We start from the raw sequence: 56,385 nt of genomic DNA, 5'->3' as shown, positions 1-56,385 counted from the left end.
GGTCTGCCGACCTTGTTCGCCAGCCGCCTGACGATGAGTCGACTGATCGGCCGCAGCTTGAGCCCGGCCTCGCCAACGGTCAGCCGCGTGCATCTCGTCGGCTACGACGAGGACATCCAGGCCTTCTACGCCAGCAACCAGACGGACGGGCCGGGTCTTCGCGTCGTCGGCACCAGCTACCTGCGCCGCACCGACCCCCAGGCCGACGCCGCCACGCGCTACGAACAGCTTCAGGAAGACCTCGACCTCGCCGTCTCCGTCGTGCGATTCCTGCGGCCGGACGATGTGTTCGTCCTCGTGCCCTGGGCCGACGCCGCCGAGGTGGAGCGCTGCATCGACGCCTTCCTCCGCGTACCCGCCGCCCTGCACCTGCGCCCCGGCACGGTCCTCGACCGTTTTCCCGACATGCAGGTCGCGCGCGTCGGCAAGGTCTCCGGCATCAATATTGGCCGTCGTCCGCTGAATCTCGGCGAGATCGTGGTGAAGCGCTGCTTCGATGTCGTGGTGGCGCTGCTGGCGCTCTTCGCGCTGTTGCCGCTGTTGGCCCTGATCGCCGTGGCGATCAAACTCGACAGTCCCGGCCCGGTCTTCTTCCGCCAGCGTCGCTACGGTTTCAATCAACAACCCTTCGACGTCTTTAAGTTCCGCTCCATGAAAGCGGACCACTCTTCAGTGTTCAAGCAGGCGACGCGCAACGACAGCCGCATCACCCGTATCGGCGCGCTGCTGCGGCGGTCGAACCTCGACGAGCTGCCCCAGCTCTTCAACGTCATCCTCGGCGACATGTCTCTCGTCGGCCCGCGCCCCCATGCGCTGGCGCACGACCGCAGCTTCGAGGGGCGGATCGCCCTTTACGCCCGCCGCCACAACGTAAAGCCGGGCATTACCGGCTGGGCGCAGGTGAACGGCTTCCGGGGCGAGACCCAGACCGACCAGGCGATGGCCGGCCGCGTGGAGCACGACCTGTTCTACATCGACCATTGGTCGATCTGGCTCGACATTCAGATCATGATCCTCACCGTGATTTCTCGTCGCGCCTACCGCAACGCGTTCTGAGCGGAGAGCGGCACGGGCGGCTTGCGTTCCCCCGGCGAGACGGCCATATAGCCGACGGGGGGTTGGCGGGGGACGTTTCACTCGCCAACCGGGTCAGGTCCGGAAGGAAGCAGCCCTAACGAGACCGAGCGGGTCTCTGTCCAGCCTCCCACCTCTCATGAGGGCGCGAGTCCCGAACCCGACACGTCATGGACGCTTCGACCGGCACGCCTGACGACGAGCCGGGGCTTCCCGGTTTCGCCGCCCCGACATTGCAGCCGACCCCCTACCGGGTCCTGGCGCGCAAATACCGGCCCACGCATTTCGGCGACTTGATCGGCCAGGAGGCGATGGTCCGCACGCTGGGCAACGCCTTCGCGGCCCAGCGTATTCCCCAAGCCTGGATGCTGACCGGCGTGCGCGGCGTCGGCAAGACCACCACGGCCCGCATCCTCGCCCGCGGCCTCAACTATGCCCGGGCCGGCGTTCCCGACACCGGCCCGACCGTCGACATGCCGGAACTCGGCCTCCACTGCGCGGCGATCATGGAATCCCGGCACATGGACGTGCTGGAGATGGACGCCGCCTCGCATACCGGCATCGACGATGTGCGAGCCATCATCGACGGCATTCGCTATGGGCCGGTCTCGGCGCGCTACAAGGTCTACATCGTAGACGAGGTCCACATGCTGTCGGAGAAGGCGTTCAACGCCTTCCTGAAGACCCTGGAAGAGCCGCCGCCCCACGCGAAGTTCGTGTTCGCCACCACCGAGATCCGCAAGGTCCCGGTAACGATCCTGTCGCGGTGCCAGAGGTTCGATCTGCGCCGGGTCGAGGCGCCCGTGCTGCGCGCCCATCTCGCCAAGATCTGCACCGCCGAAGGCGTGACCGTCGAAGAAGAGGCGTTGGCGGCCATCGTGCGCGCGGCGGAAGGGTCCGTGCGCGACTCGCTCTCTCTCCTCGATCAGGCCATTGCCCATGGGGCGGGCGCAGTCTCGGCGCAGGGTGTGCGCGACATGCTCGGCCTTGCCGACCGCGCGCGGATCGTGGACCTGTTCGAAGCCGTGATGCGCGGCGCCGTGCCAGCCGCCTTCGCGGAGTTGCGGGCGCAATACGATTCCGGCGCCGACCCGGCGGTGGTCATGTCGGACCTTGCCGCCTTCACTCATCTCGTCACCCGATTGAAGATCGTCCCCGACGCGGCGGCAGACCCGTCGCTCAGCGAGACGGAGCGCCTGCGCGGCACGGATTTCGCGGGCAAGCTGTCCATGCGGGCGCTGTCGCGGGCGTGGCAAATTCTGCTTAAGGCGATCCCCGAGGTGCAATCGGCTCCCCGGCCGCTGGCAGCCGCCGAGATGGCGATCGTGCGCCTCGCCTATGCCGCCGACCTGCCGACGCCTGACGAGGCCCTGCGCCGCCTGCGCGAGGACGCCGCCGCCGAGGCGGGGGCGGAGCCGCGTCAGGCCCTGCCGCCGACACCGCCCGCACCGGTCGCCGCGATGGCGACGCCGCGACCCGTGCTGGAACAGGTCGTCCCCGCGCCCGTTCGAATGCAGGCCTCCGCCCAGGCCGGGAGCGCGCCGGTTCTGCGGGCGGTGCCAGCCCCCGCTCCGGCGCTCAGCCCTGTCCCCGAGGCCGGGCCGAGGCTCGCGCGCTTCGAGGATGTGGTCGCCCTGGCCGATGCGCGCCGGGATATCCTGCTCAAGGCGGCCCTCGAACGCGATGTCCATCTGGTGCGGTTCGAGGAAGGCCGGATCGATATCCGCCTCGCGACGGGCGGACGCCCGAGCCTCGCCAATGATCTGTCGGCCGCGCTGACCTCCTGGACGGGCCGCCGCTGGATCGTGTCCCTCTCGCAGGAGGATGGCGCGCCGACGCTCGCCGAGAACAGCCGCATGGCGAGCGAGACCCGGCGCGAGAACGCTGCCGCCGATCCGTTCGTCCGCGAGGCCCTGACCCGCTTTCCGGGTGCCGAGATCGTGGATGTTCGCGAAACGGCGTCAGAGGCGCGCGCCACCGCCGAAGAGGAAATCCTCGGCGATCTCGACGCCGCCCGCGTCGAGGAGGCGGAAGGCGACGACCTGTGACACGTCATCCCGCGACCGAAATGAGACGATGAGGAGCCAAGCATGCGCGACCTGATGGGCATCATGAAGCAGGCCCAGGCCATGCAGGAGAAGATGGCGGAGGTGCAGGCCGAACTCGACACCGTCGAGGTTGAGGGCGCCTCCGGCGGCGGCTCCGTGCGCGTGAGCATGACGGCAAAGGGCCAGCTCCGCCGGATCAACATCGACCCCGCCCTGATGGTCGCCGACGAGCGCGAGATCCTGGAAGACCTGATCGTCGCCGCCTGCAACGATGCACGCGGCAAGGCCGAGCACGTCATGCAGGAGCGTATGGCCGAACTCACCAAGGGCCTGCCCCTGCCGCCCGGCATGAAGCTGCCCTTCTAGCCCGGGCCCGGCGCGCCGCATGGGTCGCCAGGTTGCGGCAGCGAGCGCCCTGATGCCCGCGGGGATCGATCCCGATTGCCTCGTCTTCTCCTGTGCCGAGGCGGTGCCACAGGCCGGCATCACCTTCGCCGGGGCAGATGATCTCTACGAGTCGATGCGCGGGCGGGTCTGTGAGCGGACTCGTACCGTCACGACGTTGTTCCCGGCCTATGCCTATCGCCGTCCCGCTCCGAACCGGCTCACTGGTCCCAATCCTGCGGGAATCGAGGCCGTCGCGCGTTGGTATGGCGAGTTGGACGAGGCCTACCGCAGCGGCTTCCCGGCCTCGCTGCTGTGCGAGACGCGCGATGTCCGCCTCGGCGGCCACGTGGTCCATTACCGCGAGGGTGGCAGCCTCCGGATCCTCTACGAGACCCATCGCCTGAGCGACGCGGGGATGACCGAGGCGATCGGGCTCGATCACGACCGGGTGGACGAGCACTTCGACGATGAGGGCGTGTATTTCCTCCTCGGCTCCGTCGGCTCGTTCAATTACGGCCACTGGCTCGTGGACGATTTACCCCGGCTCGAAGGCTTCTTCGCGATCCGTCGGCTGCATCCGGGACGCGAGATCACGATCCTGCTGCCCGGCTACGATCCGCAGATGAATGAGGTGCGGCGGCGGATGATCGCCCTCACCCTCGGTCGCGATACGCGGTGGCGGGCCGTGTTCTACGACCGGAAGCGGGTCTATGCCCTGCCACGTTTGTACTTCGCGACCCCGTGCAGCCAGGAGCCCTTCGGCGCGTCGCCCCAGGCGGTCGCCACCGTGAGGAAGCGCCTTCTGGGCAGGACGTGGCTCGCGCGCGTGGAGACGGCACTGCGCACCATGGGGGCACCCGAGCGCGGCCGACGCCTGTTCGTGGATCGCGCGGGGTCCCGGGGTCGCACCCTCGTCAATCGCCCGGAAGTCGTCGCGGCCCTGGAGCGACGCGGCTTCGAGGTGATCGACCCCGAGCAATTCAGTCCACGCCAGCAGATCGTACGGTTCGCGAGGGCGCGAGTGGTGGTCGGTCTCGCGGGCGCGGCGATGACCAACACGATCTTCTGCCCACCGGGCGCGAAGATCCTGACCGTCATTCCCGACAGCGGCTGGACCGACCCGTTCTTCTGGAATCTCGCAGCCGTCTGCGGCCAGCCCTACTCGGCCCTGTTCGGTCGCTGGAGCGAGCGGGAAGACGTCGCCGCCCGACGCGATTTCTCGGTCGCCATCCCGGATTTGGAGGCGGCGCTCGATGCCCTGTGACGCCGCCACCGAGGCAGTTCGCACGCTCCACGTCTCTGCGAGCGAAGCGAAGCAATGACGTGGAGAGCGAAGGGCCAAGATCGGGTCGTTCGACCTTGGCCCTTCGTTGGCCCGCCGCTCAGGCGGCGATGGCCTGGGCGCTCGGTCCGGCGGCGCGGACGTCGGAGTCGACGTGATCCTCGAACCGCTTGAAGTTGTCCTCGAACATCTTCACCAGCCGGGCGGCCGTCTCGACGAAGGCGGTCTTGTTGCCCAGGTTTTGACCGGCTGCAGGATATGCGGCTCGACGCCCGGAACGAAGACCGGCACCGCGAAGCCGAAATACGGGTCGCGGCGGAACTCGGCGTTCGAGAGCGAGCCGTCGAGGGCAGCGGACAGCAGGCGGCGGGTCACGCGGATCGGCATGCGGCGGCCGGTGCCGACGCCACCACCGGTCCAACCGGTGTTGACGAGCCAGCAATCGACGCTGTGCTTGGCGATCAGGTCACGCAGCAGGTTGCCGTAGGTGCTCGGATGGCGCGGCATGAACGGCGCGCCGAAGCAGGTCGAGAAGGTCGCCTCCGGCCCGGTCAGGCCGCGTTCGGTGCCCGCCACCTTGGCGGTGTAGCCCGAAAGGAAGTGGTACATCGCCTCGGCGCCGGTCAGCTTGGCGATCGGCGGCATCACGCCGAAGGCGTCGCAGGTCAGCATCACGATGTTCTTCGGATGCCCGGCCCGGCCGGTGCTGCTGGCATTGGCGATGAAGTCCAGCGGGTAGGCGCAGCGGGTGTTCTCGGTGAGCGACGCGTCGTCGAAATCCGGCACGCGGGTCATCGGGTCGATGACCACGTTCTCCATCACCGTGCCGAAGCGCTCGGTGGTGGCGTAGATCTCCGGCTCGGCGTTGCGCGAAAGGCGGATGGTCTTGGCGTAGCAGCCGCCCTCGAAGTTGAAGATGCCCTCGTTCGACCAGCCGTGCTCGTCGTCACCGAGGAGCTGGCGGGAGGAATCGTTCGACAGGGTGGTCTTGCCGGTGCCCGAGAGGCCGAAGAAGATCGCCGAGCCGCCCTCGGCGTCGAGGGCCGCGTTGGCCGAGCAGTGCATCGGCATCACGCCCTGCTTCGGCAGCATGTAGTTGAGGTAGGTGAAGACCGACTTCTTCATCTCGCCCGCGTAGGCCGAGCCGCCGATCAGCACGAGCTTCTTGGCGAAGTCGATGGCGATGACGGTCTTCGAGCGGCAGCCGTGACGGGCCGGATCAGCCTGGAAGCTCGGCAGATCGATGATCGTGAGATCGGGCACGTAGGAGGCGAGCTCGGAGCGGTCCGGGCGGATCAGCAGGTTGCGGATGAACAGCGAGTGCCACGCGAACTCGGTGAAGACCCGCGCCTTCACCCGGTGGGACGGATCCGCACCGCCGAAGAGGTCCTGCGCGAACAGTTCCTTGCCCTCGGCGTGCTTCAGGAAGTCCTGGCGCAGGGTCTCGAACTGATCGGGCGTGATGGCGCCGTTATTGTCCCACCAGATCTCGTTCTCGGTGGAGGCGTCCCGCACCACGAACTTGTCCTTGGGCGACCGGCCCGTATGCGAACCGGTGGTGGCGACGAGGGCGCCGCCGCGGGCGAGCTTCCCTTCGTTGCGGGTCAGCGCCTCCTCGTAGAGGCGGGGCGCTTCGAAATTCCAATGGACGGTCTTGAGCTCGCGGAAGCCCGCTGCTTCGGCGCCGTGGGCCGCGTTGAAATCACCGATGTTGTTCAAGTGCGAATCTCCCGGGCACCTGGGCGTGGCGCGACCGCGAAAGCGTGCGGCTCCGCCGCCGACTGGCTCCCCCGCTGGGTAAACAGCGAAGCGTTGCCGTCAATATGACCTTTCGTCGGAGTCTCGCCGCGTCTTCCGGGGGCCATTTATACGAATAAGGCCCACAGGTCATGGACATGAGCATAGCAACCCGTCAGTAACCTGAATGTCGGAAGCGCTGCCAACACCATTACAAAATCTACGAAACCTATAGCGGCGCGCTGGATATTGCCGCACCTGCGTCACGGTGCACACCGTCTTCCCCTGAGGGCGTGGGCGTTCTAGACGGAGGCCCGAGCCGCGCGAGACCCACGAGACCCGATGCCTCAAGCCGTCGCCGGCCCGGAGATCGAACGCCTGATCCAGTTGCTGGGCCGGATGCCGGGTCTGGGCCCCCGTTCCGCCCGCCGGGCCGCGCTCCAACTCATCAAGAAGCGCGACACGCTGCTCGCGCCGTTGGCCGAGGCCATGCGGGTCGCCTCCGAGCGCATCGTCGTCTGTTCGAATTGCGGCAACGTCGATACGTGCGAGCCCTGCACCGTCTGTCGCGATCCTGGGCGCGACCCGACCACGCTGGTGGTGGTGGAAGATGTCTCCGACCTCTGGGCGCTCGAACGCTCGGGGGCGGTGCGGGCGCGCTACCATGTGCTGGGCGGCGTGCTTTCGGCCCTCGATGGGGTGCGGCCCGAGCATCTCAACATTGCCAGCCTCGTGGAGCGAGCGGCCGACCCGGCCGTGACAGAGGTGATTTTGGCGCTCAACGCCACCGTCGATGGGCAGACCACAGCCCATTACATCACCGAGGCGATCCGGCACCTTGAGCGCAAGGTCACGCGTCTCGCCCACGGCGTGCCGGTGGGCGGCGAACTGGATTACCTCGACGAGGGCACCCTCACGGCGGCCATCCGCAGCCGGACGGCGTTCTGAACCCGCATTTGACCACCCCGACCCGCCACCATATTGCCAGGGTAGAATTAGGCGCGACCAGCGCCTCTCCCGGTAGACGCCATGACCATTCGCCCCCTCGTGATCTTGCCCGATCAGCAGTTGAAGCTCGTCTCCGAGCCGGTGGGTGACATCACCGCCGAGATCAAAACTCTCGTCGCCGACATGTTCGAGACGATGTACGACGCCCCCGGGGTCGGCCTTGCGGCAATCCAGATCGGCGTCGCCAAGCGCATCGTCACCATCGACACGTCGAAGGAAGAGGGCGTGCGCGAGCCGCGCGTGTTCATCAATCCGGAGATCGTGTGGTCCTCCGAGGAGCGGCGCTGCTACGACGAGGGCTGCCTCTCGATTCCCGAATATTACGCCGAGGTCGAGCGGCCGGACCGGGTGCGCGTGAAGTTTCGCGACCTCGACGGCAAGGAGCAGGAAATCGAGGCCGATGGCCTGCTCTCGACCTGCATCCAGCACGAGATCGATCACCTGAACGGTGTGCTGTTCATCGATCACCTATCCAAGCTGAAGCGCGACCGGGTGATGAAGAAGTTCACCAAGGCGGCCAAGCGCGACGCGGCCTGATCCCACCATGCGCGTCGTCTTCATGGGCACCCCGGATTTCGCGGTGCCGACCCTGGCACGTCTGGCCGAGGACAGGCACGCCATCGCCGCCGTCTACACACGTGCGCCTGCGCGGGCGGGACGTGGCATGACCTTGCGCCCCTCCCCCGTCCACGCGCTCGCCGACACGCTCGGCGTGCCGGTGCTGACGCCCGCGACCCTGCGCACGCCCGAGGCCGCCGAGACCTTCGCCGCCCACGGGGCCGACGTGGCTGTGGTCGTGGCCTATGGAATGCTGCTGCCGCAAGCGATCCTCGACCTTCCCCGGCATGGCTGCTTGAACCTGCACGGCTCGCTGTTACCGCGCTGGCGCGGCGCCGCGCCGATCCAGCGGGCGGTGATGGCGGGCGACGCCGAGAGCGGCGTCGGGGTGATGCGGATGGAAGCCGGGCTCGATACCGGTCCCGTCGCCCTTGAGGCGCGTGTGCCGATCCTGCCGGGCATGACTGCCGGCGAGCTGCACGACGCCCTGATGCCGGTGGGTGCAGGGCTGATGTCCGACGCGCTGAAGGCCCTCGACACGGGCGATCTCACCTTCCACCCCCAGCCGGACGAGGGTGTGCTCTACGCCCACAAGATCACCAACGAGGAAGCCCGGATCGACTGGTCCGGCGAGGCGCAGACGGTCGCGCGCCACATCAACGGATTGTCGCCCTTCCCCGGCGCTTTCTTCGAGACCGATCTCGGCAAGGGGCCGGAGCGGGTCAAGGTCCTGCGCGCCCTCCCCGCCGAAGGCTCGGGCGAGCCGGGCACGCTTCTCGACGGCGAGGCGACGGTCGCCTGCGGTACGGGGGCCGTGCGCCTTCTCGAATTGCGCCGTGCGGGCAAGGGTGGCAGCGCGACGGGGGCGGAGTTCGTTCGCGGCGCACGTCTCGCGGCGGGCGCGCGCCTCGGCTGATGCCCCGCTACAAGCTCGTCATCGAATACGACGGCGCTCCCTTCTGCGGCTGGCAGCGGCAGACGGACGATCCGACCGTACAGGGCGCCATCGAGGCGGCGGTCATGCGCTTTTCCGGCGAGCAGGCCCGCCTCGTCTGCGCCGGACGCACGGATGCGGGCGTTCACGCGACCCATCAGGTCGCGCATGTCGATCTCGCCAAGGCGTGGCGCACGGATACCGTCCGCGATGCCCTGAACGCGCATCTGCGGCCGCAGCCGGTGGCGGTTGTCGCCGCCGAGCTCGTGCCCGAGACGTTCGACGCGCGCCATTCGGCGATCCGGCGTCACTACCGCTACCGCATCCTCAACCGTCGCAGCCCCGCCGCCCTCACCCGCGCCCATGTCTGGCAGGTTCCCTGGGCGCTCGATGCGGAACTGATGCACATCGCGGCCCAGCGCCTGACCGGACGGCACGACTTCACCGCGTTCCGCGCCGCCGAGTGCCAAGCGAAGAGCCCGGTGCGGACGCTCGAAAAGCTCGACGTGACCCGCCAGTGGATGGGCCAGCACGGCGAGATCGTGATCGAGACCTGTGCCCGCTCCTTCCTGCACCATCAGGTGCGGGCCATGGTCGGTACGCTGATGCTGGCCGGCTGCCGCCGCCTTTCGGCCGACGACGTCGCCGACATCCTCGCCACCGGAGACAAGACCCGCTGCGGCCCCCTGGCGCCGGCCTGCGGACTGACCTTCGTGGGGGTAGATTACTGAGTTTCGCCCGTTATCAGAGCCTTAATAAACCTGAGGTTTAGAAATCGCTTCGCGGTTGCCACTTTTGTGCCGAAGCAGGACCGAGCGTGCTGCTTAGGGGGCGGAGATGGAATTACCATTTGCGATTGCGGTATATCTCTGTACCGCATTGTCGGTCTTGTCCCCTGGGTTCTTCATTACATTACGCGAGTCAGTAAAGAAACAACGTCAGGAAATCATAACAGATCTTGCCAACGTATTTGATACTGGACAAGACGGCGGCGTGCATCTGATACCGTCGTTCGAATTTGTGAAATACAAGTATTTTGTCGGACTGAGACGAGGACAAGATCCTGAGATTGGTCGCAGTGAAGCCGCTCGCCGAGCAGATCAGATCGATCTGAACCGCGAGAGAAAAGACTTCTCCGCCATTTCGTGGCTTCTCGGCTGCATTCCTTTCAGTGTGCTCGTCGGCTTCTCGACGTATTATTCTCTTACGATGATACAATATCTCCTGTCGTCGCATACCACTCTTCCAGGGCAATTGGTTTGGCCGGACGTCTCGTACCCGAAGCCGGGTGATCGTGCAGAACTTTGGCTGCTCGGCATGTGCGCCGCATTCGCAGGCAGTTACATCACAGCGCTGCGCAATCTGTTACGCGCTATTCGAAACTTCGACTTGAGTCCGGTAGCCATCGTATCCGAGACGACGAAGATCTTGCTGAGCATTGCTCTCGCGCCGATCGTCACGATCATACTCGTGAACATGGGAAGTCAAGCACTGAACTCCCTCTTTGGCGTTGCGTCTCACGATTCGCCGTTTACACTGGGCATCTTAATTACAGCTTGTTTCGTTATAGGACTTCTTCCGGATGTGGCCCTGAGATGGGTCATACAGCGCGACCATCTCAGAAATTTCAAACAAGAAGAGGTTGACGTCTTCCAGGCTTTCAAAATTACGCCGGTCGAAATCATCGACGGTATAGATAGCGACATCCGAGCACGCCTCGAAGACCATCATATTCATAACACTCAAAATCTGGCAGCCGCCAACCCGCTGATGTTGTTCGTGGAAACGCCGTATGGGGTTTATCAGATCATGGACTGGGTAGCGCAGTCTCAGCTGTGCTGCGCGGTGGGCAGAGACAAGATCGTCAGGATGTGGCCGCTTGGAGTGCGGACGCTGTTCGATCTCGAGCGGCTCGCGACCGATGACGAGGAGGAGAGCGTGGCGCTGCTACTTGAGGTTGGCCGCGTCATCCTGGGTACGGGCCTCATCCCCTACCAGGGCTTGGACAAGGCAGCGGCCGCAGCCGTCATTCGGCGCAGTATCGAATTGCGGCTCGACGATCCCCACGTCCAGCGTCTCCGACAGATCTATATCGCAGTCGGCGATCGTCTGGGCCGGAAGAGTCGTCGCTTCACCGGCACTTTCAGACAGACGTCGACCGGAATCTCCGATGCCTACTTCGCATGGCTCAGGCAAAAGTGGTCCTGACGCGCGACAGGCAGCAGGGCCAGGTCCAGCCTGCGGACCGGCCGTCATGAACGCGAGTTCAGGTCTGAACGGCGTCGCCGCGATGGCGAAGGCAGCGTAAGAATCTGGCGTGATCTCACGCGAAATACGTGTCGAGAACCCGCTGGTAGATCGCGGTCAGCCGTTCGATATCGGCGACCGCGACGCCTTCATCGACCTGATGCATCGTCTCGCCCACGAGGCCGAACTCGATCACCGGGCACACATCCTTGATGAAGCGCGCATCCGAGGTGCCGCCCGTAGTCGAGAGCACGGGGGTCAGCCCGGTCTCGGCTTGGATCGCCTCCGAGACGAGCGTCACGAACGAATCCGGCTGGGTCAGGAAGGCGGGGGAGTTCGAGGGCTGGAGGTCGAGCAGGTAACGCACCGAGTTTCCGGCGGCCTTATCCAGACGGCGGCGGATTTCGGCGCCCAGGGTATCGGCGGTCCAATCGTCGTTGAAGCGGATGTTGAAGGTCGCCCGCGCCGTGGCGGGGATGACGTTGGTCGCCGTGTTGCCCACGTCGATGGTCGTGAATTCCAGGTTCGAGGCGTCGAAATGCGCGCTCCCGCCATCGAGCGGTTCGGCGATCAGCGCCGTCGTGAGCCGGAGGAGGCCGGGAATCGGATTCTCCGCCTTGTGCGGATAGGCGACGTGGCCCTGGCGCCCGAGCACCGTGAGCTTGCCCGTGAGCGAACCGCGGCGGCCGATCTTGATCATCTCACCGAGCGTCCCCGGATTGGTCGGCTCGCCGAGCAGGCAATGGTCGAACCGCTCGCCGCGCTGGCGCGCCCAATCGAGCAGCTTCACCGTGCCGTTGACCGCCGGCCCCTCCTCGTCACCCGTGATGAGGAAAGCGATGGAGCCGGGGACCTTGCCGCCCCGGCGCTCAACGAAGGCGAGCGCGGCGGCCATCATGCAGGCGACGCCGCCTTTCATGTCGGCCGCGCCGCGGCCGTAGAGCATCCCGCCCTCGATCGTGGCCGAGAACGGATCGTGCCGCCACTCGGCGGTCTCGCCCGTCGGCACCACGTCGGTATGCCCGGCGAAGACGAGGCACGGCCCCTCGCGCCCGAGCCGGGCGAACAGGTTCGGCGTATCGGGATAGCCGGCCTCGGAGAAGACCGGCCGCTCCACCACGAACCCCGCCGCGCTCAAGGCGTCCGCGACGACGCCCAGGGCCCCGGCATCCTCCGGAGTCACGGAGGCGCAGCGGATCAGCGCCTGCGCGAGATCGAGGGCGGAGGGGGCCTGGGTCATCAGAAGCCTCTTACCCTTCGGGCGGCATCCATACCGCCTCGGGCTCGACCTTGCCGAGGCAGCACTTCTTGAACTTCTTGCCCGAGCCGCAAGGGCACGGATCGTTGCGCCCCACATCCTTGAGCGGGTTGCGCTGCGGCTCGCCGAAGCCTTCGCGCGTCCATTCGAGGGCGGCGACCGGATCGTCGAGGAAGCCGTACTGGTCCGGCGGCAGACGCTCGAGGTCGTGCGGGTGGCGCTCGGCCTCGCGGAGCGTGTCCCTGAACCAATCGGGGTCGCTGAATTCGGGATCGATGCGCCCGTCCTTCCGGGCGGCCTCGACGCGAGGCGCCAAGTCACGCAGGCCGAGAGTGGCGATCGCCTCCTCCCAGGCGCTCCAGCCGATATCGCCCTCGACGGACGCCTTGGCTTCATCGAACCGCACCAGCAGCCGGTGCAGGGCGTCGCGCTCGATCCGCCCTGTAAGGCACAGGAAGATGCAGGCCTTCAGGACCGCCTCGCGGATCCCGTCGTCCAGGCTGCTGTCGAGGATCAGACGAAAGAGCGGCTCGGATTGCCCGTCATAGACGCTCGTGAGAACTCGCGAGAGCGTTGCCGACACGGCGTCGCCCAGCACCGCTTCGACCACCTCGATATCCTGCCGTAGCAGAGCGAGGAGCGGGCCGAGGGCGCGCGTGTCCCGCGCCTTCGCCATGATATGCAGGCCCCAGAACAGGAGGTTCGCTTCGCGCTCCTCCAGTTCGGCCCCGGTCGCGGCCTTGACGAGAACGGGAAGCGTCGCCTCCGCGACGGCGTCCGAATGATCCAAGGCCTTGCGCAGCGCGGCGACCGGCAGATGAACGGCCGCGGCCAGATCCTCGATGAGCAAGGCGACCGGGATCATCCGCGCAGGCTCGCCCCGGTGCGCTTGGCGACCTCGGCGACGATCTTGGCGCTCACCGCCTCGATCTCCGCATCGGTGAGCGTCTTGTCCGTGGGCTGGAGCCGCACCGCCACCGCGATGGACTTCGATCCCTCGGCCACGCCCGGCCCCTCGTAGATGTCGAACACCTCGACCGCCGTGACAAGCTTGCGCTCGGCGTTCTGGGCCGCCTTCACGATGTCGCCTGCCGGGACATCGCGGCCGACCACGAAGGCGAAGTCGCGGGTCAGCGGCTGGAACTCGGAAAGGGCGAGGGCCGCCTTGGCCTTGGTCGGCTTCTGCTTGGGAAGCGGCAGCGCATCGAGGATCAGCTCGAAGGCCACGAGGCTTCCCTTGAGGTCGAGGGCCTGCATGGCCCGCGGGTGGACTTCGCCGAACCAGCCGATCTCGGTCTTCGGCCCGAAGCGCAGGGTGCCCGAGCGGCCGGGATGCAGCCAGGCCGGGCCACCCGCCGTCACCTGCAACCCGCCGGTCGGGATGCCGAGACTCGCGAGGAGCGCCATGGCATCCGCCTTGGCGTCGAAAGCATCGACGGTGCGGGTTGCGCCATCCCAATGACGTCCCGAGCCGATCAGCACCGCCGTACCGCGACGTACGCCCGCCGCGCGGATGGTCTGACCCTCGGGCTGATCGGTGCCGAAGCACTGGCCAACCTCGAACAGGGCAGCATCGGGATAGCCGCGGTCGGCGTTGCGCTGCGTGGCGCGAAGCAGACCGGGCACGAGGCTCGGGCGCATGTCCGACAAATCGGAGGCGATGGGGTTGGCGAGTTTCAGATCCGCTCCGCCGCCGCCGAACAACTCGGCATCGGCCTGCGGGATGAACGACCACGTCACCGCTTCCATCAGGCCCCGGCTGGCCAGGGCCCGCTTGGCGGTGCGCGTGCGCTTCTGCATCGGCGTCAGCAGCGCGCGGCCGACACCCGCCGGACGCGGCAGGGGCTTCGCCTCGATCCGGTCGAGACCGGCGATCCGGATCACCTCCTCGACGAGATCGGCCTTGCCCTCGACATCGGGCCGCCAGGACGGGGGCCGGACGTTCACGCGGTCGCCCGAGCCGGACACATCGAAGCCGAGAGCGTCCAGCGTCGCCTTTATCTCGTCCTGGGGCAGGTCGAGCCCCGCGAGGCGGCGCACCTCGGACCAGGGAAATTCGATGATCCGCCCGGTCTCGGGCGGCTCGCCGATGACGCTGGCCTGGGTCGGCGTCCCGCCGCAGATGTCGAGGACGAGCTTGGTCGCGAGGTCGAGACCCGGCAGGGTCGAGAGCGGATCGACGCCGCGCTCGAACCGGTAGCGGGCATCCGTGACGATGCCGAGCCGCCGCCCACTCTGGGCGATGTTGGCCGGATCCCAAAGGGCCGATTCGATCAGCACGTCGGTGGTGGCCTCGTCGCAGCCCGAGGCTTCGCCGCCCATGATGCCGGCGATCGACTCGACGCCGTTCTCATCCGCGATCACGACCGTGTCGTCCGTGAGCGTATGGCTTCTGCCGTCGAGCGCCAGAAGCGTCTCGCCTGCCTTCGCCCGGCGGACAGTGAGGGCGCCCTTTACCTTGGCCGCGTCGAAGACGTGGAGCGGGCGTCCGCGATCGAAGGTGATGTAGTTGGTGATGTCGACCAGCGCGTTGATTGGACGGAGGCCGATGGCGCGCAGCCGGGCCTGCATCCAGTCCGGCGAAGGGCCATTCTTCACGCCGCGCACGAGGCGTAGCGCAAACATCGGGCAGAGACCCGCATCGGCCGGTTCGAACGCGCGCACCACCTGGACCGGACATTCGCCCCCGCCGTCCACCGGCGCTGCGGCCTCGCCCTTCAAGGTACCGAGGCCCGCCGCCGCGAGGTCCCGGGCGATGCCGTGGATCGAGGTGCAATCCGGCCGGTTCGGGGTGAGGTTGATCTCGATGACCGGATCGTCGAGCCCGGCGAAGGCGGCGTAGGGCGTGCCTGCCGGGGCATCGGTCGTCAGGTCGATGATGCCGTCATGGTCCTCGCCGAGCCCGAGTTCGGCGGCCGAGCAGAGCATGCCCCGGCTCTCGACCTCGCGGATGTTGCCGACCGACAGGGTGATGTTCTTGCCGGGCACGTAGGTGCCGGGCGGCGCGAACACGGTGCGCATGCCCGCCCGCGCGTTCGGCGCGCCGCAGACCACCTGCACGGGCGCCCCCTCGCCCGCATCGACCGAGCAGACGCGCAGCCGGTCGGCGTTCGGGTGCTGCTCGGCGGTGAGCACATGGGCGATCACGTAGGGCTTCAGCGCCGCCGCCTTGTCCTCGATCCCTTCGACCTCGAGGCCGATGCGGGTCAGGGTCTCGGCGACGGTTTCGAGGGACGCCTCGGTCTCGAGGTGATCCTTGAGCCAGGAGAGGGTGAATTTCATGGGACGCGGCTCGGGAAGGGAAGAATCAGGGGCGGGCGGGCCTTAGCCCGTCAGACCGCCCACGAGGCTCGGCACGTCGAGGGGCCGGAAGCCGTAATGGTCGAGCCAGCGGACATCCGCCTCGAAGAAGGGCCGCAGATCCGGCATGCCGTATTTGAGCATGGCGATCCGGTCGAGCCCGACACCGAAGGCGAAGCCCTGCACGGCATCCGGGTCCAGCCCGCAATTGCGCAGCACGTTGGGGTGGACCATCCCGCAGCCGAGGATTTCCAGCCAGTCCGTGCCCTCGCCGAAGCGAATCTCGCCGCCCTTGCGCGAACACTGGATGTCCACCTCCGCCGACGGCTCGGTGAAGGGGAAGAACGACGGGCGGAAGCGCATCTTCACGGCGTCGACCTCGAAGAATGCCTTGCAGAACTCTTCCAGCACCCATTTCAGGTTGGCGATGTTCGCCGCCGTGTCGATCACCAGCCCCTCGACCTGATGGAACATCGGGGTGTGGGTCTGGTCCGAATCGTGCCGGTAGGTACGGCCGGGGATGATCACCCGGATCGGGGGCTGCTGGCTGCGCATGGTACGGATCTGCACCGGTGAGGTGTGCGTGCGCAGCACCTTGCGCTTGCCGTCCTGATCGGGCGCAAGGAAGAACGTGTCGTGCATCTCCCGCGCCGGGTGGCCCGGCGGGAAGTTGAGAGCGGTGAAGTTCAGTTCGTCCGTCTCGATGTCCGGACCCTCGGCCACCGCGAAGCCCATATCGGCGAAGATCGCCGTGACCTCGTCGATCACTTGGCTGATCGGGTGGATGCGCCCGCGCGCCTCCGGTGCCTCGCGGCCCGGCAGCGTGACGTCGACCCGCTCCGAGGCGAGGCGCGCTTCGAGCGCCGCTTCGGCGAGGGCGGACTTACGCGCGCCAAGTGCGGTGGCGACCCGGTCGCGCAGGCCGTTGATGAGGGGGCCGCGCTCCTTGCGCTCGTCCGGCGTCATGGCGCCGAGCGTCTTCAGGAGTTCGGACACGCTGCCCTTCTTGCCGAGCGCGGCCACGCGCACGGCGTCGAGGGCGCCCTCGTCGGGAGCGGCGGACACCTGGGCCAGGAGATCGCGTTCGAGGCTGTCGAGATCGGTCATCGCTTCATTCGGATCGCGCGGGCCTTCGCCGCCGACGGGTGTGCTTTTGCGCGCCGCACGCGTTCATGCAAGCCGCGCGGCTGCAAAAACGACGAAGGCGCGGCACCCCTGGGGCGCCGCGCCTTCCGTCAACTCGTGAAAAGGTCCGCTCAGGCGGCCTTCTTCTCCGGCTGGGCCGGGATGGCGGCCTTGGCCTTCTCGACGACAGCCGCGAAGGCAGCTGGCTCGTGGATGGCGAGCTCGGAGAGGGCCTTGCGGTCCACGACGATGCCGGACTTCGCCAGAGCATTGATGAAGCGGGAGTAGGTCAGGCCATGCTCGCGCACCGCAGCGTTCAGACGCTGGATCCACAGAGCGCGGAACGTACGCTTCTTATTCTTACGGTCGCGATAGGCATACTGCATGCCCTTCTCGACCGCCTGCTTGGCGATGCGGATGGTATTCTTGCGCCGGCCGTAATAGCCCTTGGCGGCCTTCAGAACTTTCTTGTGCTTCGCGTGACTGGTCACGCCGCGCTTGACGCGGGCCATCGGTTATCTCCTGGAATCGACTAGAAACAGTATCGGCTGTGCGAAGACTTACCGCGCGTTCGGCAGGAAGTACTTCTTCACGTTGGCGGCATCGCCCTCGAACAGGGTCGTCGTGCCGCGCAGGTTGCGGATCTGCTTCGTCGTCCGCTTGATCATCCCGTGGCGCTTACCGGCCTGGGCGTACATCACCTTGCCGGTGCCGGTGATCTTGAAGCGCTTCTTGGCGCCTGATTTCGTCTTCAGCTTGGGCATTTGGCTCTCCTGTGCGCGAAACGCCAGCGCGGCCCGCGAGGACCGGGTTGTGTTTGCGCGATGATGCTTCTGGTGGAGCAGCATGAGCCGCCACGGCAGCCCTAGATCGGCCGGGCGGTTCGACGCGGTGCGGCTTATGGCAGAAACCGCCCGTTCCGGCAACGCCTTCGTGAAAGGTGCCGGCGGAACGCGGCATGCCCCTTCATTCTTCCTGCTCCGGGAGTGCCGGGGCGAGAATGCCGGGGAAAGCGGGGACGGGTCGCCAGCATAGGTCATACGGGCGTGACGGGCCAGGGCTCAGGAACCATAACCTTGGCTTTCCGTTTCATTCATGTCCCGCTCAGGCCGACCCGGATAGATCCCCGTTCAAAGTCGGTCACCAAGGAGACACTTCGTGCGCATTGCTCAGATTGCTCCGCTTTCGGAGGCGGTCCCTCCGAAGTTCTACGGCGGCACAGAGCGCGTCGTGAGCTGGATCACGGAAGAACTGGTCCGCCAGGGCCATGACGTGACCCTGTTCGCCAGCGGCGATTCGGAGACTTCGGCCAAGCTTGCGGCCTGCACGCCCGAGGGCCTGCGCCTGCTCGGCTACCGCGACCATACCGCGAGCCACCTCGCGATGCTGCATCAGGTGCATCGCCGGGCGCATGAGTTCGACGTCCTGCACTTCCACATCGACCTGCTGCAGTACCCGATGTTCGAGGACATGAACCACAAGTGCATCACCACGATGCACGGTCGCCTCGACGTACCGGACTTCATGCCGGTCTACCGTACCTTCACCGGCATGCCCCTGGTGTCGATCTCCGACAACCAGCGCCTGCCGATGCCGCCGAACGTCAACTGGCTGTCGACGATCCATCACGGCCTGCCCGCGCAGAATTGCCCGTACTACCCCGAGGCGAAGGGCGGCTACCTCGCCTTCCTCGGCCGTATCTCCCCCGAGAAGCGCCCCGACCGCGCCATCGAGATGGCGATCCGCTCGGGCACGCCGCTGAAGATCGCCGCCAAGGTCGACAAGGCGGACCAGGATTACTGGGATGAGGTGATCGAACCCATGATCCACCACCCGCTGGTGGAGTTCATCGGTGAGATCAACGAGGAGCAGAAGAAGGACTTCCTTGGCAACGCCCTGGCGCTCGCCTTCCCGATCGACTGGCCGGAGCCCTTCGGCCTCGTGATGATCGAGGCGATGTCGGCCGGTACGCCGGTGATCGCGTTCCGCAACGGTTCGGTGCCGGAAGTCATCGCCGACGGCGTGAGCGGCGTGCTGTGCGACACCATGGACGATGCCGTTGCCGCCGTGGCGAAGGTGAAGGCCATGAGCCGCGCCGGTGTGCGCCGCCACTTCGAGGGCGGGTTCACCGCCGAGCGCATGGTGCAGAAGTATGTCGCGGCCTACGAGGAGCTTCTTTCCCGCTCGGCCGAGGTGATCCGTCTGCCCAAGTCCACCTTTAAGCCGCTTCCGGCGGACGTGAACGGCGCCTCGCGCCCGGCCATGCCGGCGGCCGCCTTCCCGGCCTGAGGACGCAATTTCGGGCGGCACCGGACTTGCGAGCCACCCGCCGCCCGTCCTAGCGTCGCGAAAGCGACTCATCCGACTGTTTGAGACAGGGCCGCCGCATCGAGGCCGATGCGGCGGCCCTCTCGATTCGGCCAGACCTCCGGAGAAGCCTGCATGGCGGCAAAGACTGACCTCGCGACCGAAGCCCCGTTCGGCCAAGGATTTCAGGACGCGGACGAGGTTCTGCCGACCTATCACATCGAGGCGCAGACCTCGCTGGTGGAGCGCCCCCTGCGCTCCCTGAAGTTCGGTGAAGCCTTCGGCGTCCTCGATTCCTACGGCGATATCGGTGTTCAGCCCGGCCCCGAGGGGCTCTACTTTCAAGATACGCGCTACCTCTCCCGCCTCGAGGTGAAGGTGGAAGGGCAGCGGCCCCTCATGCTGTCCTCCGTCATGCAGGACGATAACGGGGCGCTGAGCGTCGACATGACGACGCCGGACATCCGCCTCGACGCCCATGACGAGACCTCGATTCCCCGTGAGACGGTGGCGATCGAGCGGACCAAGTTCCTGTTCCGGGGCGCTTGCTACGACCGGATCGGGCTGCGCTCCTACGACACCAAGCATCGCCGCCTGAAGGTCACCGTGACCTTCGACGCCGATTACCGCGACCTGTTCGAGGTTCGCGGCACCGACCGCAAGGAGCGCGGCAAGCGCGGCGTGCAGGTGGCGAGCCCGACCGAGGTGCAATTCCGCTATGTCGGCCTCGATGACGTGGTGCGAACCACGAGCCTGCATTTCGGGCCTAAGCCCGTCTCGCTGGAGCCTGGCAAGGCGGAGTTCGAGATCTCCCTCTCGCCCGGCGCGCAGACCTCGATCTTCATTCGTGTGGTGTTCGAATCGCACCGCGCCTTCACGAAGCCGCCGACCGAGACGATGGTCGGCGAGGATGCCGCCGCGAAGCTCACGCAGGTCGCCAATGGCGGCGGTTCGCCGAAGCATCCCAAAGGGCTCGGCGAGGGCACGATCTTCGCCCGCGCCTACCGCGATTCACGCCGTGACCTGCGCACGCTGACGGCGGGCATCACCACGATCATCTCCTCGAACGACCAGTTCAACGAGGGGCTCTGTCGTGCCACCGCCGACCTCTACATGCTGGCGAGCCGCACGCCGGAGGGGATCTACCCCTTCGCCGGTATTCCCTGGTACTCCACCGTGTTCGGGCGCGACGGCATCATCACCGCGATGATGGCGCTTTGGATCGATCCGAAATTCGGCCGCGGCGTCCTGCGCTACCTCGCTGCCACCCAGGCGAAGGCCATCGATCCCGCAGCCGACGCGCAGCCCGGCAAGGTGCTGCACGAGACCCGGCGCGGCGAGATGGCGATGCTGGGTGAGGTGCCGTTCCGGCACTATTACGGCACGATCGACGGCACGCCGCTCTTCGTCATGCTGGCCTGGGAATATTACCGCGTCTCGGGCGATCTCGACACGATCCGGGACATCTGGCCCGCGCTCGAACTCGCCCTCGCCTGGATGAACGAGTACGGCGATCGCGACGGCGACGGCTTCGTGGAATACGCCCGCGATACCGAGAAGGGCCTGGAGAACCAGGGCTGGAAGGACAGCCACGATTCGATCTTCCACACGGACGGTCATCTCGCCAAGGGACCAATCGCCCTTTGCGAAGTGCAGGGCTACGTCTACGCCGCGAAGAACGGCATGGCGCAGCTCGCCGGGCTCCTCGGCCACGACGACCTGGCCGAGCGTCTCTCGATCGAGGCGAAGGAACTTCGTGAGAAGTTCGACGCCGCCTTCTGGAACGAGGAGATCGGCACCTACGCCCTCGCCCTCGACGGCGCCAAGAAGCAATGCGCCGTGCGCTCGTCCAATGCGGGCCATGCGCTTTTCACGGGCATCGCCAAGCCCGAGCGGGCCGCCCGCGTGGCGGAGACCCTGCTCGGCAACGATGGGTTCAACGGCTGGGGCGTGCGCACCATCGCCAAGGGCGAGGCACGCTATAACCCGATGTCGTACCATAACGGCTCGATCTGGCCGCACGACAACGCGCTGATCGCGATGGGGCTCGCCCGCTACGATCGCAAGGAAGAGGCGGCGCGGATCTTCCAGGGGATGTTCGACACCTCGCTCTATCAGGACCAGAAGCGTCTGCCGGAGCTGTTCTGCGGCTTCATGCGCCGCCGCCAGCGCGGCCCGGTCTCCTACCCCGTGGCCTGCAGCCCGCAGGCCTGGGCCGCGGCAGCCCCCTTCGCGTTCCTGGCCGCGTGCCTCGGCCTCGAACTCGATCACGATGCCAACCGCGTGTCGCTGAACAACCCGATCCTGCCGGGCTTCCTGGACGGGGTGACGCTTTACAATGTGAAGCTCCGGAACTCGCGCCTCGATCTGCGCTTCCAGGCCTATGACGGCGACGTGACGGTGAGCGTGCTGCGCCGCCACGGCGACGTGAACGTGGTGGTGATGAAGTAAGCCGGACATCCGTCCCCTCCCGTCTTTCGGGAGGGGACGAATTGCGCCAAAGCTTCGCTGTGCCGCGGAGGGAGCGGTAACGCGGAGACAACGCCATGCGGCAGGACGGCGTCGCCCTCTCGGTCGATCACCACGGCGTAAGCCTGCGCGAGGCGACCGGGGTGTGGGCGCGGATCGCCGCCCTGTCCTTCGGCGGCCCGGCCGGGCAGATCGCGGTGATGCACCGAATCGTCGTCGAGGAGCGTCGCTGGGTCGACGAGGGCCGCTTCCTGCATGCCCTCAACATCTGCATGTTGCTCCCCGGCCCGGAGGCGCAGCAACTCGCGACCTATCTCGGCTGGCTGATGCACCGGACCCTCGGCGGGGTGATCGCCGGGGCGCTGTTCGTGCTGCCAGGCGCCGTCGCGATCATGGCGCTGTCCATCGTCTATGCCCTCTATGGGCAGGTGCCGTTGATCGGCGCCCTGTTCTTCGGGCTGAAGGCCGCCGTCCTCGCCATCGTGCTGCAGGCGGTCCTGCGGGTCGGAAGGCGGGCCCTGCGCAGCCGGGCACAATGGGCTCTGGCCGCCGCCTCCTTCATCGGCATCTTCCTGTTCGGCCTGCCCTTCCCGGTCATCGTCCTCGGCGCGGGACTGATCGGCTTCGCCGCCGCGCGGGCGGGATCCCAGACCTTTGCCGGAACGACGGCGCATTCCGGAGGTACGAGCCTGCTGGGCGATACGCTGCCCGCCCATACCCGCGACCGGCGCGCCGCCTTCCGCATTGCGGGCATCTGCCTCGCCCTGTGGCTGGTCCCGGTGGTGGCGATCCTCCTGGCGCTCGGCCCGGAGGATGTGTTCTCGCGGATCGCGACGTTCTTCTCCACGATGGCGGTGGTGACATTCGGCGGCGCGTACGCGGCTCTTGCCTACGTGGCGCAGCAGGCGGTGGAAAGCTTCCACTGGCTCAGCCCTCGCGAGATGCTCGACGGGCTCGGCCTCGCCGAGACGACGCCGGGGCCGCTCATCATGGTGATGCAGTTCGTCGCCTTCATGGGCGCCTTCCGCAATCCTGGTGAGCTCGCTCCGTTGACGGCGGGGATCCTGGGCGGGCTGCTCGCCACCTGGGTGACCTTCCTGCCCTGTTTCCTGTTCGTCTTCCTCGCCGCCCCCTTCGCGGAGGCGTTGCGCGGCAACGGGCAGGTGGTCGGCGCGCTGAACGCCGTGACGGCGGCGGTGGTGGGAGTGATCCTCAACCTCGCCGTCTGGTTCTCTCTTCACACGATTTTCCGGGAGGTGCAGCCAGTGCGCGGCCTCGGCCTGACCCTCGACGTTCCGGTGCCGGGCAGCCTCGATCCGGCCGCTCTGCTCCTGTCGCTCGCGGCCATTCTCGCGACGTTGCGCTTCAAGGCGGGCCTCGCCACGGTACTCGGCGGCTGCGCGGCGGCGGGGGTGATCCTCTACCTCGCAGGCTTCGCGACGGGGTGATACGCGGCGCCCGTTCTGCTAAAGAACCGGCTTCCCCATGACGCCGCAGGCGAACGACGTGACTTCTTCCGCTTTCCTCGCGGATGAACCGGCCACCCTTCCGGGCTGGCGGTTCTCCGTCGCCCCGATGATGGATTGGACGGACCGGCATTGCCGGGCCTTCCACCGGGCGCTGTCGGGCCGGGCGCGGCTCTATACCGAGATGGTCACGACCGGGGCGGTGCTGCATGGGCCGCGCGAGCGGCTCCTGGGCTTCAACGCGGTCGAGCACCCCGTCGCCGTGCAGCTCGGCGGCTCGGACCCGGCGGATCTGGCGCAATCGGCCCGGATCGCCGCCGAGTTCGGCTATGACGAGATCAATCTCAATGTCGGTTGCCCGTCCGACCGCGTGCAGGAAGGCCGGTTCGGCGCCTGCCTGATGCGTGAGCCCGCCCTCGTGGGCGAGTGCGTCGCCGCCATGAAGGCCGCCGTGACCGTGCCGGTGACGGTGAAGTGCCGGATCGGCGTCGACGATCAGGATCCCGAAGCGGCCCTGGATGCCCTGGCCGACGCCGTCGTGTCGGCGGGAGTGGATGGTCTCATCGTCCATGCCCGCAAGGCGTGGCTGAAGGGCCTGTCGCCCAAGGAGAACCGCGACGTCCCGCCCCTCGATTATGGCCGGGCGGCGCGGCTGAAGCAGACCCGCCCCGATCTCCCGCTGGCCGTGAATGGTGGCCTGCGCACGATGGACGAGATGCGCGCGCGCCTCGCGGAGATCGACGGCGTGATGGTCGGCCGGGCGGCCTACATGGAGCCCGCACTGCTCTTGTCCGTGGACCCGGTACTCTACGGTGTGCCCGCCCCGGCCGCCGACCCGTTCGCGGCAGTGGCGGCGTTCGAGCCCTACATCGCGGGCGTGCTCCAATCCGGCGAACGGCTCCACGCCGTCACGCGGCACATGCTCGGCCTGTTCAACGGACGCCCCGGCGCCCGCGCCTTCCGTCGCCACCTCTCGACCCATGGGATGCGGGCGGAGGCCGATCTCGATACGCTGCGCACGGCGGTGGGGCTGGTCTCGCGCGAGCGGGGTGACGCGCGCGAAGCGGCCTGACGGGTCAGCGGTCCGGCGTCAGGATCAGCCGGTTGCCCTGCACCTCGTAGCGGGCGAGGCGATCGAGGAAGGTGTGCCCCAGAAGGTTGCCGGAGAGCGCGCCGGGCTGGGCGATCATCGCGTTGACGTTGCGCGCCGTGATCGTCCCCACCGTCAGCGAGTCGAGCTGGATCGGCGCCGCGCTGGTCACGCCGTTCGCGGTGGAGACGCGGGTGCGGAAGGCGTCGGGCCCTGGGCGGAAACCGAGGGCGGCGGCGTTCTCGGCGGTGAGGACGACGCTGCTCGCGCCCGTGTCGAACAGGAAGTCCTGCGTCAGCACCTTGCCCTCGCCACCGACCCGCGCATCGACGCGGAAGGTCCCGTCCGAGCGCCGGGTGATCGTGACGCTTCCGCCCGGGCCCTGCACCGCCGTGCCGGGGCGAAGGTCCCCCAGGACACGGGACGACACCGCGCTCAGCCGGTCGCGATAGCTGTAGCCGAGGACGAGGGCCGCGCCGATCAGTCCCCAGGCCGCGAGCGCCTGGACATGTCGGAGGGGCGAGGCCCGGAATTGCCGCCAGAACCCGGCGACGACCAGCGCGAGGATCGTGCCGGTCCAGGCGATGTTGATGAGCATGTCGGACGACAGGCCGCCCGTCAGGGCGTCGCCCCCATCGGACAAGGCGAGGGCCGCGACGACGAGGCCGAGCGCGCCCAGGGCGAGATAGATCATGCGCGGGATGGCTCCGCCAGACCGGGATAGGCGGTGCGCAGCCGCGCCTCCAGTCCCGCCATGACGGACTGGCGCTCCGCCTCGCTCATCATACCCCAGGCCGCAATCTCGCCGCGGGTGCGCCCGCAGCCACGGCAGAGACCCGTCGCGTCGTCGAGGATGCAGACCTTGGTGCAGGGGCTGGACGGCTTCGGGGGTGAGGCGGACATAAATTCGTTTGGCGGGAGTCTCGCGATCCGGTCAAGGCGCCAGGGCCGCGACGAGACCGAGCAGGGCTGCGATCTCCGCGGCCTGCTGGCAGGCGCCGATGACGTCCCCGGTCTGCCCGCCGAGCCGATTCCGTGCGAGACCGGTGACGGCCAAGGTGGCGAAGGCCCCCAACACGATCATCGCCACCGTCCCGCCGAGCGGCAGGCCAAACGACAAGGCGGCGACGGCGAGGACGAGCCCGAGGGCGGCGGCGAGGCCGAGGCTCGCCCCCTGCGGTCGCCCGGCCGAGGCCGACAATCCGTCGCTGCGGGCGGGGGGCAGGAGTGCCATCGGTGCCAGGGCGGCCACGCGCGACAGTGCGGCGGCCACGACCAGCGCAGCGGCGGCGGGCAATCCCAGACGATCGAGGAGCGTCGCCAGGGCGCCGATCCGCAGGGCCAGGGCCAGCACGAGCACCAGCGCCCCGTAGGAGCCGATGCGGCTGTCGCGCATGATCGCGAGCATGCGCGTCCGGTCGCCGCCCGCGCCGAGCCCGTCCGCGAAATCGGCGAGGCCATCCTCGTGCAAGCCTCCTGTCGCGGCGGCCATGATCGCCACGGCGAGGGTCGCCGAGAGGAACGGCCCGAGCCCGGCGAGCCACGCGGCGGAGAGCGTCATGGCGGCGGGCAGGGCGAGGATCGCTCCGGCGAGGGGCAACATGCGGGGCAGACGGGTGAAATCCGGTACCCGGTGCGGATCCGGCTCGCCGGGCAGTTGCGGTACGGGCAGGCGGGAGTAGAAGCGCAGGCACGCGGCGAGATCGTGCAGGGCTTCGCGCCCTGGCCATGCGGCTTCGCCGCCGGTCTGCCTGTCCATCGCCGCGTCCCGAACGCCGGGTTCGATGAGCCGGCACGACCCACCATAGCGGGCGGGGGCGGCTCCGTCCGCCCGGAACGCGGCAACCCACAGGATCGAGGCAGCGATGAGCGGCCCCTTCGACGACATCCGCAACCTCATCCGCTCCATGCCGGAGGCCGATGCCGAGGCCGCCGCCGCCGTGGCGGAACGCGATGCCACGCTGACCAAGCCCGCAGGCTCCCTCGGGCGCCTCGAAGACCTGGCCGCGTGGTGCGCCGCGTGGCAGGGCAAGGCGCCGCCGAGCTTCGACCGGCCGCTGGTCTGTGTCTTCGCGGGCAGTCACGGGGTGACGAAGAAGGGCGTCTCGGCCTTCCCCGATGCCGTGAACCGGCAGATGCTCGATAATTTCGCCGCCGGGGGCGCGGCCATCAACCAGCTCTGCTCGGCCTACGGGCTCGGCTTCAAGGTGTTCGATCTCGCCCTCGACATGCCGACCGGTGACATCACCGAGGGCCCGGCGCTCGACGAGCGCGCCTGCGTCGCGACCATGGCCTTCGGCATGGAGGCAGTGGCGGCGGGCACGGATTGCTTGGGTATCGGCGAAATGGGCATCGGCAACACGACCATCGCAGCCGCCCTCTACGCCGCCCTGTTCGGCGGCGATCCGGCCCACTGGGTCGGGCGCGGCACCGGTGTCGATGGCGAGGGACTGTCGCGCAAGGTCGCGGCGGTGGAAGCGGCGCTCACCTGCCATGCCGGACAGCTGAGTGATCCGCTCGAGGTGCTTCGCCGCCTCGGCGGTCGCGAAATCGCGGCCATGGTCGGCGCCATCCTCGCGGCGCGCTTGCAGCGGGTGCCGGTGGTGATCGACGGCTACGTCTCCACCGCCGCCGCCGCGATCCTTCACGCCCTCGACCCGTCCGCTCTCGACCATTGCGTCGCGGGCCATCTCTCCGCCGAGGGCGCCCATGCCGAAGTGCTGGAACGGTTGGGTCTCAAGCCCCTCATCTCGCTCGGCATGCGCCTCGGCGAGGGCTCCGGCGCCGCCCTGGCGATGAGCCTGATCAAAGGCGCCGTCGCCTGCCACAGCGGCATGGCGACCTTCGCCCAGGCGGGGGTTTCGGGACGCAGCGGGGCTTGATACCGTCCACCTGATATTTTCGGATCCGCAACGGTCTTTGCGAGCGGAGCGAAGCAATCCAGGGAGACGCACCGTCCTGAGAAGGGCTCGCCGCCCCTGGATGGCTTCGCTGTGCTCGCCATGACGGTTTGGGCGGGACCAGCTTACAGCGAAACGACCCAACCATGAGAATCACCCAGGCCTTCATCTTCGAGGCGGCCCACCGCCTGCCGAACGTACCCGAGACGCATCGCTGCCACCGGATGCACGGGCATTCGTATCGCGTCGAACTGACGGTCGAGGGGCCGGTCGATGAGCGGACCGGCTGGGTGATCGACTTCTACGACATCGAATCGATCTTCGGCCCGTTGCTGGGGCGGCTCGATCACCATTGTCTCAACGAGATCGAGGGGTTGGAGAACCCCACCGCCGAGAACATCGCCGCCTGGATCTGGGACCGGCTCCGGCCCGACCTGCCCGCCCTCGCCCTGGTGCGCGTGGCGGAGACGCCGATGTCCTGGGCGGAATACGATGGGCGTTGACCGGATCGCGGGGGACGACGCGGCGCTCGTCCTGTTCTCGGGGGGCCAGGATTCCGCTACCTGCCTCGCCTGGGCGCTCGATCGCTTCGCCCGCGTCGAGACTCTGGGCTTCGATTACGGCCAACGCCACCGGATCGAACTGGATTGCCGGGCCACCTTGCGGAACGGGCTCGCCGCGATCGACGCAGCCTGGGGTCGGCGGCTCGGTGAGGACCATGTGCTCGGCCTCGACGCGCTGGGCGCCGTCTCCGACACCGCCCTCACCCGCGAGACCGAGATCGGCTTCGAGGCTTCGGGCCTGCCGAACACCTTCGTGCCGGGGCGCAACCTCGTCTTCCTGACCTTCGCCGCCGCCCTCGCCTACCGGCGGGGTATCCGCCACATCGTGGCGGGCATGTGCGAGACCGACTATTCCGGCTACCCGGATTGCCGAGACGATACGGTCAAGGCGCTTCAGGTCGCCCTGAACCTCGGGATGGAGCGCCGGTTCGTCCTGCACACCCCGCTGATGTGGATCGACAAGGCGGAGACGTGGCGCCTCGCCCAGTCGCTCGGCGGCATGCCGCTGACCAACCTGATCGTCGAGGAAAGCCACACCTGCTATCTCGGCGAGCGCGGGGCGCGCCACGCCTGGGGCTATGGCTGTGGCCAATGCCCGGCCTGCCAGTTGCGGGCCGAAGGCTACGCCCGCTTCACCGCGACGGACTAGGCTGAGCCGCCACCCCGTCGACCAGGGCCGCCAGCGTGTCCCCGAAGGCGGCCGGGCTCGCGAACAACCGCTCCATCAGCAAAGCGCCCTCCAGGGTCGCGAGGATGGAGCGGGCATGCATCGCAGGGTCCAGGCCGGAGCGCAGGCTGCCGTCCGCCACGCCTTCGCGCAGCACCTGCTCCAGCCACGCCAGATGCTTGCGGAAGAAGACGACGATGTCGCTCCGCAGCCGCTCCGGCAGTGCCTCCCCCTCGATGGCGAGCGCGGCACAGAGGCACCCGAGACCCTGCTCCACCCCGCCGAGATAGAGCTTGCCATAGGCTGTGATCCGGCCCGGTCCGTCCGCCGAGGCGGCGCGGATGGCCTCCATCGCCTCCGCGTAGCGCGCGTCGTAGGCCGCCACCAGCGCAGCGCCGAGGTCGACCTTGGTCGGGAAGTGATGGTGGATGCTGGCTTTGCGGATGCCAACCGCCGCCGAAAGATCGGCATAGCTGAAGCCCGCGAAGCCCCGGCTGCGAACCAGGGTCTCGGCTTGGATCAGCAACTCGGTCCGCGTGTCCCGCATCCCACGTCTCCCACCGGATCGACGGATTTGTGATCGGTTCGGCGCCGGAGGGGAAGCTGGCGCACCTTGACGAGAGGTGGAAACTACCTACTAATTGGTTGGAAAGAAAGAGCGGGAGGTTTCGGTATGGCGGCTTTGTCCGTTCAACCGGCAAGAGGCGCCCCGTCGCGCCGGGAGGCGCTGTTCGGCGGCCTCTGCCTGTGCTGCCTCGCCACCGCAGGGCTCTCTCCCCGCGCCTACGCCGAAACCTTCACGATGCAGGAGGTCGGCCCCGGCACCTTCATCCGAAAGGGGCTGATCGCGGACGCTTCGCCCGAAAATCTCGACGCCATCGCGAATATCGGCTTCATCGTCGGCAAATCCGGCGTGCTGGTGACGGAATCCGGCGGCAGCCTCGCGGACGGGCAATGGCTGCGAGCCGAGATTGCCAAGCGCACGAACAAGCCGGTCACCCATGTGGTGCTGACCCATGTCCACCCGGACCACGCCTTCGGCGCGGGGGCCTTCGCGGCGGACAAGCCGGTCTTCATCGGCCACACCAAGCTGAAGGAGGCGCTGGACGCCCGCGGCGAGTTCTACCGCAAGCGCCTCGTGGACCTGTTCGGCGAGGAGAAGACCGGCCCGGTCGTGTATCCGACCATGACGGTGGCGGACACGGCCGAGATCGACCTCGGCGACCGCTTGCTCAGTTTCACGGCCCATGGCCCGGCGCATACGACGAGCGACCTCTCGATGCGCGATTCCCTCAGCGGGCTGCTGTTTCCAGCGGATCTCCTGTTCGTAGAGCGCATCCCCTCCCTCGATGGCAGCCTGAAGGGCTGGCTCAAGGAGTTGGAGCGGATCAAGGCGAGCGGCGCGACACAGGCCGTGCCGGGCCACGGGCCCGTGCGGGTGGAACTGGCCCCGGCGGTCGCGGATCTGACCGCCTATCTCACCGCGCTCCGCGACGGCACCAAGGCGGCCATCGCCAAGGATGTGCCGATCGATAAGGCCGTAGACACTGTGGCACAGGACCAACGAGACAAGTGGACGCTGTTCGAGCACTATAATCGTCGAAACGTGACGGTGGCCTACCAGGAACTCGAGTGGGACTGATCCGTCATTCATCAATAAACCCAAGAACGGGAGACAACGCCATGCGCCCGACACTCGCTTTCGCCCTCGCCTTCTCCGCCGCGACGATGGTCGCGCCGCTCGCCTATGCGGCGGGGGCGTCGGATACCGAGCAGGAGCGGAACGCGCGCTGGCAGGAGGTCGCGAAGTCGATCTTCGGCGACAGGACCATCGAGCCGACCGACACGCTGGTGAAGCTCGACACGCCCAAGCGCGCCGAGGATGCGGCGTTGGTGCCGATCACCCTGTCGATGCCCGACCGGGACAAGATCAAAGCGGTTTCGCTGATCATCGACGACAACCCGGCGCCCTACGCGGCGAAGTTCGAGTTCGGCCCGGCGGCCGATACGCGCGAATTGAAGCTGCGGGTGCGGGTGAACAATTACACCGACATGCACGCGGTCGTGGAGACGACCGATGGCAAGCTCTACGAGGCCAGGCAGTTCGTGAAGGCGTCCGGCGGCTGCTCGGCCCCGATGGGCATGAGCGACGAGGAGGCCATGAAGGGCATGGGCGACATGCGCATGAAGTTCGCGGAGGCGCAGCCCGGCAAGCCAGTCGAAGCAACGCTGATGATCCGCCATCCGAACTTCTCGGGCATGCAGATGAACCAAGTGACGCGTGATTACACGCCCGCCCGGTACATCGATAAGCTTACCGTCTCGGCGGGCGACCAGACCGTCTTCACCATGACGGGCGACATCTCCATCGCCTCGAACCCCGTGATCAATTTCGGCTTCAAGCCGGATGGCAAGGCGATCCAAGTGGCCGCGAGCGACAACCAGGGCGGTCGCTGGACCCATAGCTTCACCGCTCCGAGCCCGACGAACTGATCGTGCGGATCCGGACAATCGCCCTGCGGATGGCGGCCGTCGCGACGGCCGCCTTCTGCCTCGCCGCGGCTGAACCCGCCGACTCACCCGTCAACGTGCCGGAGCCGCCGGGGCTCTATACCGGCCCGCAGCGGGGCTACACACCCTCGACGCTGAAGGGTGCCCGCGTCGTCGATGGGAAGGCGGTGGCGGATCTGATGGAGGCGCCGGACAAGCCGGTGCTGATCGATGTCGCCATGCGCGAGCGCAAGCCCGCGAACTTTCCCGAAGGAAGGCCCTGGCTCCCGGTCCATCCCTCGATTCCGGGTTCGATCTGGCTCCCGAACGCGGGTGCCGTTCCGCTGGCGCCGGAACGGGAGGCCCTGTTCTACGAGCGCGTCGCGCAACTGACCGGCGGCGACAAGGCCAAGCCCATCGTGGTCTTCTGCCACGTGGAGTGTTGGGGCAGCTGGAACGCGGGCAAGCGCCTCGTGGAGAAGGGCTACACTGCGGTGCATTGGTTCCCGCTGGGCGTCGAGGGCTGGCAGGACTTCCACGAAACGCGGAACATCACCGAGGATGCGGCCTGGAAGGCGGCGGCGCCCGCGGAGCGATAACGCCTGACATCTCCCCCATTCCGCCCTGTGGCGCCCCTGCACCCCGGCCGCGCGTGTCGTATAAGGCGCCGCGCCGGTGTCCGGCTTACAGCGTTGGGGAGCGTGGCATGTCCCAGGTCATCCAATCCCGCCGCCTGCGGGCGGTGGATATGGGCAAGCGCAAGGCCGAGGGGCGCAAGATCGTCGCCCTGACGGCCTATCACGCCCACACAGCGGGCATCGTCGATCCCTTCTGCGACTTCATCCTCGTGGGCGATTCCCTCGGCATGGTGATGCACGGGATGGAATCGACCATCCCTGTCACGCTCGACATGATGATCCTCCAGGCGCAGGCGGTGATGCGCGGCACCTCACGGGCGCTCGTGGTCGTGGATATGCCCTTCGGCTCCTACGAGGCGAGCCGGGAGCAGGCCTTCCTCAACGCCTCCCGCGTGCTGAAGGAGACCGGCGCCGGGGCGATCAAGATGGAGGGCGGCGCGCATTTCGCGGATACCGTGGCCTTCCTGGTCCAGCGCGGCGTGCCGGTGATGGGCCATATCGGCTTGACCCCCCAGGCCGTGAACGTGATGGGCGGGTTCAAGGTGCAGGGCCGTGCCCCCGACGACGAGCGCCGCCTGATCGAGGATGCGCGCGCCATTTCCGATGCGGGCGCGTTCGCGATCGTTCTGGAAGGTATCGTCGAGCCGGTGGCCAGGGCCATCGCGACCTCACCCAAAGTGACCGCCACGACGATCGGCATCGGCGCCTCCTCGGTCTGCGACGGGCAGATCCTCGTTCTGGAGGACATGCTCGGCCTGTCCGAGCGGACGCCGAAATTCGTGCGCCAATTCGGCTCGTTGCGCGCCCATATCGAGGGCGCGGTGAAGGCCTATGCCGACGAGGTTCGGGCGGGGACGTTCCCCGGTGAGGATCAGACCTACGGCTAGCGGTCCGCTCCCATCGTCTCTTCGTCATTGCGAGCGGAAGCGAAGCAAGAACGGGGGCCGTTTTATCCCACCCGTCGCGAAGGCAACCGCAGGCCGGGGGCCGGGCGTTCGAGAAGAACTTCCCGGCGGAAGCGCACGAGGCGCGCCGGGCGCCCGGCCGCGCCGCTGGTGATGCTCTCCGTCTCTTCCACCAGCCCCTGCTGGGCGACGAGGCGGCGGAAATTCTGCTTGTGCAATTGGACGCCCGACAGCGCCTCGACGGTGCGTTGCAACTGAAGCAGCGTAAATTCCGGAGGCATGAGCTCGAACACCACCGGGCGGTATTTGATCTTGCCGCGCAGGCGTCCGATGGCCGTCGCGAGCACACGGCGATGGTCGAAGGCCATGGGCGCCCCGGTCGGATCCCCCGCCCGGCCCGGCCCCGGATTGCCGCGTGATTCGGGAATGAGCCCGGCCTCGAACAGCAACTCGTAGCGTTCGAGCACCCGCTCCTCGTTCCACGTGCCGCCATTCATCCCGAAGGTCAGGCCGAGCCGGTCGAGGCGGCGCTGGCGCAGAGCCTTGTCGGCGGGCGCGGCGGCCCATTCCATCAGCCGGGGAGCGATGGCGTCGAGTTCGGCCGGGCGGCCCCGGCGGAAGTCCTCGTAGGGGAGGTAGCGATACCAATTGTGCCAAGTCGCCTCGGCGAGACCGGCCGGGCGTTCCTCACGCACCAGGGCGAGGTAGGCCACCGACAGGGCATGGGCGGCAGGCGCGCCCTCACCGCCGGACCGATCCCTGTCGCCGAAGGTGTAGAGTTGCTCGACATAGCCGAGGCGCTGGTTGGTCTGCCGCTCCACCCAGGCACGCAGGCCGCGCTCCAGCGTGGCGTGCTCCGGCACGAGCGGTCCAGCCGGCAAGCCATCGCCACGGCAGGTCGCCTGCTCCGGCACGCGGATCGTCAGGGCGCGCGGCTCTCCCTCCGTGGCGGCGACGATCACCGCCACGAGGCCCACGGCCGAGCGATCGGTCGCCGATTGCCCGTCGCCCTCCGCCTCGATCGACGTGTTCCTGTGCTCCTCGGCGACCGACATGCGCCCGGAATCAGCCTCCAGCTTGCCCATGCCGCGAGATGCGGGGCCGCCGAGAGCTATAGGCCTATCGATGGGGCATCCGTCAACGCGGCGGCTCGGCGCTGACAGTGAACCCGTCCATTGCCGGATTCTCACATCAATTAGGGATAATCCCCATTGATTTGGCGGGCGAATCTGGATTCATTCCAATCTCAAGATGCCCGAACGGTTCGTACCAAATCTCTGGTGGCAATTAACCCCGGCGCAGAGGGCCATGCTCCGCCGCCTGCGATCCGACGGGCCCCTACCGGCGCCCGATCCCAGCGAGATGCGCACCGTGCGGTCCCTCGTCCGTCGCGGACTTCTGCGCACGCGTGACCGCGGGCGCGACAAGGCCTCCGAGCCGGGCTGCTGGTTTCTGACGGCGCGGGCAATGCGGCTCGTCACGCAAGCCGACGGCGACGCCACCGCCCCCCGGCAGAAGCCGGAGGGGGCGGAGGAAGAATCGCAACGCGAGGAGGTGTGAGTGAGGGGGGCTCGCCCCCCTCATCGTGTCAGACGCCGAGGCCGCCGAGGCAGATGTACTTCACTTCGAGGTAATCCTCGATGCCGAGGCGACCGCCCTCACGGCCGAGGCCCGATTCCTTCACGCCGCCGAAGGGCGCCACCTCGGTGGTGATGATGCCCTCGTTGACGCCGACCATGCCGTATTCCAGCGCTTCGGAGACGCGGAAGGCCCGGCCGAGATCGCGGGTGTAGAAGTAGCAGGCGAGACCGTACTCGGTGTCGTTGGCCATGTGGATCGCCTCCGCTTCGTCCTTAAAGCGGAAGAGCGGCGCGAGCGGCCCGAAGGTCTCCTCGCGGGCGACATCCATGGCCGGTGTCGCGTTCACGACGACGGTCGGCTCGAAGAACTGGCCGCCGAGCGCGTGGCGATGGCCGCCCGCGATGACCTTGCCGCCCTTCTCGATGGCGTCGCGGATATGCGCCTCGGTCTTCTCCACGGCCGCCATGTCGATGAGCGGACCCTGGGCGACGCCCTCCTGCGTGCCGTCGCCGACCTTCAGCTTGTTCGCCGCCTCGGCCATTTTCTCGGCGAAGGCGTCGTAAATGCCGTCCTGAACGAGGAAGCGGTTGGTGCAGATGCAGGTCTGGCCCGAGTTGCGGAACTTGGCGAGCATCGCGCCCGCCACCGCCCGGTCGAGGTCGGCATCGTCGAACACGATGAAGGGCGCGTTGCCGCCCAACTCCATCGAGACCTTCTTCACCGTCTCGGCAGCCTGCTTGAGCAGAACCTTGCCGACCTCGGTGGAGCCGGTGAACGTCACCTTCTTCACGAGCGGGTTGCCGGTCAGCTCGCCGCCGATGGCGCGGGCCGGTCCGGTGAGGATCGAAACCAGACCGTCGGGAATGCCCGCCATCTGGCAGAGCTTACCCCAGGCCAATCCCGAAAGCGGCGTCTGCGAGGCGGGCTTGATGACGATGGGGCAGCCAGCGGCCAGCGCCGGGGCGAGCTTGCGCGCGATCATCGAGGACGGGAAGTTCCACGGGGTGATCGCCGCGACCACACCGATCGGCTCCTTGGTGACGAGGATCTTCCGGTCGGCCCAGGGGGACGGCACGGTTTCGCCGTAGACGCGGCGGGCCTCCTCGGCGAACCACAGGACATAGGCCGCCGACATGCCGACCTCGCCCCGCGCCTCGGTGAGGGACTTGCCCTGCTCGGCGGTGAGGATCTGGGCCAGATCCTCCTGGTTCTCGGTGATGACGGCGGCGAGCTTGCGCAGCAGCACGGCGCGCTCGTTGGCGGTCTTGGCCCGCCAGGCCGGATAGGCGGCGTGCGCGGCGGCGATCGCGCGCTTCGTCTCCTCGGCGCCCGCATTCGGCACCCGCGCGATGACCGCTCCGGTAGCCGGGTTGGTGACGTCAATCTGGCCCGAGCCGGACTTCGACCACTCCCCACCGATCAGGCAGGCTTCGATCAAAAGCTCGGGCTTGTTGAGCTTTAAATGACCACCGGTCTCAGGCATCCAACGGTTCCTTGGGCGGCGACGGCTCTTGCTGCGGCCGCAAGGGCACGCTTCGAGCCGTGCTGCGGGCCTGAGCCTCCGCGCGCGTCTCGAACACGTGGGGCGCAAGATCCCGCGATTGCAGGGAGGCGCCGAGCTTGAGCCGCATGAAGGCACTCGTCGTGTACCGCGAGGCCGTGGCGTAGTAGCGGCTTTCCAGATAGGCGATCATCGAGAAGTAGGCTTCGGCCACGGCAGGATCAAGCTCGAACCCGTCGTAGTTCGCGATGAGGTGCACACGTTTGCCGATCTGTTGGCAGATCCGCTCGAATTCCCGCCGCACGAGATCGACGTCTTCGACTGTCCGGACGTGGAAACCTTCGTAATTGGCGAAGAGCGTGTTGCGCTCCTCATCGTAGGACATCCGCTCGGACAGGCTCATCCCGAGGAGCCTGTGCTCCAGGCCCATCGCCTCCTCCCGGAACAGGCGCGAATCCATCGGCACGGGGTCGCGCACGATGGGCTCGAAATCCATGTGGGCGAGGATGTCCCGGCCGATATCGATGCCGGGGGCGACCTCGATGAGTTCGACGCCCTCCGGGGTCCGCCGGAAAACGCATCGTTCTGTCACGTAGAGCACGGGCTGGCCGCGCTCGGCGGCATAGGCGCCGGAGAAGGTCACCTGCTCGACCGCCCGCACGAACTTCCGCGATTGGCCCTCCCGCCGGATCGTGAGCCGTCCCTCCGCGATGGCGAGGTCGAGCCCGCCCGCCGTGAAGCTGCCTGCGAAGACGAGGCGCTTGGCGTTCTGCGAGATGTTGATGAAGCCGCCCGCCCCCGCGAGCTTCGAGCCGAAACGGCTGACATTGACGTTGCCCTCGGCATCCGCTTCCGCGAGGCCGAGGCAGGCCAGATCGAGGCCACCGCCGTCGTAGAAGTCGAATTGCTGGTTCTGGTGGAGCACGGCGGCCGGGTTCAACGCCGCGCCGAAGTCGAGCCCGCCCTGTGGCAATCCGCCGATCACGCCGGGCTCGGCGGTGAGCGTCAGGTATTTCAGCACCCGCTCTTCCGCCGCCACCTTGGCGACGCCCTCCGGCACGCCGATGCCGAGATTGACCACGCCGCCCATCGGCAATTCGAAGGCGCAGCGCCGGGCGATGACCTTGCGGATATCCAGCGGCAACGTGCCGATCCGGTCCAGCGGGACACGCTGGCGGCCGGTGAAGGCGTGGTTGTAGGGCGTCGCGTAGGTCTGGTGGTGGTTCTCGGGCTTCGAGAGCACGACGCAATCCACCAGCACGCCGGGCACCGTCACCTCGCGCGGGGCGAGCGATCCGTTCTCGGCGATGCGCTCCACCTGCGCGATCACGAAGCCGCCCGAGTTCTTCGCGGCCATGGCGGCGGCGAGGTTGTCGAGCGTCAGCGCCTCGCGCTCCATGGTGATGTTGCCGGCGGGATCGGCGGTGGTGCCACGGATCAGCGCGACGTTCACCGGGAAGGTCCGGTAATGCAGCCACGCCTCGCCATGCAGGTCGATCAAGCTGACGAGATCCTCGGTGGTCTTGTCGTTGAGCTTGCCGCCGCCCTTGCGGGGATCGACGAAGGTGTGAAGCCCGACCTTGGTGATGTGACCTGCGGTCTTGGCCGCGATGTCGCGGTAGAGGTGCGAGACCACGCCGAGCGGCAGGTTGTAGGCCTCGATCGCGCCCTCGATCGCCATGGCGCCGAGCTTCGGCACCAGCGACCAGTGGCCGCCGACGACGCGGCGGATCAGGCCCGGCATCGCGAGGCGGTTGAGACCGCGATCCTTGCCGTCGCCGGGGGCGGCGGCGAACATCAGGCCGAGGTCGCGCGGCCCCTGGCTTTCCGTGAAGCGCTTGGCGAGCGCCGTGATGAGTTCGTCCGGCGTGCCGATGCCGACGAAGCCGGAGACGGCGACCATGTCGCCATCCTGGACGATGGCCACGGCCTCGTCGGCGGTGACGATCTTGTTCTTCAGTCCGGTGGTGAGGCGGCGGGGGTCAGCCATGGGCGGCAATCCAATCCGCGATGCCGGAGCCCAGCAACTTCTGCGCCTTGCCGCCGACGAAGACGCCGACATGGCCACCGGGAAGCCCCAACTCGGTGTAATCCTCCGTGCCGACCTTGCCGCGCAGGGCCTGCGAGGTCGCGGGCGGGATGATGTGGTCGTCCTGCGCGAACACGTTCAGCACCGGGCAGGTGATGTTCTTCAGTTCCACCTTGCGCCCGCCGAGCTCGAAGGTGCTCTGCACCAGCTTGTTGTCCTGGTAGAGATCCTTGAGCCACTGCTTGGCCGCCTCGCCGGGGTGATCCGGCCGGTCGGAGATCCATTTCTCCATGCGCAGGAAGTTCAGGAACTTCTTTCGGTCGTCGAGGGCTTCGAGCAGATCGAGATTGTACTTCGTCATGGTGCGCATGGGCGTCATCATGGAGAAGACCGAGCCCATGAATTCGCCGGGCAGGGAGCCCTGCGCGGCGATCAACTGGTCGATGTCCTCCGGCGAGAGCGATCGCACCCAGACGTTGATGAAGCCGTGGCCCTTCCGGTTCTCGACGGTATCGGCATGGAAATCCACCGGCGTGATCGTCAACACCATGGCGTTGACGGTCTCGGGGTAGAGAGCCGCGTAGCAGGTGGTGAACACGCCGCCCTCGCAGATGCCGAGGAGGTTCACCTTCTCGCGCTGCGTCGCCTCGTTGATGAAGGCGACGCATTCAGCGAGATAGCCATCGACGTAATCGTCCATGGTGACGAAGCGGTCGGCCCGGCCGGGATTGCCCCAATCGACCACATAGAGGTCGAGGCCGAGATTCAGCAGGTTGCGGACGAGCGACCGGTCCTCCTGCAGGTCCGCCATCGTGTAGCGGCCGATCAGACCGTAGACGATGAGGACCGGCGGCAGGCCCTTGCTCTCAGCCAGCGGCCGGTAGCGGTAGAGGCTGACCTTGTCCTGGCTCCAGACGAGGTCCTTCGGGGTCGTCGCGATGCGCACGTCCTCGTCGCGGACGCTGGCGAAGAGCTTGGCGCCCTCGGCCATCTTGCGGCCGAGCTCGCCAACCTCGGCCATCATCTCGGCGGGGGACAGGTCGAGAGGGGAACCCGTCCCGCGCGGGGGGCCGCCGGATGCATCAGCCATGGGTCGCCTCCCCTGCCGTGGTGGCCTTCGCGGCCTTCGCAGATGAACGCCGTTCCTTCTTGAGCGCCCTCACCTCCCGGCGCAATTCGGTAAGGCTGCGATGCACGTCATCGAGTTCGGCCCGCGTCGGCTGGCCGTACATGTCGCTCATGAAGCCCGCCACGTCCTGCTGGGCCAAGCGCAATTCGGTCGCCGCCTTCAGCACGTCGCGTTGCGAGGCGAGGAAGGCGTCCGAGCGTTGCACGTCGAGGAGCACGCCGTTGGCGGTCTCGATCCAGTGTTGCAGCATGTCGCGGGCGCTCGGGTAGGCCTCCCCCCGGGCCGCCCGCTCGTTGGCCGTTCGGGCGAAGGCTCCCGCCGCCCGCGTCCAGGCATCGAGCATCACGGCCTGATGCTGGGCCTGTGCCTGCCGCAGGCCGGTGAAGGCCGCGAACAGAGCGGCGAACCGCTTCTCGGTTTGCCAAAGGTCGGCGAGTTGCGGCCCCTCCGACATCCGGTTCAAGGCCGCGCCGAAATCGCTCGTTCCGCCGAGCCAGGCCTGCGGATCGAAGATCCGCGCAAGCACGGCGCCTGCGGTGGGGTCGCTCGTGCCCGCTGCCCCGTGCAGGGAACTGGCGAGGGATTGCGACAGGGCCGTCGCGGCCGTCCAGGCGCGGGTCAGGGAGGTCTGCGCGTCGGCGAAGCCTCCCACGTCGGCGGCGGGCGGGAAGGCCCCCCAGCTCGCGGCACCATTGCCCATGCCGGGCGGTGTCAGAAAGCCCATGCCCGTGCGGGCCCAGAACTCGCCCATCGCCTTGAACGCGTCGAACTGGTCCATCCCTGGCGGTCCCCCGTCCGCTGCTTGGTCAGTCCGTCATTGCGAACGTCAGTGAAGCAATCCGGGGCCACGCCATGCCGAGAAACGGCCCGCATCCCTGGATTGCTTCGCTCCTCTCGCAATGACGGTGTTTGGCGGGAGGATGGGGTGAGCCGTCCCATCCTCCGTCCCGGTTGTCAGGCTGCCGGGCGTACGTCGCCCAGCGCCTCGGCGTAGATCGTGTAGGCGTCGTCGTAGGTGACCTCGCGCGGGTTGTTCACGAGGAGGCGCGTCTGCTTCATCGCATCCGTCGCCATGCGCTCCAGATCGCCCTGCTTGACGCCGACTTCGCTGAGCGAGGCGGGCACCTTGCAATCGTGGCAGATGGCCTGAAGGCTCTCCACGAACCGGGCGGCGGCCTCGGCCTCCGGCAGGTTGGCGGCGGCGGGATCGAGGATCGGCGCCAGTTCCGCGTAGAGCGCCTGAGCATGGCTCAGGTTGAAGCGCATCACGCCCATCAGGACGAGGGCATTCGAGAGCCCGTGCGGCACGTGGAAGATCGCCCCCACCGGATAGGCCAGCGCGTGGACCGCTGCGACGGGCGCGTTGGCGAAGGCCATGCCCGCCAGCATCGAGCCGAGCAGCATGCCGGAGCGCGCCTCGACGTTCTTGCCGTCGGTGCAGGCGGTGCGGATGTTGGCCGAGAGCAGGGCCAGCGCCTGCTTGGCGAGCTGGTCCGAGATCGGGTTCTTCTTGTTCTTGCTGGTGAACGCCTCAATGGCGTGCACCATCGCGTCGATGCCGGTGGCGGCGGTGACGTGGGCGGGAAGGCCCAGGGTCAGTTCGGGATCGAGCACCGCCCAATCCGGCAGGAGCTTCGGGGCGACGACGCCCTTCTTCTCGGTGGTCGGGGTGGTGACGATCGAGATCGGCGTCACCTCCGAACCGGTCCCGGCCGTGGTCGGCGCGAGGATCAGCGGCAGGCGATCCCCCTTTGCGAGGCCGACGCCGTAGATATCCTCGAGCTTGTCGTCCGACTTGGCGAGGTAGGCAACGAGCTTCGCCGTATCGAGGGCCGAGCCGCCGCCGATCGACAGGACGAGATCCGTGCCGAGATCGCGGGCACGGGCTGCGGCGGCCTCGATCACGCTGGAGGGTGGGTCGGCCACGACATCCTCGTAGACGTCGATGGTGACGCCCGCCTTCGCGAGCGCCTCCTCGGCCGAGCGGGTCAGCCCGGCGGCACGCACGCCCTTGTCGGTGACGAGCATGACGCGCTTGGCGCCGTAACCCGCGACGATGTCGGGCAGCTTCTTGGCGGCGCCCGCCTCGAAGAGCACGTTCGGCGTGGTCTGGAAGGTGAAGGGGTTCATGAGCTTTCCGTTCAGTTCTCTCGCTTCACTCGCCAAAGACCAGTCTCGTCATTGCGAGCCGAGCGAAGCAATCCAGAAATCCGCCACGTCCTGAGATAGCCCGCCGCCCTGGATCGCTTCGTTCCGCTCGCGATGACGGAGCGCGCAATCCAGGGCGGATGTCCCGTTACTTGGCCTGCTCGAAGGGCTTCACCTTGGCACGCAGCTCATCGACCAGCACGCGGGTGTTCTCCGAGTAGTCGATCGGCACCGCCACGAGGTGCACGCCGCCCGCGTTGAACGCCTTGTCGAGGGTCGGCACGAGGTCCTCGACCGCCTCGATCCGGTGGCCGGTGGCGCCGTAGGACTCGGCGTACTTCACGAAGTCCGGGTTGCGGAACGTCATGCCGTAATCCTTGAAATGGTCCACCGCCTGCTTCCAGCGGATCATCCCGTAGGCCGAGTCGTCCAGCACCAGCACCACGAGGTTCAGCCCGAGGCGCACCGCGGTCTCCATCTCCTGGCTGTTCATCATGAAGCCGCCGTCGCCGCACACGGCCATCACCCGGCGGCCGGGGTTGAGCATCGCCGCCATCATCGCGGAGGGCAGGCCCGCGCCCATCGTGGCGAGCGCGTTGTCGAGCAGCAGCGTGTTCGCGACGTAGGTCCGGTAGTTCCGCGCGAACCAGATCTTGTACATCCCGTTGTCGAGGCACACGATGCCGTCCTCGGGGATGACCTTGCGCACGTCGTGGACGAGGCGCTGCGGCGTCACCGGGAAGCGGTCCTCGCTCGCCCGGTCGGAGATGTGGCCGAGGATGTGCTCGCGCAGCGAGAGCAGCGCCCCGGCATTCGGCAGCTTGCCCTCGAGTTCGTCGGCCAGCAGCTTCAGCGTCGGGCCGAGATCGCCCACCACCTCCGCGTCGGGGTAGTACACCTCCTCCACGTTGGCGGGCATGTAGCCGATATGGACGACCTTCTGGTCCTTCTGGCCCATGAAGAAGGGCGGCTTCTCGATCGTGTCGTGGCCGATGGCGATGATCAGGTCAGCCCGGTCGATCGCCTCGTGCACGTAGTCACGCTCGGACAGCGCGGCGGTGCCCATGTAGAGCTTGGTGCCGCCCGCGACGGTGCCCTTGCCCATCTGAGTCGTGAAGAACGGGATCTGCGTCCGGTGAACGAACCCGCCCAGTTCGCCCGTGGCGCGGGGGCGGCTCGCGGCGGCGCCGAGCATGATCAGCGGGCGCTCGGCCGCCAGGATCATCTCCGCCGCGCGGGCGATGGCCTTCGGGTGAGCGACCGGGATGTCGATCGGGTGCGGGGGCACGAGATGGGCCTCGGCCTCCTCGGAGGCGATGTCCTCCGGCAGTTCGAGCAGGACCGGGCCAGGCCGCTCCTCCATGGCGACGCGGAAGGCGTCGCGCACGATGGTCGGGATCGAGGAGGCGGAGACGATCTGCCGGGCCATCTTGGTGATCGGCTTCATCGAGCTGATCACGTCCACGATCTGGAACTTGGCCTGACGCGAGGACAGGATGCCCTTCTGGCCGGTGATGATGATCATCGGCATGGCGCCGAGATGGGCGTAGGCCGCGCCGGTCGAGAAGTTGAGCGCGCCCGGTCCGAGCGTCGAGAGGCACACGCCCGGACGACCGGTGAGGCGCCCGTGTGTCGCGGCCATGAAGGCGGCGGCCTGTTCGTGCCGGGTGAGCACGAGCTGGATCTTCGAGGTGCGCAGGGACTCGACGACGTCGAGGTTCTCCTCGCCCGGGATGCCGAAGATGCGGTCGACGCCTTCGTTCTCGAGGGCTGCGACGAGGAGGTCTGAACCTTTGGGCATCGGGTCTTCCGCTGAGGTGACGAGGGGGCGGAACGAGAGCGTTCGGCAAAAGTGCGAAACCGCCCGTCTCCACGGCGGTCCGCCCTACATGTGCGAGGGGAAGAACAGTCGCTTCCCGCGTCGCCCGGTTAGAAAATTGCAGATCCGCCCGGTCAAGGCCCGGATTAGGCGATGGGTCACAGATGTCGCAGGTTCTCATTCCGTCGGGGCGGAAGACTCCCCGGCGAGGTGAACGAGAAGGTTCCGCAGCCAGCGATGGGCGGGGTCGTTGTCGTATGAGGCATGCCAGAGCATCGACACGGCCACATCGTCGAGGGGGACCGGCACCGGGCTGGTGCTGAGGCCGAGTGCCCCGGCGAAGGACGTCGCGAGCCGCGCATGCATCGTCGCGAGGAGCGGCGCCGCCCGCACCAGAGAAGGCACCACGAGGAAGCGCGGCGTCGTCACGGCGAGTACGCGCGCCCGCCCGATCAGCGCCAGCGCGTCGTCCACTACGCCGTGAGCAGTCTCTCGCAGCGACGTCAGGACGTGGGGAAAGCGGAGGTAATCCTCCAGCCCGATCGGGGCGGTCAGGCCCACGAGTTCGGCGTTGAACAGCACCACATAGCTGTCGCGGTAAAGCAGGCGCTGCTTGTGATGTACCTGCCCCCTGGTGAAGAAGCCGAGCGCCAGATCGACCCGGTCGGCATCGAGCTCGTCGAGGATGCGCATCGCCTCGACCGAGCGTAGCAGCAGGCGGACGCCCGGCGCATGGGCACGCAGATGCGCGATCAGGCGCGGCCCCAGCAGGATCTCCAGGCTGTCCGGCAAGCTGACGATGAAGGTTCGTTCCAGCGTCGCCGGGTCGAAATGCTCGTCGCGATGGACCAGGGCCTGCACCCCGCGCAGCACGCCCCGAAGCGGCTCGGCCAGGGCGATGGCCCGCGGCGTCGGACGCATGCCATCGGGCGCACGGGTGAGGAGTTCGTCATCGAACAGACGGCGCAGGCGCGCGAGGCTCGCGCTCATGGCCGACTGGCCGATGCCGATTCGCGCGGCGGCCCGCGTGACGTTGCGCTCCTGAAGCAGCGCGTCGAGCGCGACGAGCAGGTTCAGGTCGAGCCGGGCGAGATCGACGTGATCGATGGCCATTGCAGGATCAAGCGATGGAAATCGTGACGCAGCGGAGGGCGGTCATCGTCGTGGACAGACCCTACCCTTCCTTGCGCTCCGGCGGCGCGTATTCTGCGGCGGGCTCGGCCCGTTGCAGGGCGACCTGCGCGGCGTGGAACCACCAGAGCGGCAGGTCGCGGTTGGTCCCCACGAGATCGGAAACCCATCCCTCCTTCGGCATCATCTCGGCCCGGTCTGCGAACAGCTTGAGCGCGCCCTCCACCCGTTCGCGCTGCGCGCGCTCGCGGATCGCCTCGCGCTCGGCCGCCCATTGAGCCTCCGCTGCCCGAACGAGGCGCTGCGTGGCGAGGTCGTCCGCATCGAAGGCGAATTGCTGCCAGAAGGCCTCCGCCTCACGGGCGACGTCGCGCTCCCGTGCGAGGGCGGTGAGCGCCGTCTCGGCATCCGCGCGCGCCGCTTCGGCGGCACGGGCGCGGTCCAGCATCCGGTTGTTGGCCTCGAGCAGTTCCCGCTCCCGTTCCGCCGCGATCCGCTGGCGGCGCAGGACACGCAACTCCTCCTCCAACTCGCCGCGCAACTGGTCGCCGCGCTCCAACCCCGCGAGGAAATCCTTCAACGGTCCGTCGAGCAACGCCTCGGCCCGGCCGCGATACCGCTCGCGCAGGCCCGGATGCTCCCCGTCGAGGCGCTCCTCGTCCCAGCCCGGCGCCCCGGCGAGGCCGCTGCCATCGTGCTCGTAAAGGGTGCGGGCGAGCGCCTCGCACAGCGGTGACAGTCCGGAAGCAGGCGTACTCATGAACTCGTCTCGCTGGGATCTGCCGATGCCAGGATGCCCGTCCTACGCGCGGGCGGAAAGGGGTTCGGGCGGGTCCGTGTGGTCGAAAAGACGGGGCGGCGGAATTTCGTCGTGGGCATCCAGGCGCGCGATCAGGTGATCGGCGACCCGCAGGGCGTTGGCGATGATGGTCAAGGTCGGGTTCACCGCGCCGATCGAGGGGAAGAAGCTCGCATCCGTGACGTAGAGGTTGTCCAGCGCATGCGCCTTGCAGTCCCGGTCGAGGACGGAGGTGGCCGGATTGGTGCCGAAGCGCAGCGTTCCGGCCTGATGGGCCGTGCCGCCGATCGGCACGTTCTTGCCGAGGTAGAGCGAGCGGTCGAACAGGTGCGGGTGGATGTTCGTCTTGTCGCAGATCTCGCGCAGCTTCTGCCGAAGGCGGCGATGCGCCTCCTCGTTGGTCTCGGTGAGGTCGAGATGGACCTTGCCGTCGCGATAGAAGATCCGGTTCTCCGGTTTCGGGATGTCCTCGGAGGTCAGCCAGAAGTCGACCGAATGTTTCGCGATCCAGTCGAAGGGCTTCTCCGGGAACCATTGTAGAAAGCCCGGCAGGCCCTCGCCATGAACCTGCGCGCCATCCGACTTGCCGACCATCTGGATGTGGCCGAGGGGAAAATCCCAGGCATCCTTGGTATCGGGATCACCGAAATAGAAGTCGTTGAGGCCGAGCGTCTTCTGGAACCGTGTCGGGTTCGGAGTCTTCGAGATCGCCAGCACCGTCGAGTTGTTGTGGCGCATGTAGTTGCGCCCCACCTGGCCCGATCCGTTGGCGAGCCCGTCCGGGTGCCGATCGGTGGCCGAGCGCAGCATCAAGAGTGCGGAGGACAGGGCACCGCAGGCCACCACGACCAGATCGGCGCTCGCCGAGAAGGGCTCGCCGTCGCGGGTGCCCTCGATCCCGGTGACGCAGGTGCCGGAGGCGTTGGTCACGAGGCGCTCCACATAGGTGCGCACGGACAGGGTCAGGTTCGTGCAATCCCGCAGGGCGGGATCGACGCACATGACCTGCGCATCCGACTTCCCATTGGTCGGGCAGGGAAAGCCGTCGAACGACTCGCACTTGATGCAGGGTGAGGTGGAGACAGGCTGGCCGTCACGCTCCACGAGGCGCACGCCCACGGGGAGATGGAAGGGCTGGTGCCCCTCGCGCTTCAGGTCGTCGAACAATTGCTGGATGCGCGGTTCGTGGCTCACCGGTGGGTGGGCGTAAGGCTTGATCGCCCAGGGCTCGGTCGGGTCCTCGCCGCGCAGGCCGTGGACGTGAAACAACTCCTCGGCCGCCTGATAATACGGCTCGAACTCGTCGTAGCCGACAGGCCAAGCCGGGGAGAGGCCGTCCTGATGGCGGATCTCACCGAAATCCCGCTCGCGCAGGCGGAACAGGATCGAGCCGTAGAATTTCGAATTGCCGCCGACATAGTAATGCAGGCCGGGGTGGAAACTCTTTCCATCGGAGGAATACCAAGTCTCGCTTGCTTGGTAAGTGCCATCGACGATCACCGCCTGGCTGTCCCAGTTCCGGGGCTCGCGGCGCAGATAGTCGCCACGTTCCACGAGCAGGATGCGCTTTCCGGTCTGGGCCAAGCGCCATGCCATCGTTCCGCCTCCCGGCCCGGACCCGATGATGATGACGTCGTAGCGCTCGCCCGGCATTCGCATCCCCGCTTGGCCATACTCGCGCAGGCAACGCTTCAAACGCACGATGGATCGACGCCTCGCGGCGATTCACGTCAAACGGGCATCCACAGCAACCACTGGTTAAGTGCATTTCCTGACGGCACCTTCAGGTTCCCCTGCGAACGTCTCGCCCACGACCCGGCGCGGAGGCGTTCATGCCGAACATCGAACTCGTCCTGGCCGCCCTGCTGCTCCTGCTGGCCGCCGGTGTCGCCGGTTTGTCGCGCCTGCGACGCTGGAAGGGTGCGCAGACCGAGGACGACGAGGAGAGCCTGTACGACCGCGTTTGGCGAGCGAACGAGGGTGAGGAACGCTACCGCGCCCTGGTGGCCGCGACGACTGACCATGTCGTGCAGCGGGACGCTCACGGACGCATCACCTACGCGGACGAGGGCTATGCGCGGCTGTTCGGATGCTCGCCCGCCGCGCTGATCGGCGAGCCGATCGAGCCGCAGGATCTCGACGGCGAGACGGTCTCCGTGCGCGACGACGGACTGCGCCGTGTCGAGACCTGCATCCGCACGGCGGATGGCCGCGACCGGTGGTTCGACGTGGTGGAGGTTCCGGTCGCGGATGGCGACGGGCCGATGCAATGGCTCCGTGCGGGCCGCGACATCACCGCCCGCGTCGAGGCGGTGAAGGCCCTCGACGCCGCCTTGGCACGGGCCGAGAGTGCGAGCGTCGCCAAGTCCCGCTTCCTCGCCACCGTCAGCCATGAGATGCGCACGCCGCTGAACGGCGTGATCGGCATGACCGACCTGTTGATCGGCACCGGCCTGGACCCGGAGCAGAAGACCTATGTCGAGGCCGTCCGGGCGAGCGGGAAAGCGCTGCTCGGGCTGATCGATGGGATCCTCGACTTCTCGCGGATCGAAGCGGGGCGGATCGATCTCGCTTCCGAGCCTTTCGACCCCGCCGCCGTCGCCGAGGGCGTGGTGGAGCTTCTGGCGCCTCGCGCACAAGATAAGGGCCTGGAAATCGCCCTCGACGTCGGGGCGGACGTGCCCGCTTCCCTCGTCGGCGATGCGGATCGCTTCCGCCAGATCCTGCTCAACCTCGCGGGCAATGCGATCAAGTTCACCGACAGGGGCGGCGTCGGCGTGTCCCTCTCCTTCGGGGCCGAGGGGCTGGTCCTGTCGGTCGCCGACACGGGTCCCGGCATCCCGGAGGAGCGCCTGCCGCGCCTGTTCGAGGAATTCGAGCAGGGTGAGGACCATGCCGCCCAACGCCACGAAGGCACCGGCCTCGGTCTCGCCATCACCCGTCGCCTCGCCACCCGGATGGGTGGACGCGTCGATGCGCAATCACGCGTCGGCACGGGCTCGACCTTCCGCGCGGTGCTGCCGCTGCCCGCCCTCCCCGCCACCGCCGCTGCCGAGAGCGACGCCGAGGCGCCGCGTCTTGCGGGCCGCCGTTGCCTCATCGTGGCCGATTCGCCCTATCAGGCGCCCTATCTCGCCAGCGCGCTGAGCCGTCATGGCGGCGCGGCCGTGATCGTGCGCGGGCTGGAAGAGGGTCTGGACGCCCTCTCCGCCGCCACCTTCGACGCGGTGATCGCCGACCGCGCGCTCGGGGACGAGGCAGTGCGCCGGATCGCGGAGGCGGCGCGGACATGCGGCGTGCGCCGCCGCATCGTGCTGCTCTCGCCCTTCGACCGCCGCGATTTCGGCGCCCCCGCATCCGCCGGATTCGACGGCTATCTCGTGAAGCCGGTGCGGGCGCGCTCGCTGGTCGAGCGCCTTGCCGAGACACCGCCGGTGAGCGCGCCCGCCCGGCCGGCGGCGCAGCCCGCCCTCTCAACGAACAGCCTGCGGGTGCTGCTGGCGGAGGACAATCCGATCAACACGCTGCTCGCCACCCGCGCCCTGGAGCGGCTGGGCTGCAGTGTCGTCCATGCCCCCGACGGGGCGGAGGCTGTGGCGCGGTTCGCGGATTCGGGACCATTCGACTTGGCCCTCATCGATATCCGCATGCCCCGGCTCGATGGCCACGAGGTCGCCCAACGCATCCGGGCGGCGGAGGCCGGAACGAGCCTGCGGCTGCGGCTCATCGCGCTGACCGCCAATGCCAGTCAGGACGACGAAGTGGTTGCCCGCGCGGCAGGCTTCGACGGCTTCCTCGCCAAGCCCCTCGATCTCAAGGCCCTGCCGGACCTGCTCGCGCGCCACCAGCGCCGAGCGGCGTGAGCACAGGCTAATCGTCGTCCGAAAGTGGCGGACGGGCCTCGGGCTGCTCGTCCTCTTCGTCGTCCTCGACGGGGATCGCGTAGCGCTCGTTGAACCAGCGGCCGAGATCGACATCGGCGCAACGCTGCGAGCAGAACGGCGTGAACTGCGGCACCGTCGGCTTGCGGCAGATCGGGCAGCGGGCGGTGCTCACGCGGCGGCCGCCCAGCCCGCACGGATGGGATAGCCCTCGCCGTCGAGCAGGCTCACCGTCTCGTAGAGCGGCAGCCCGACCACCGCGCTGTAGGAGCCGACGAGCTTCACCACGAAGGCTCCCGCAATGCCCTGGATGGCGTAGCCGCCCGCCTTGCCGCGCCACTCGCCGGAATCGATGTAGCCCTGGATATCGCGTCCCGAGAGGCGCTTGAATCGCACCCGCGTCTCGATCACCCGCTCGCGGCGCCCCTTGGGCGAAAGCAGGCACACCGCCGTGTAGACCCGGTGCTGCCGCCCGGAGAGCATGCGCAGGCAATCGGCCGCCTCATCGGGCAATTCCGCCTTGGGCAGAACCCGGCGCCCCACGGCCACCACCGTATCGGCGGAGAGCAGCCATGTCGGCGTCGCGTCCTGTGCACCGTGGAGCGCAGCTTCGGCCGCCGCGAGCTTGTCGCGGGCGAGACGGCGGGCGAGGTCGCGCGGCGGTTCGGACTTGCGCGGCGTCTCGTCGATATCGGCGGGCAGGAGCGAATCCGGCTCGATCCCGACCTGCTGCAACAGGGCAAGGCGGCGCGGCGAGGCCGAGGCGAGGACGAGGCGGGTCGCGCGCGAGGCGGCGCCATGGTCGGAAGAGGCGTCCATCTTGCTCCGGTCCGGGCCGGTCCCTGCCGTGGCTCGGCCAGGCGGGCCGTCCTGATGAGCGCGCTTGATAGGGGAAGGCGAGCGGCTTGTGAACCGGGCTGAACCGCGACGGCTTAACTCGCGCAAGACGCACGAAAACAAGGCGTTAACCGAGCGTTAACTACGTTCGACAATAGTACGATCATCGAAAACCGGGCTCGTGGTCATGCCTAACGTCGATCCCAGAGTTGTCAGGCCTGTTCTCCTCAACACCTCTGGTGTTGCCAGTGCCGTGAACGAGTTGCGTCAGCAGAAGGCGAGTTCGACCGCCGAGATGTGGCGCCTCCTCACCGAACGCTTCGTGGTGGATCTCGACGCCGCCGCATCGCTGCTTCCGTCCGTGGAGCCCGAAACGCAGTGGCTCCCGGCTCGCGCCTGACACACGAGACCTGAGTGATCTTCGCCACACCGAGTGGCATGACCCGTGCTAACCAAAGTATCCAACGGAGGATGCGTCCAGGCAACAATAATCGCGGTCGCTCGCACGCCGGAGCACTCCGCGGACCTTTCGATCACTCGAACACGAGGTCCGTCATGCCCGAATTGTTGTCTGTTGCCCTCGTCTGTGCCGGGACGCTGATCGCCCAGGATTGCTCCCGCGATACGGCGCTCGACATCATCGTCTCACCTGCCCATTCGCCGATGGAGTGTTTGATGCACGCCCAGGCGATGGCCGCTCAGGCGGGCCTGCCCGGCGGAGGGGACCGCTACCTCAAGGTTGCCTGCGAGCATCGCCGGAGCGACCGCGAAGTCGTGGCCCGCAAAGCGTCCTGAACGCGATGTGCGAGCCTGGGGGGCGCCGCTCAGGCGGCGCTCGACCCGCGCGAGTCTTCGTGAATGCGGCCGCCTCACCAGCCGATTCCAAACATTTTCGGCCTAGAGTTGAATTTTTATTCCGATCACGAACCTGAGAGGAGAGGAAATAGGCGCACTACGCATTAAAATTGGTGCATCGGGGCCACAGGTGGCACGTTTCAGGGGGAGTCTCTCCTTTGGGGGAGTTGCCGACCTGACCATCGAGGCACATCGTTGCAAGCCATGCAGATGCTTTCGCCCGTAAGGCCAGCGCCTCCGCCTTCTCCCCTGTTCGCCCGCCTGCCGGGCCGCGCACCTGCGAGCGTCCGACCTATGCTGTACGACGCGTTCGATCTGCAAACCGACTTTGCAGAGCAGATGAGGGGCTGGGGCAAGCTCCTCGACTCAGCCTGGACACCCTGGGCGCCCTTCAGCGAGCCGCTCAACTGGCTGTCCGCCGGCGCGCGGATGATGATGCGGGCGGGCCTGACCTTCGCCCGCCCCGCCTATGGCATCGAGAGCGTGATGGTCGGCAACCGCGAGGTTGCGGTCGCGGAGGAGAAAGTCGAGGTCACGCCCTTCGGCACCCTGCTGCGCTTCCGGAAGGACATCGTCACCGAACAGCCGAAGGTGCTCGTGGTGGCGCCGCTCTCCGGCCATTTCGCGACGCTTCTGCGCGCCACGGTGCGCACCATGCTGCCCGATCATGACGTCTACATCACGGACTGGCACAACGCCCGCGACGTGCCGCTCTCGGAGGGCCGTTTCGGCTTCGACGATTACGTCGCCCATCTCGTCGGCTTCCTGCAGACGATGGGCGAGGGTTCGCACATCGTCGCCGTCTGCCAGCCCGCCGTGCAGGCCCTCGTCGCTGCGGCGGTGATGGCACAGACCAAGGATCCGGCCGCTCCGCGCAGCATGACGCTGATGGCGGGGCCGGTGGATTGCCGCGTCAACCCGACCGGGGTGAACGAACTCGCTACCTCGAAGCCGATCGAGTGGTTCGAGCGCAACCTGATCGCGACGGTCCCGAACCGTCACAAGGGTGCGGGTCGCAGGGTCTATCCCGGATTCGTCCAGGTCTCGGCCTTCATGTCGATGAACGCCAAGCGCCACGTTCAGGGCCACAGCGACCTGTTCTGGCACTTCGTGAAGGGCGAGGCCGACAAGGCGGCGGCGATCGAGACCTTCTACGACGAGTATTTCGCCGTCCTCGATCTAGCGGCCGACTTCTACCTCGAAACGGTCAAGACCGTGTTCCAGGATTATACCCTCGCCAAGAACGAGCTGACATGGCGCGGTGAAGAGATCGACATGCGCTCCGTCCGTAAGACGGCGCTGATGACGGTCGAGGGCGAACGCGACGATATCTGCGCCGTGGGCCAGACCATGGCGGCGCACGACCTGTGCTCCAGCCTGCCGCCTTACATGCGCACCCACCATCTCCAGGCGGGCGTCGGCCATTACGGCGTCTTCGCTGGGCGCAAGTGGGAGAACCAGATCTATCCGCAGGTGCGCAACTTCATCCAATCACACGCCTGAGTGAGCGCGACGCCTCGCGCCGATTTGACCCGGCGTCGGGCCGAGGCCACCATGCTAGGCTCCATGGATGGGCGCCCTGGCGCCTGAGCGGAACGGCGGATCGGGCAGCGTGAGAAGCAGCCAACGCGGCGACGGAGCGGACGGCGAGCGGACCAAGTCCGGTGAGGCCGCGCGGCTCGATCGCCTCGTCGCCCAGGCAAAGGCGGTCGTCCTCTGGGAGGCGGCATGGCCGATCCTCTGGCGCAGCCTCGCCCTCGTGCTGGCCTTCCTGGCTGTCTCCTGGGCCGGCCTCTGGCTCGACATCCCGCCCCTGTGGCGGAAGATCGGTCTTGGCCTCTTTGCGGCGGGTTTCGTCGCCACGTTGATCCCGCTGCTGCGTCTATCCCGTCCCGGCCGGAGCGCGGCCCTGGCACGGATCGACCGCGAGGCGGCGGGCCGCGGCCCGATCTTCGCCCATGGCCCGGCCTCGGCCGCCGAGGACGTGCTCGCCGTCGGCTCGGCCGATGCGGGCAGCCGCGCCCTGTGGGACTTGCACCGGGCTCGGGCCGCGCGGGCCGTCGCCGCGCTCAAGGTCGGGCCGCCCCGGCCGGGGATGGTTCGCCGCGATCCCTATGCGTTGCGCGCCTCGCTGATCGTGGCCACCGGCGCCGCCCTGTTCGTGGCGGGGCCGGAATGGCGTCAGCGCCTCGGCGCCGCCTTCGACTGGTCCGCCCCACCGCCGCCTGGCCCGAATTTCCGCATCGACGGCTGGATCGATCCGCCGCTCTATACGCGGATGCCGCCGCTCCTCGTCTCCATCGGAGCGGGCGACCAGCACTTGCGCGCGCCCGTCAATTCTCAGCTCATCGTCCGCATCGCGGGCGAAGGACAAGGCACACAATCGGTCCTGACACCTGGACGCGGCCTCACCCCCGTGCCGGGACAAGCTCCTCGCCCGGATCTGCGCGAGGAACGCTTTCGGGTGACCGGCGCGGCCGATCTCACCCTCACCACGCCCGGCGGCACGCAACGCCTGACGATCGACGCCATCCCGGATACGCCCCCGGAGGTCAGTCTCGTCGGCTCGCCGGAATTGAACGGTCGCGGCACGTTCAGCCTCACCTATCGCGCGAAGGACGATTACGGCATCGCCTCGGCCGAGGGTCTGGTGGAGCCGCTGAAGCCCGGACGCTCCCTGGTGCCGCCGCCGCACATCTCCCTGGCTCTTCCGGGGGATCCGAGCGGACAGACCGACACGAAAACCCTGGTGGACCTCACCGATAACCCGTGGGCGGGGGCCAAAGTACGCTTCCGCATCGTCGTGAAGGACGAGGCGGGACAGGAAGGCACGACGCCGGTCAGCGAGATGACCCTGCCGGGCCGGATCTTCCGCGATCCCCTCGCACGCTCCCTCGCGGAGGAACGCCGCCGCCTCGTCACCGAGCCGGATCAGGGCCGGGCGCGCGTGCAGGCGGGGCTCGACGCCCTGCTCATCGCCCCGGACAAGTTCACGCCGCAACCGCCGATCTTCCTCGGCCTGCGCACGGCCACGAACCGCCTGCGCCGGTCGAAGACCGACGCCGATCTCACCGAGGTCGCCGACCTCCTGTGGGAGATGGCTCTCAAGATCGAAGACGGCGATCTTTCGGATGCCGAGAAGCAGCTGCGCCAAGCCCAGGACCGGCTCAAGGAGGCCATCGACCGGAATGCGCCTGACGAGGAGATCAAGCGCCTCACGCAGGATCTCAAGCAGGCGCTCGACAAGTTCCTGAACGAGATGGCGCAGAAGCAGAACCGCGATCCCGGGGAGCAGAAGCAGCGCAGCGACAACGGCAAGAGCCAGCAGAAATCCGTCACGCCCGACGATCTCAACAAGATGATCCAGGACATGGCGGACGCGATGCAGCGCGGCGACACCGCCGAGGCGCAGCGCCTAATGGAGCAACTGCGTAACATCCTCGAAAACCTGCAGACAGCGGAGAAGGGCGCCAAGGGCAACGAGTCGGCCAAGCAGATGCAGAAGCAGATGCGCGATCTCGACCAGATGACCCGCGACCAGCAGGATCTGCGCGACGAGACCTTCCGCGACGGCAGCGAGCCGAAGCAGGGCCAGCGCGGGCAGAAGCAGCAGCAGGGTCAGCGTGGCCAGCAGCAACAGCAAGGTCAAAAGCAGCAGGGTCAGCAGGGCTCGCCCGGTGAGCAGGGTCAACAGGGCCAGCAGGGTAGCCGCCAGAAGGGGCAGCAAGGCCAGAGCGGCAGCCCCGGCGAACGCCAGCAGGCGCTGCGCGAGCGGCTTCAGGACCTCGAACAGCGCATGAAGGAGAACGGCATGCGCGGCGAGCAGGGTCTTGCCGACGCCGAAGAAGCCATGCGCGACGCCGAGGAGGCGCTGAAGCAGGGCAACGAAGGCGATGCCGTCGATGCCCAGGGCCGCGCCCTGGATGGCCTCCAGCGCGGAGCCGAGGGCATGGCGCAGCAGATGCAGGAGATGGCCCAGGCCGAGGGCGAGGGTCAAACTGGCGAGGGCCAGCAGCCGGGCCAGGAAGGCCAAGCCGGGGCCCGGGACAACGATCCCCTCGGCCGCCCGACCCGCGGTAAGGAGATGAGCGACGGCCGGGTCCGCGTGCCCACCGCCGACGAATCGGCCGTACAGCGCGCCCGCCGGATCATGGAAGAGCTTCGGCGCAAGCTCGGCGATCCGAGCCGCCCGCAGGAAGAACTCGACTATTTCGAGCGGCTGCTCCGGCGGAACTGATGCTCCGGGGGCCTGTCAGCGCGCCTCCGGATCGATCCATTGCCACGCGTCGCCCATCTGATGGCGGAACCACGTGAATTGCCGCTTGGCATAGGCGCGGGTGTCCGCCTGCCCCCGGACGATCGCGTCCTCCAGACTCACGCTGCCGTCGAGATGAGCGATCAGCCCCGGCACCCCATGAGCGCGCATCACGGGCAGCATCGGATCCAGGCGCCGCTCGCGCAACGCCGCAACCTCATCAAGGGCACCTGCCGTCATCATGGTGCGGAACCGCGCGTCGATGCGCTCTCGTAGCAGGGCCCGGTCGGGGGCCAGGAACAGCTTGTGCAGCTTCCGTCCTGCTAAAGGACCCGGCACGGGCTCGCCGTAGAAGCTCGCGATGGGACGGCCGGTCGCCGCGAGGATTTCGAGGGCGCGCATCACGCGCATCCGGTCGCTCGGCCGCAGGCGCTCGGCGCCCTCGGGATCACGCTGCGCGAGGTCGGCATGAAGCGCTTCGGTCGCCCGCCCCTCGGCCTGAACCCGGATCTCGGCGCGAATCTCCTCCGGCACGGGCGGCAACTCCGAGAAACCTTGTTCGAGCGCCTTGAAGTACAGGCCCGTGCCGCCCACGAAGACCGGCAGGCGGCCGTCCAACTCTTCAAGGAGTGCGGCGGCATCGCGGGTGAAATGGCCGAGCGAATAATTCGTCGCTCCACCGACATGGCCATAGAGCCGATGCGGTACCGCCGCTTCCTCGGCGGGGTCCGGCCGGGCCGTGAGCACGCGCAGATCCGCATAGACCTGCATCGAGTCCGTGTTGACGACGACGCCGTCATGCTCGCGGGCGATACGGCTCGCCAATGCCGACTTGCCCGAGGCGGTCGGTCCTGCGATGAGAACCGCCGCCGGGCGCTCCCCGGCTTCCCACAACGGCAAGGCTTTCCTCCGCATGCTGGTCGCGGTACTGATAGCAAACCCGGACCGCCCGGCCATCACGGATGCGGTTCTGGCCGAGGCCCGCAAGGTGCTCGGCACCGAACACCAGCCGCGTATCCTCCATCGGGAAGTCGCCGCCGAAATCCTCGTGACCGGGGATGAGGCCGCGCTGACGGAGCGGCTGCGCGCGGCATTGGCGAACGAGCCTATCGACCTCGCCGTGTTGCCCGCCGATTCCCATCGCCGCAAGCGCCTCTTCCTGGCCGACATGGATTCGACCATGATCGAGCAGGAATGCATCGATGAGCTCGCGGGCACGCTCGGCCTGAAGGATCATGTCGCGGCGATCACCGAGCGAGCGATGCGCGGTGAAGTCGCCTTCGAGCCTGCGCTTCGCGAACGCGTCGCGCTGTTGAAGGACATCCCGGTCGGGGTGGTGGATGGGCTCATCGCCGACACGCTGACACTCACCCCCGGCGGGCGCACCCTGGTGCGGACCATGGCCGCGCACGGCGCCCATACCTGCCTCGTCTCCGGCGGGTTCACCCTGTTCACCGGCCCGATCGCGGGCAAGCTCGGCTTCGCGGAGCACCGGGCAAACCGCCTTGCGGTGGCGAACGGCAAGCTCACGGGTGCCGTCGAGGATCCCATCGTCGGCAAGGCCGAGAAGCGGGCCACCCTCATGGAGTTGCGCGAGCGGTTCGGGCTCACGCCTGCCGAGACGATGGCGGTCGGCGACGGTGCCAACGATCTCGACATGCTGGGCGAAGCTGGGCTCGGCGTCGCGTTCCGCGCCAAGCCGGCGGTGGCCGCTGCCGCGCGGGCGCGGGTGGAGCACGGCGACCTCACCGCGCTCCTCTATCTCCAGGGCTTCGCGGCTTCGGAATTCGTCGGCTAGAGCCGCCGTCGATCAAGTTGGCTCGCCTCGGTCGGATACGGATCTAGAGCGTTTTCGGTCTGAGCTGAGTCGGTCGTGCGGGGTTCACTTGGCGGTATGAGGCTGATTCATTGCGCGCTCCAGATGAGGAGCGAGGCATGGGCCGACCCTACAGCCAGGACCTACGCGA

Annotated in this window: 50 protein-coding genes, 1 other RNA gene and 1 pseudogene (1 of these 52 only partly in view); 28 read left to right on the top strand and 24 right to left on the bottom strand. The window is 67.7% G+C overall.

Annotation, left to right across the window (positions count from 1 at the left end):
* The 5 genes from J4O73_RS04545 to J4O73_RS04525 form a co-directional block, all read left to right on the top strand.
* Positions 1-1,056, top strand: the 3' portion of a protein-coding gene (locus J4O73_RS04545) for an undecaprenyl-phosphate glucose phosphotransferase (protein WP_426215030.1). It extends 453 nt beyond the left edge of the window; 1,056 of the gene's 1,509 nt are visible here — the last part of the coding sequence; its start codon lies off the left edge, out of view; its stop codon occupies positions 1,054-1,056.
* 55 nt (positions 1,057-1,111) lie between these two features.
* An RNA gene (ffs, locus tag J4O73_RS04540) (signal recognition particle sRNA small type) lies at positions 1,112-1,210 on the top strand.
* Positions 1,211-1,244: 34 nt separating this feature from the next.
* Positions 1,245-3,122, top strand: coding sequence for a DNA polymerase III subunit gamma/tau (locus tag J4O73_RS04535; protein WP_426215028.1), 1,878 nt, complete (start codon positions 1,245-1,247; stop codon positions 3,120-3,122).
* A gap of 42 nt (positions 3,123-3,164) precedes the next feature.
* Positions 3,165-3,488 (top strand): YbaB/EbfC family nucleoid-associated protein, encoded by a 324-nt coding sequence (locus tag J4O73_RS04530; protein ID WP_426215026.1) that lies wholly within the window; start codon positions 3,165-3,167, stop codon positions 3,486-3,488.
* A 19-nt stretch (positions 3,489-3,507) separates the two neighbouring features.
* Positions 3,508-4,773, top strand: a complete 1,266-nt coding sequence (locus J4O73_RS04525) for a glycosyltransferase family 61 protein (RefSeq protein ID WP_426215024.1) — start codon at positions 3,508-3,510, stop codon at positions 4,771-4,773.
* A gap of 118 nt (positions 4,774-4,891) precedes the next feature.
* Here J4O73_RS04525 and J4O73_RS04520 read toward each other — a convergent pair.
* Positions 4,892-6,510: pseudogene (locus J4O73_RS04520) on the bottom strand (phosphoenolpyruvate carboxykinase).
* A 360-nt stretch (positions 6,511-6,870) separates the two neighbouring features.
* Between J4O73_RS04520 and recR the strand changes: the two are divergent.
* The 5 genes from recR to J4O73_RS04495 all read left to right on the top strand — a co-directional run bounded on the left by recR (position 6,871) and on the right by J4O73_RS04495 (position 11,236).
* Positions 6,871-7,476 carry a recombination mediator RecR gene (recR, locus tag J4O73_RS04515; RefSeq protein WP_426215022.1) on the top strand — a complete coding sequence of 202 codons (606 nt, stop codon included), beginning with the start codon at positions 6,871-6,873 and terminating at the stop codon, positions 7,474-7,476.
* 81 nt (positions 7,477-7,557) lie between these two features.
* Positions 7,558-8,073 (top strand): peptide deformylase, encoded by a 516-nt coding sequence (gene def, locus J4O73_RS04510; protein WP_426215020.1) that lies wholly within the window; start codon positions 7,558-7,560, stop codon positions 8,071-8,073.
* 7 nt (positions 8,074-8,080) lie between these two features.
* Positions 8,081-9,010, top strand: a complete 930-nt coding sequence (fmt, locus tag J4O73_RS04505) for a methionyl-tRNA formyltransferase (protein WP_426215018.1) — start codon at positions 8,081-8,083, stop codon at positions 9,008-9,010.
* A complete protein-coding gene (gene truA, locus J4O73_RS04500) occupies positions 9,010-9,759 on the top strand; it encodes a tRNA pseudouridine(38-40) synthase TruA (RefSeq protein WP_426215016.1) in 750 nt (249 codons plus the stop codon). Before fmt ends, truA begins: the two co-directional genes overlap by 1 nt.
* 106 nt (positions 9,760-9,865) lie before the next feature.
* Entirely contained in the window at positions 9,866-11,236 is a 1,371-nt protein-coding gene (locus tag J4O73_RS04495; RefSeq protein WP_426215014.1) for a hypothetical protein, read from the top strand.
* A gap of 115 nt (positions 11,237-11,351) precedes the next feature.
* Here the strand turns inward: J4O73_RS04495 and dapE are convergent, their stop codons facing one another.
* The 6 genes from dapE to rpmI all read right to left on the bottom strand — a co-directional run bounded on the left by dapE (position 11,352) and on the right by rpmI (position 17,722).
* Positions 11,352-12,515 (bottom strand): succinyl-diaminopimelate desuccinylase, encoded by a 1,164-nt coding sequence (dapE, locus tag J4O73_RS04490; RefSeq protein WP_426215012.1) that lies wholly within the window; start codon positions 12,513-12,515, stop codon positions 11,352-11,354.
* Between the two features lie 10 nt (positions 12,516-12,525).
* Complete coding sequence (locus J4O73_RS04485) at positions 12,526-13,398, bottom strand: DUF1186 domain-containing protein (RefSeq protein ID WP_426215010.1); 873 nt, start codon at positions 13,396-13,398, stop codon at positions 12,526-12,528.
* Positions 13,395-15,815 carry a phenylalanine--tRNA ligase subunit beta gene (pheT, locus tag J4O73_RS04480; RefSeq protein WP_426215008.1) on the bottom strand — a complete coding sequence of 807 codons (2,421 nt, stop codon included), beginning with the start codon at positions 15,813-15,815 and terminating at the stop codon, positions 13,395-13,397. Before pheT ends, J4O73_RS04485 begins: the two co-directional genes overlap by 4 nt.
* Positions 15,816-15,857: 42 nt before the next feature.
* Positions 15,858-16,940, bottom strand: coding sequence for a phenylalanine--tRNA ligase subunit alpha (gene pheS, locus J4O73_RS04475; protein WP_426215006.1), 1,083 nt, complete (start codon positions 16,938-16,940; stop codon positions 15,858-15,860).
* 149 nt (positions 16,941-17,089) lie between these two features.
* Entirely contained in the window at positions 17,090-17,470 is a 381-nt protein-coding gene (gene rplT, locus J4O73_RS04470; protein ID WP_426215004.1) for a 50S ribosomal protein L20, read from the bottom strand.
* A gap of 48 nt (positions 17,471-17,518) precedes the next feature.
* Positions 17,519-17,722: a 50S ribosomal protein L35 gene (gene rpmI, locus J4O73_RS04465; protein WP_007561407.1), complete on the bottom strand. Its 204-nt coding sequence runs from the start codon at positions 17,720-17,722 to the stop codon at positions 17,519-17,521.
* Positions 17,723-18,116: 394 nt separating this feature from the next.
* Here rpmI and J4O73_RS04460 point away from each other — a divergent pair, with 394 nt between their 5' ends.
* From J4O73_RS04460 to dusA, 4 genes are all read left to right on the top strand, one after another.
* Positions 18,117-19,247: a glycosyltransferase family 4 protein gene (locus tag J4O73_RS04460; protein WP_426215001.1), complete on the top strand. Its 1,131-nt coding sequence runs from the start codon at positions 18,117-18,119 to the stop codon at positions 19,245-19,247.
* A gap of 153 nt (positions 19,248-19,400) precedes the next feature.
* The gene (locus J4O73_RS04455; RefSeq protein WP_426214999.1) at positions 19,401-21,716 is read left to right on the top strand and encodes a glycogen debranching N-terminal domain-containing protein; all 2,316 of its coding nucleotides are present in this window, start codon (positions 19,401-19,403) and stop codon (positions 21,714-21,716) included.
* Positions 21,717-21,811: 95 nt separating this feature from the next.
* The gene (gene chrA / locus J4O73_RS04450) at positions 21,812-23,182 is read left to right on the top strand and encodes a chromate efflux transporter (RefSeq protein WP_426214997.1); all 1,371 of its coding nucleotides are present in this window, start codon (positions 21,812-21,814) and stop codon (positions 23,180-23,182) included.
* A 58-nt stretch (positions 23,183-23,240) separates the two neighbouring features.
* Positions 23,241-24,272 (top strand): tRNA dihydrouridine(20/20a) synthase DusA, encoded by a 1,032-nt coding sequence (gene dusA / locus J4O73_RS04445; RefSeq protein WP_426214996.1) that lies wholly within the window; start codon positions 23,241-23,243, stop codon positions 24,270-24,272.
* 4 nt (positions 24,273-24,276) lie between these two features.
* Here dusA and J4O73_RS04440 read toward each other — a convergent pair whose 3' ends face one another.
* From J4O73_RS04440 to cobS, 3 genes are read right to left on the bottom strand one after another with little or no spacing between them, the layout of a single operon-like run.
* A complete protein-coding gene (locus tag J4O73_RS04440; RefSeq protein WP_426214994.1) occupies positions 24,277-24,984 on the bottom strand; it encodes a retropepsin-like aspartic protease family protein in 708 nt (235 codons plus the stop codon).
* Entirely contained in the window at positions 24,981-25,193 is a 213-nt protein-coding gene (locus tag J4O73_RS04435; protein WP_426214992.1) for a DUF1289 domain-containing protein, read from the bottom strand. The genes J4O73_RS04440 and J4O73_RS04435 overlap by 4 nt, the downstream gene beginning before the upstream one ends.
* Before the next feature lie 31 nt (positions 25,194-25,224).
* Entirely contained in the window at positions 25,225-26,049 is an 825-nt protein-coding gene (gene cobS / locus J4O73_RS04430) for an adenosylcobinamide-GDP ribazoletransferase (protein WP_426215969.1), read from the bottom strand.
* A gap of 106 nt (positions 26,050-26,155) precedes the next feature.
* On the opposite strand from cobS, the gene cobT reads away from it, so the two are divergent.
* From cobT to queC, 3 genes are all read left to right on the top strand, one after another.
* Positions 26,156-27,172 carry a nicotinate-nucleotide--dimethylbenzimidazole phosphoribosyltransferase gene (gene cobT / locus J4O73_RS04425; RefSeq protein WP_426214990.1) on the top strand — a complete coding sequence of 339 codons (1,017 nt, stop codon included), beginning with the start codon at positions 26,156-26,158 and terminating at the stop codon, positions 27,170-27,172.
* 164 nt (positions 27,173-27,336) lie between these two features.
* Positions 27,337-27,693: a 6-carboxytetrahydropterin synthase QueD gene (gene queD / locus J4O73_RS04420; protein WP_426214989.1), complete on the top strand. Its 357-nt coding sequence runs from the start codon at positions 27,337-27,339 to the stop codon at positions 27,691-27,693.
* The gene (gene queC, locus J4O73_RS04415; protein ID WP_426214987.1) at positions 27,683-28,402 is read left to right on the top strand and encodes a 7-cyano-7-deazaguanine synthase QueC; all 720 of its coding nucleotides are present in this window, start codon (positions 27,683-27,685) and stop codon (positions 28,400-28,402) included. The genes queD and queC overlap by 11 nt, the downstream gene beginning before the upstream one ends.
* On the opposite strand, the gene J4O73_RS04410 is transcribed toward queC, so the two are convergent.
* Positions 28,386-28,967, bottom strand: coding sequence for a TetR/AcrR family transcriptional regulator (locus tag J4O73_RS04410; RefSeq protein ID WP_426214985.1), 582 nt, complete (start codon positions 28,965-28,967; stop codon positions 28,386-28,388). The genes queC and J4O73_RS04410 overlap by 17 nt on opposite strands.
* 126 nt (positions 28,968-29,093) lie before the next feature.
* Here J4O73_RS04410 and J4O73_RS04405 point away from each other — a divergent pair, with 126 nt between their 5' ends.
* The 4 genes from J4O73_RS04405 to panB all read left to right on the top strand — a co-directional run bounded on the left by J4O73_RS04405 (position 29,094) and on the right by panB (position 32,435).
* On the top strand, positions 29,094-30,062 hold the full coding sequence (locus J4O73_RS04405; RefSeq protein ID WP_426214983.1) for a quinoprotein relay system zinc metallohydrolase 2: 969 nt from the start codon (positions 29,094-29,096) through the stop codon (positions 30,060-30,062).
* A 41-nt stretch (positions 30,063-30,103) separates the two neighbouring features.
* Positions 30,104-30,913 carry a quinoprotein dehydrogenase-associated SoxYZ-like carrier gene (locus J4O73_RS04400; RefSeq protein WP_426214981.1) on the top strand — a complete coding sequence of 270 codons (810 nt, stop codon included), beginning with the start codon at positions 30,104-30,106 and terminating at the stop codon, positions 30,911-30,913.
* Between the two features lie 8 nt (positions 30,914-30,921).
* On the top strand, positions 30,922-31,509 hold the full coding sequence (locus tag J4O73_RS04395) for a rhodanese-like domain-containing protein (RefSeq protein WP_426215967.1): 588 nt from the start codon (positions 30,922-30,924) through the stop codon (positions 31,507-31,509).
* Positions 31,510-31,616: 107 nt separating this feature from the next.
* A complete protein-coding gene (gene panB, locus J4O73_RS04390; RefSeq protein ID WP_426214979.1) occupies positions 31,617-32,435 on the top strand; it encodes a 3-methyl-2-oxobutanoate hydroxymethyltransferase in 819 nt (272 codons plus the stop codon).
* 62 nt (positions 32,436-32,497) lie between these two features.
* On the opposite strand, the gene J4O73_RS04385 is transcribed toward panB, so the two are convergent.
* The gene (locus J4O73_RS04385) at positions 32,498-33,538 is read right to left on the bottom strand and encodes an NUDIX hydrolase (protein WP_426214978.1); all 1,041 of its coding nucleotides are present in this window, start codon (positions 33,536-33,538) and stop codon (positions 32,498-32,500) included.
* A 223-nt stretch (positions 33,539-33,761) separates the two neighbouring features.
* Here J4O73_RS04385 and J4O73_RS04380 point away from each other — a divergent pair, with 223 nt between their 5' ends.
* Positions 33,762-34,013, top strand: a complete 252-nt coding sequence (locus tag J4O73_RS04380) for a hypothetical protein (RefSeq protein WP_426214976.1) — start codon at positions 33,762-33,764, stop codon at positions 34,011-34,013.
* Positions 34,014-34,041: 28 nt separating this feature from the next.
* On the opposite strand, the gene J4O73_RS04375 is transcribed toward J4O73_RS04380, so the two are convergent.
* The 9 genes from J4O73_RS04375 to J4O73_RS04335 all read right to left on the bottom strand — a co-directional run bounded on the left by J4O73_RS04375 (position 34,042) and on the right by J4O73_RS04335 (position 46,291).
* Positions 34,042-35,517 (bottom strand): NAD-dependent succinate-semialdehyde dehydrogenase, encoded by a 1,476-nt coding sequence (locus J4O73_RS04375; protein ID WP_426214974.1) that lies wholly within the window; start codon positions 35,515-35,517, stop codon positions 34,042-34,044.
* Positions 35,510-37,525, bottom strand: a complete 2,016-nt coding sequence (locus tag J4O73_RS04370; protein ID WP_426214972.1) for an acyl CoA:acetate/3-ketoacid CoA transferase — start codon at positions 37,523-37,525, stop codon at positions 35,510-35,512. Before J4O73_RS04370 ends, J4O73_RS04375 begins: the two co-directional genes overlap by 8 nt.
* Positions 37,518-38,588: a class III poly(R)-hydroxyalkanoic acid synthase subunit PhaC gene (gene phaC / locus J4O73_RS04365; RefSeq protein ID WP_426215965.1), complete on the bottom strand. Its 1,071-nt coding sequence runs from the start codon at positions 38,586-38,588 to the stop codon at positions 37,518-37,520. Before phaC ends, J4O73_RS04370 begins: the two co-directional genes overlap by 8 nt.
* Before the next feature lie 58 nt (positions 38,589-38,646).
* Positions 38,647-39,471 carry a poly(R)-hydroxyalkanoic acid synthase subunit PhaE gene (locus J4O73_RS04360; RefSeq protein WP_426214970.1) on the bottom strand — a complete coding sequence of 275 codons (825 nt, stop codon included), beginning with the start codon at positions 39,469-39,471 and terminating at the stop codon, positions 38,647-38,649.
* Between the two features lie 176 nt (positions 39,472-39,647).
* Positions 39,648-40,823, bottom strand: a complete 1,176-nt coding sequence (locus J4O73_RS04355) for an iron-containing alcohol dehydrogenase (RefSeq protein WP_426214968.1) — start codon at positions 40,821-40,823, stop codon at positions 39,648-39,650.
* Positions 40,824-40,989: 166 nt separating this feature from the next.
* A complete protein-coding gene (locus J4O73_RS04350; RefSeq protein ID WP_426214966.1) occupies positions 40,990-42,642 on the bottom strand; it encodes an acetolactate synthase large subunit in 1,653 nt (550 codons plus the stop codon).
* Positions 42,643-42,837: 195 nt separating this feature from the next.
* Positions 42,838-43,773: a LysR family transcriptional regulator gene (locus J4O73_RS04345; RefSeq protein WP_426214965.1), complete on the bottom strand. Its 936-nt coding sequence runs from the start codon at positions 43,771-43,773 to the stop codon at positions 42,838-42,840.
* 61 nt (positions 43,774-43,834) lie between these two features.
* Complete coding sequence (locus J4O73_RS04340) at positions 43,835-44,551, bottom strand: hypothetical protein (RefSeq protein ID WP_426214963.1); 717 nt, start codon at positions 44,549-44,551, stop codon at positions 43,835-43,837.
* 42 nt (positions 44,552-44,593) lie between these two features.
* Entirely contained in the window at positions 44,594-46,291 is a 1,698-nt protein-coding gene (locus tag J4O73_RS04335; RefSeq protein WP_426214961.1) for a GMC oxidoreductase, read from the bottom strand.
* 131 nt (positions 46,292-46,422) lie between these two features.
* Here J4O73_RS04335 and J4O73_RS04330 point away from each other — a divergent pair, with 131 nt between their 5' ends.
* A complete protein-coding gene (locus tag J4O73_RS04330) occupies positions 46,423-48,453 on the top strand; it encodes an ATP-binding protein (protein ID WP_426214959.1) in 2,031 nt (676 codons plus the stop codon).
* A gap of 7 nt (positions 48,454-48,460) precedes the next feature.
* On the opposite strand, the gene J4O73_RS04325 is transcribed toward J4O73_RS04330, so the two are convergent.
* Complete coding sequence (locus J4O73_RS04325) at positions 48,461-48,646, bottom strand: DNA gyrase inhibitor YacG (RefSeq protein ID WP_426214957.1); 186 nt, start codon at positions 48,644-48,646, stop codon at positions 48,461-48,463.
* Entirely contained in the window at positions 48,643-49,290 is a 648-nt protein-coding gene (locus tag J4O73_RS04320; protein WP_378966799.1) for a Maf-like protein, read from the bottom strand. Before J4O73_RS04320 ends, J4O73_RS04325 begins: the two co-directional genes overlap by 4 nt.
* Positions 49,291-49,561: 271 nt before the next feature.
* On the opposite strand from J4O73_RS04320, the gene J4O73_RS04315 reads away from it, so the two are divergent.
* The 4 genes from J4O73_RS04315 to J4O73_RS04300 all read left to right on the top strand — a co-directional run bounded on the left by J4O73_RS04315 (position 49,562) and on the right by J4O73_RS04300 (position 54,400).
* Positions 49,562-49,708: a hypothetical protein gene (locus J4O73_RS04315; protein WP_426214955.1), complete on the top strand. Its 147-nt coding sequence runs from the start codon at positions 49,562-49,564 to the stop codon at positions 49,706-49,708.
* Positions 49,709-49,863: 155 nt separating this feature from the next.
* Positions 49,864-50,103: a hypothetical protein gene (locus J4O73_RS04310; protein WP_378966801.1), complete on the top strand. Its 240-nt coding sequence runs from the start codon at positions 49,864-49,866 to the stop codon at positions 50,101-50,103.
* Positions 50,104-50,457: 354 nt separating this feature from the next.
* Complete coding sequence (locus J4O73_RS04305; RefSeq protein WP_426214953.1) at positions 50,458-51,666, top strand: polyhydroxyalkanoate depolymerase; 1,209 nt, start codon at positions 50,458-50,460, stop codon at positions 51,664-51,666.
* 67 nt (positions 51,667-51,733) lie between these two features.
* On the top strand, positions 51,734-54,400 hold the full coding sequence (locus J4O73_RS04300; protein WP_426214952.1) for a TIGR02302 family protein: 2,667 nt from the start codon (positions 51,734-51,736) through the stop codon (positions 54,398-54,400).
* A 15-nt stretch (positions 54,401-54,415) separates the two neighbouring features.
* Here J4O73_RS04300 and miaA read toward each other — a convergent pair whose 3' ends face one another.
* A complete protein-coding gene (gene miaA, locus J4O73_RS04295; RefSeq protein WP_426214950.1) occupies positions 54,416-55,333 on the bottom strand; it encodes a tRNA (adenosine(37)-N6)-dimethylallyltransferase MiaA in 918 nt (305 codons plus the stop codon).
* Here miaA and serB point away from each other — a divergent pair.
* Positions 55,332-56,216, top strand: coding sequence for a phosphoserine phosphatase SerB (gene serB / locus J4O73_RS04290; protein ID WP_426214948.1), 885 nt, complete (start codon positions 55,332-55,334; stop codon positions 56,214-56,216). The two genes, miaA and serB, sit on opposite strands and share 2 nt — an antisense overlap.
* Positions 56,217-56,385 lie beyond the last annotated feature (169 nt).

Source organism: Methylobacterium sp. NFXW15, assembly GCF_049887755.1.
Classification (GTDB): domain Bacteria; phylum Pseudomonadota; class Alphaproteobacteria; order Rhizobiales; family Beijerinckiaceae; genus Methylobacterium.
This window is presented reverse-complemented; position numbering and strand designations above follow the sequence as displayed.

What these genes read in the sequence shown, in the direction of transcription:
- J4O73_RS04300 (WP_426214952.1), top strand. Translation starts at nt 51,734, where the DNA reads ATGGGCGCCCTGGCGCCTGAGCGGAACGGCGGATCGGGCAGCGTGAGA.
- cobT (WP_426214990.1), top strand. Translation starts at nt 26,156, where the DNA reads ATGAGCGGCCCCTTCGACGACATCCGCAACCTCATCCGCTCCATGCCG.
- J4O73_RS04410 (WP_426214985.1), bottom strand. Translation starts at nt 28,967, where the DNA reads ATGCGGGACACGCGGACCGAGTTGCTGATCCAAGCCGAGACCCTGGTT.
- miaA (WP_426214950.1), bottom strand. Translation starts at nt 55,333, where the DNA reads ATGCGGAGGAAAGCCTTGCCGTTGTGGGAAGCCGGGGAGCGCCCGGCG.
- def (WP_426215020.1), top strand. Translation starts at nt 7,558, where the DNA reads ATGACCATTCGCCCCCTCGTGATCTTGCCCGATCAGCAGTTGAAGCTC.
- J4O73_RS04370 (WP_426214972.1), bottom strand. Translation starts at nt 37,525, where the DNA reads ATGGCTGACCCCCGCCGCCTCACCACCGGACTGAAGAACAAGATCGTC.
- J4O73_RS04330 (WP_426214959.1), top strand. Translation starts at nt 46,423, where the DNA reads ATGCCGAACATCGAACTCGTCCTGGCCGCCCTGCTGCTCCTGCTGGCC.
- J4O73_RS04405 (WP_426214983.1), top strand. Translation starts at nt 29,094, where the DNA reads ATGGCGGCTTTGTCCGTTCAACCGGCAAGAGGCGCCCCGTCGCGCCGG.
- J4O73_RS04310 (WP_378966801.1), top strand. Translation starts at nt 49,864, where the DNA reads ATGCCCGAATTGTTGTCTGTTGCCCTCGTCTGTGCCGGGACGCTGATC.
- J4O73_RS04535 (WP_426215028.1), top strand. Translation starts at nt 1,245, where the DNA reads ATGGACGCTTCGACCGGCACGCCTGACGACGAGCCGGGGCTTCCCGGT.
- phaC (WP_426215965.1), bottom strand. Translation starts at nt 38,588, where the DNA reads ATGATGGCCGAGGTTGGCGAGCTCGGCCGCAAGATGGCCGAGGGCGCC.
- serB (WP_426214948.1), top strand. Translation starts at nt 55,332, where the DNA reads ATGCTGGTCGCGGTACTGATAGCAAACCCGGACCGCCCGGCCATCACG.
- fmt (WP_426215018.1), top strand. Translation starts at nt 8,081, where the DNA reads ATGCGCGTCGTCTTCATGGGCACCCCGGATTTCGCGGTGCCGACCCTG.
- J4O73_RS04400 (WP_426214981.1), top strand. Translation starts at nt 30,104, where the DNA reads ATGCGCCCGACACTCGCTTTCGCCCTCGCCTTCTCCGCCGCGACGATG.
- dapE (WP_426215012.1), bottom strand. Translation starts at nt 12,515, where the DNA reads ATGACCCAGGCCCCCTCCGCCCTCGATCTCGCGCAGGCGCTGATCCGC.
- J4O73_RS04350 (WP_426214966.1), bottom strand. Translation starts at nt 42,642, where the DNA reads ATGCCCAAAGGTTCAGACCTCCTCGTCGCAGCCCTCGAGAACGAAGGC.
- J4O73_RS04455 (WP_426214999.1), top strand. Translation starts at nt 19,401, where the DNA reads ATGGCGGCAAAGACTGACCTCGCGACCGAAGCCCCGTTCGGCCAAGGA.
- J4O73_RS04305 (WP_426214953.1), top strand. Translation starts at nt 50,458, where the DNA reads ATGCTGTACGACGCGTTCGATCTGCAAACCGACTTTGCAGAGCAGATG.
- J4O73_RS04440 (WP_426214994.1), bottom strand. Translation starts at nt 24,984, where the DNA reads ATGATCTATCTCGCCCTGGGCGCGCTCGGCCTCGTCGTCGCGGCCCTC.
- J4O73_RS04485 (WP_426215010.1), bottom strand. Translation starts at nt 13,398, where the DNA reads ATGATCCCGGTCGCCTTGCTCATCGAGGATCTGGCCGCGGCCGTTCAT.
- J4O73_RS04345 (WP_426214965.1), bottom strand. Translation starts at nt 43,773, where the DNA reads ATGGCCATCGATCACGTCGATCTCGCCCGGCTCGACCTGAACCTGCTC.
- rplT (WP_426215004.1), bottom strand. Translation starts at nt 17,470, where the DNA reads ATGGCCCGCGTCAAGCGCGGCGTGACCAGTCACGCGAAGCACAAGAAA.
- cobS (WP_426215969.1), bottom strand. Translation starts at nt 26,049, where the DNA reads ATGGACAGGCAGACCGGCGGCGAAGCCGCATGGCCAGGGCGCGAAGCC.
- J4O73_RS04495 (WP_426215014.1), top strand. Translation starts at nt 9,866, where the DNA reads ATGGAATTACCATTTGCGATTGCGGTATATCTCTGTACCGCATTGTCG.
- J4O73_RS04320 (WP_378966799.1), bottom strand. Translation starts at nt 49,290, where the DNA reads ATGGACGCCTCTTCCGACCATGGCGCCGCCTCGCGCGCGACCCGCCTC.
- J4O73_RS04340 (WP_426214963.1), bottom strand. Translation starts at nt 44,551, where the DNA reads ATGAGTACGCCTGCTTCCGGACTGTCACCGCTGTGCGAGGCGCTCGCC.
- pheT (WP_426215008.1), bottom strand. Translation starts at nt 15,815, where the DNA reads ATGAAATTCACCCTCTCCTGGCTCAAGGATCACCTCGAGACCGAGGCG.
- recR (WP_426215022.1), top strand. Translation starts at nt 6,871, where the DNA reads ATGCCTCAAGCCGTCGCCGGCCCGGAGATCGAACGCCTGATCCAGTTG.
- J4O73_RS04435 (WP_426214992.1), bottom strand. Translation starts at nt 25,193, where the DNA reads ATGTCCGCCTCACCCCCGAAGCCGTCCAGCCCCTGCACCAAGGTCTGC.
- truA (WP_426215016.1), top strand. Translation starts at nt 9,010, where the DNA reads ATGCCCCGCTACAAGCTCGTCATCGAATACGACGGCGCTCCCTTCTGC.
- J4O73_RS04380 (WP_426214976.1), top strand. Translation starts at nt 33,762, where the DNA reads ATGCTCCGCCGCCTGCGATCCGACGGGCCCCTACCGGCGCCCGATCCC.
- J4O73_RS04360 (WP_426214970.1), bottom strand. Translation starts at nt 39,471, where the DNA reads ATGGACCAGTTCGACGCGTTCAAGGCGATGGGCGAGTTCTGGGCCCGC.
- J4O73_RS04355 (WP_426214968.1), bottom strand. Translation starts at nt 40,823, where the DNA reads ATGAACCCCTTCACCTTCCAGACCACGCCGAACGTGCTCTTCGAGGCG.
- pheS (WP_426215006.1), bottom strand. Translation starts at nt 16,940, where the DNA reads ATGACCGATCTCGACAGCCTCGAACGCGATCTCCTGGCCCAGGTGTCC.
- J4O73_RS04530 (WP_426215026.1), top strand. Translation starts at nt 3,165, where the DNA reads ATGCGCGACCTGATGGGCATCATGAAGCAGGCCCAGGCCATGCAGGAG.
- J4O73_RS04375 (WP_426214974.1), bottom strand. Translation starts at nt 35,517, where the DNA reads ATGCCTGAGACCGGTGGTCATTTAAAGCTCAACAAGCCCGAGCTTTTG.
- J4O73_RS04525 (WP_426215024.1), top strand. Translation starts at nt 3,508, where the DNA reads ATGGGTCGCCAGGTTGCGGCAGCGAGCGCCCTGATGCCCGCGGGGATC.
- queC (WP_426214987.1), top strand. Translation starts at nt 27,683, where the DNA reads ATGGGCGTTGACCGGATCGCGGGGGACGACGCGGCGCTCGTCCTGTTC.
- queD (WP_426214989.1), top strand. Translation starts at nt 27,337, where the DNA reads ATGAGAATCACCCAGGCCTTCATCTTCGAGGCGGCCCACCGCCTGCCG.
- J4O73_RS04385 (WP_426214978.1), bottom strand. Translation starts at nt 33,538, where the DNA reads ATGGGCAAGCTGGAGGCTGATTCCGGGCGCATGTCGGTCGCCGAGGAG.
- rpmI (WP_007561407.1), bottom strand. Translation starts at nt 17,722, where the DNA reads ATGCCCAAGCTGAAGACGAAATCAGGCGCCAAGAAGCGCTTCAAGATC.
- panB (WP_426214979.1), top strand. Translation starts at nt 31,617, where the DNA reads ATGTCCCAGGTCATCCAATCCCGCCGCCTGCGGGCGGTGGATATGGGC.
- chrA (WP_426214997.1), top strand. Translation starts at nt 21,812, where the DNA reads ATGCGGCAGGACGGCGTCGCCCTCTCGGTCGATCACCACGGCGTAAGC.